Consider the following 41,357-nt stretch of genomic DNA (forward strand, 5'->3'; position numbering starts at 1 on the left):
TCTAGACGAAGGGGACATGATCTTTTCAGATATGTCGCGCGGCTCACCTGCTTTTGCCGCGATTTGCTGCACTTTACTACCAGTTTCTTGCAATTTGCTGTTAATTTTCGCCAACAGCAAAGAACGATATTGTAACTGGCTTACCGCTGCTTGTGAAGTCCTTTTTACTACAGACTGCGTGCTTCCTGAGGACTTTCACATGTTCTGGTGGTGGAGGTAAGCGGGATCGAACCGCTGACCTCTTGCATGCCATGCAAGCGCTCTCCCAGCTGAGCTATACCCCCTTGCAGAACAGAAGCGAGATTGTAGATAGAGAATCGTGTGTTGTAAATACCTTGAGAGTCGCGACCCGCAACTTTTTGCAGGGCCGCGCGCAGGGCTTCACATTCAGGCAAGCGCCTTCTCGATACGACTCACTACAACCTCGCGACCGAACAGCATCAACACGCTATCGATCGACGGCGTATGGGTCGTGCCCGCCACGAGCAGACGAACCGGCATCGCGAGTTGCGGCATCTTCAGCTTGTGCGTAGCAAGCGTTGCCTTCAGCGCGGCAGCGATGCCCTCCTTCGTCCACTCGGCGCTCTTCAACGCGACGACAAAATCGGCGAGTGCGGGCCGCACGACGTCGGTCACGTGCTGCGCGATTGCTTCGGGTTCGGGGTTCGGGGCGCGATAGAACATCGCAGCATTTTCCGCGATCTCCTTCACCGTCGATGCACGGTCCTTCAGCAGCCCGATCACGGCCTGCAGATCGGCGCCTTGCGCAAGCGCCGCTGCATCGATCTCAAGACTCTCGAAGAACGGACGAGCGAGGTCGGCAAGACGCGCGTTATCCGCGTCCTTGATGTAGTGGTTGTTCAACCAGTTGAGCCTGTCGTGGTCGTATTGCGCCGGCGACTTGCCCAGGTGATCGAGGTCGAACCACTCGACAAACTGCTCACGCGTAAAAATCTCCGCGTCGCCGTGCGACCAGCCGAGACGCGCGAGATAGTTGACCACTGCTTCGGGCAGATAGCCCGCGTCGCGATAGCCCATCACGCTCATGGCGCCGTGCCGCTTGCTCATCTTTTCGCCCTGCTCGTTCAGCACGGTAGGCAGATGCGCATAGACCGGCGGCTCGCCACCGAGCGCGCGCAGGATGTTGATCTGACGCGGCGTGTTGTTCACGTGATCGTCGCCGCGAATCACGTGTGTGATACGCATGTCGAGGTCGTCGACGACGACGCAGAAGTTGTACATCGGCGTGCCGTCGGGACGCGCGATCACGAGGTCGTCGAGCTCCTCATTCGAGATCTCGATGTGCCCTTTCACCGCATCGTCCCAGGCGACCACGCCCGTCAACGGATTGCGAAAGCGCAGCACGGGCTCGACACCGGCCGGCGGCACCGGCAACGTCTTGCCGGGCTCGGGTCGCCATGTGCCGTCGTAGCGCGGCTTCTCGCCGGCCGCACGCTGACGTTCGCGCAGCGCGTCGAGTTCTTCCGTCGACATGTAGCACGGGTACGCAAGCCCCTGCTCCGTCATCTGCTTCAGCACTTCGCGATAACGGTCCAGACGCTGCATCTGGTAGAACGGGCCTTCGTCGTAGCCGAGATCGAGCCACGCCATGCCTTCGAGGATCGCATCGACGGCTTCCGTCGACGAGCGTTCGACGTCGGTGTCCTCGATGCGCAGCACGAAGGTGCCCTTCATCTTGCGGGCGAACGCCCACGGATACAGCGCGGAACGAATGTTGCCGAGGTGGATGAAGCCGGTAGGGCTGGGCGCGAAACGGGTACGAACGGAGGTGGTCATTAGCGGGTACTCGAAGGCGAGCGGCGCTGCGCGGGCTGAAAAAATATCGCGCAGCGACGGCGGAACGGGTCACGCGGCGAGCTACGCGGCGCGTGTGTCCGGATGAAAAATGCAAGTCACGGATTATACCTGCCGGGCGGCTCTGCCTGCCCACGCGCGCCTCGGTTGAACGGCGCGCTGGGCCATGTATTGCGCTGCACGTCGCACCACGCATTGCCGCCGGAAAGCGCGCAACTCCGCCACCCAGCCGCTTTGCTTTATGATGTGCGCGCGCCGTCGTCCGGTTCGACGCAGGCGCGGGACGGTCGCCTTCTGCGATCGTGTTCGCAAGATCGCGGCGTCCGCCCGCCTCGCTGTGCGGCGACGCTACTGCTGGAGAATTCGTTGAACCCTTCCTCACCTCGTTCGGGCCGCCGCGCGTTTTCGCTGGCCGCGGCCTCCGCTGTTCTCGCCGCGTGTACGACCACCGGCAGCAAGCCCGACACCACCACCAGCAACCCATCGACTGACACCCCGGCCAGTGTCACCCCACCGCCGGCCGTCAAGCCGGTGCGGCCGCTGCGCGTCGGTCTCGCGCTGGGCGGCGGCGCCGCTCGTGGCTTCGCGCACATTGGCGTGATCAAGGGGCTGGAAGCGCACAACATCAAGGTTGACCTGATCGCCGGTACGAGTGCGGGCGCGGTCGTCGGTGCGCTTTACGCCTCGGGCATGAATGGTTTCGCCCTGAACAAGCTCGCCCTCGTCATGGACGAAGCATCGATCAGCGACTGGGCCATGCCGTTTCGCACACGCGGTTTCCTGCAAGGCGTCGCGTTGCAGAACTACCTGAACACGACGCTCAACAACCGGCCGATCGAAAAGATGGTGAAGCCGCTCGGCATTGTCGCAACCGATCTGAAAACCGGCCAGCCGATCCTGTTCCAGCGCGGCAACACGGGCATCGCCGTGCGTGCGTCGTGCAGCGTGCCGTCGGTGTTCGAGCCCGTGAAGATGGGCGGTCACGAGTATGTCGATGGTGGGCTCGTGAGTCCGGTGCCGGCGTCGTTTGCCCGCAAGATGGGCGCGGACTTCGTGATCGCGATCGATATCTCCGCGCGCCCCGAAACCGCGCTCACGCAAAGCTCGTTCGATGTCCTGCTGCAGACCTTCACGATCATGGGTCAAACCATCAAGACCTACGAACTCGACAAATATGCCGACATCGTGATCCGGCCGAATCTGAGTGTGATGAGCGGCAGCGACTTCGGGCAACGCAACGCGGCGATTCTCGCGGGCGAGGAAGCCGTGGCGAAGATCATGCCGGAGCTGCAGCGCAAGCTTGCCGCCGCGAGCCCTGCAATGGTCTGATCGTCGCGCTGCGGCCGCATCAAAAGAAAAAGCCTGCTTGTTTCGAAGCAGGCTTTTCTTGTTGCTACCGGTAATACAGCGGACGCGCGACTCAGTTACCCGTCGTGCCGATCGTAGCGCTCACCCGTTGCCGGAGATCTTCACCCTGCTGATACGAAGTCTCGACCCGGCGTGCGCCCGTAAAACGCTTTTCCCAGTAACCGTCATCCAGATCGTCGACACGGATCGTGCTACCCGTGGACGGCGAATGCACGAACTTGTTGTCGCCGATATAGATACCCACGTGCGAGAACGTGCGGCGCATCGTATTGAAGAACACGAGGTCGCCCGGTTTCAGTTCGCTCATGCGCACCTTCTCGCCGACGCGGCTCATTTCTTCCGCGCGCCGCGGGAGCGCCATGCCAAGCGTGTCCTGGAACACGTAACGAACGAAGCCGCTGCAGTCCAGCCCTGAATCTGGCGTATTGCCGCCCCAGCGGTACCGCACGCCGATCATGTTCAGTGCACCGACCACCACGTCGCCAGCCTTACCGGCCATGCCGGACAGGAACGAGCGCGCGCTGCTGTCGCCTGTAGACGTAGCAGGTGTAGCCGCAGCTTGCGGAGCCGGAGTCGACTGAAAAGTAGGGAGCGAGGGGGAATTCGAGGAAGTCGCCCCGTTCTGGGACGAAAGCAAGGCATTCTGGCTAAAACCGCTGGCTTCGTCGGCGAAAACACTGGAAGTTGCGGTGAGTAGTACGCCAATGAACATTCCGGCGACAACGCGAGTGCAAGCTTGAGTAAGAGATCGCTGCTGCATTGGTCGGTAGATTTTGCCTAAAAAACAGGTAGTTGCAGAAAAAGTTTGGTCGATACTAGCCAGTAAGTATTCATGTGTCAAAACAAATAGAAAAATACAATCGTAATGCGCACCCAATTGGTGAATATCAGCGCTCGAACGCCGCTTTCAGTAGCTTTCGAGTGTAAGGATGGGCGGGCTCAGCAAAAATTTTCTCCACTTCCCCGGTTTCGACGATGGAACCGTTCTGCATGACGGCCACCCGGTGTGCCATTGCACCGATTACCGCAAGATCGTGGCTGATGAAGACGAAACCGAGGTTGTACTTGTGCTGCAAGCCCGCCAGCAGTTTCAGCACCTGCTGCTGGATCGAAACATCGAGCGCACTGGTCGGCTCGTCCAGAATCAGGATGCGCGGCTCCAGCACGAGAGCGCGCGCGATCGCGATGCGCTGGCGCTGACCGCCGGAAAACTCGTGCGGATAACGCTGCAGGACCGTGCGATCCAGACCCACCTCGCGCAGCACACTGATGACCTTCTCGCGGCGCCCTACCGCGTCGAGTTGCGGACGGTGCAGTTCCAGCCCTTCGCCGACAATCCGCTCGATCGTGTGTCGTGGTGAAAGCGAACTGAACGGATCCTGAAAGACGACTTGCATGTTCGAGCGCAGCGCGGTCTGTTCGTGTCCGCGGAAACTCGCGAGTGCCCTGCCCTGGAATTCGATGTCGCCGTGCACGACGCGTTGCAAGCCAAGCAGCGCCATCGCGAGCGTCGATTTGCCCGAGCCCGATTCGCCGACGATGCCAAGCGTCTCGCCCTGACGCACGGACAGGCTCGCTTTCGATACCGCGCTAAAACGCCCCGAGCGAAACCAGCCGTTAAAGCCGGGCAGTCTCGTGCGGAAATCGACGGACACATCGCGTGCTTCGAGCAGCACCGGGGAGATCGGAATGACGGGCACCACCGTGCGTTCGGGACGGCTCTCGAGCAAACGACGCGTATACGGATGCTGCGGCGACGAGAAGATCGCGTCGACGGTACCGCTCTCGACCAGCTTGCCGCGCTCCATCACCGCGACGCGCTGCGCGAAACGGCGCACGAGATTCAGATCGTGTGTGATGAGCAGCACGGCCATGCCGCGCTTTTCCGCTTCGTCGCGTTGCAGCTCGAGCAATAGCTCGACGATCTGCGCGCGAATCGTGACGTCGAGCGCGGTAGTGGGTTCGTCGGCAAGCAACAGACGCGGACGGCACGCGAGCGCCATCGCGATCATCGCGCGTTGCCGCTGCCCACCGGACAATTGATGCGGATAGCTGTTCACGCGCTTGCCCGGCTCCGCGATACCGGTGCGATCGAGCAGCGCGACAGCGCGCTTGCGCGCTTCGAGCGCACTCACGTCATCGTGCAGCACGATCGTCTCCGCGATCTGGTCGCCGATCGTATACAGCGGATTGAGCGCGGACATCGGCTCCTGGAAGATCATCGCGATGTCGGAGCCGCGCATTTCGCGCATACCGCGTTCGCTCTTCGCGAGCAGGTCCTCGCCGCCGAAGCGGATCGCCCCGCTCACCTGCGCATCGCTGAGCAGCCGCAGGATCGACAGCGCAGTGACGGTCTTGCCCGAGCCCGACTCGCCGACAAGCGCTACCCGCTCGCCACGTTCGATCGCGAGCGTGACGTCGTCGACCGCAACGGTATCGCCGAAGCTCACATGCAGGTGGTCCAGTTCCAGCAGCGGGCCAGTTGGCAATGGCGTTAGTATTTCAGCTGCGCTCATTGATTGCCTCCCGCGCGCATCGTGTCGGAAATGCGCGTGTCGAGCGCGTTACGCAATGCGTCGCCCATGAAGGTCAGCAACAGCAGCAGCGCGACGAGCACACCGAACGTCGACAGCGAAATCCACCATGCGTCGAGATTGGCCTTACCCTGCGCGAGCAGTTCACCGAGGCTCGGCGTCGGCGACGGTACACCGAGGCCGAGAAAATCGAGGCTCGTCAGCGCGAGAATCGAGCCGCTCATGCGGAACGGCAGGAACGTGATGACCGGCGTCAGGCTGTTCGGCAACACATGGCGCCAGATGATCTGCCAGTTCGACAGCCCCATCGCACGTGCCGCACGGACGTAGTCCTGATTGCGGTTGCGCAGGAATTCCGCGCGCACGTAATCGGACAACCCGATCCAGCCGAACAGTGACAGCAGCACGATCAGCAGGATGAAACCAGGCTCGAAGATCGACGCGAAGATGATCAACAGATACAGCTCCGGCATCGCGCTCCAGATTTCGATCAGCCGTTGCCCGACGATATCGATGCGTCCGCCGAAGAAGCCCTGTACCGCGCCCGCGAGCACACCGAGCACCGTGCCGATCAACGTCAGCACGAGCCCGAACTCGACGGATACGCAGAAACCGTACAACAGGCGCGCGAACAGGTCGCGGCCGCGATCATCGGTGCCGAGCCAGTTGTCACGCGACGGTGGCGCCGGATTCACCGCTTTCGAAAAATAGTTCAGTGTGTCGTAGTAATAGCGATTCGGCGGATAGAGCGCGAAATTGCCGGGCACATCGAAGCGATGCTTGATATACGGATCGAGATAATCGGCTGCTGTCGGAAAATCGCCGCCGAAGGTTGTCTCCGGATAAGTCTTGAAGAGCGGGAAATACAGATGTCCGTCGTAGCGCACGACGAGCGGCTTGTCGTTCGACCACAGCGGACCGGCCAGGCTCGCCGCAAACGCGACGATGAAGACGATCAGACTCCAGTAGCCGAGGCGTTGCTGTTTGAAGCGTTGCCAGACGCGGCGCGCCGGCGACGGTGATACAAAAGCGCGCACGGTCTGCGTGCGCGCGGTGAGATCGGATCGGACGCGGGCTCGATTCAAGTCAGCGCTCCAGTTGTTCGAATTGAATGCGTGGATCGACCCAGACGTAGCAAAGGTCCGAGATGAGCTTGGTCGCGAGGCCGATCAGCGTGAATAGATAGAGCGTGCCGAGCACGACCGGGTAGTCGCGCCGCATCACCGACTCGTATGACAGCAGGCCAAGCCCGTCGAGCGAGAACAGTGTCTCGATCAGCAGACTGCCGGTGAAGAACGCGCCGATAAAGGCCGCTGGAAAACCGACAATTAACGGCAGCAGCGCGTTGCGGAACACATGCTTCCACAGCACCCGTCGCTCCGACAGTCCTTTCGCTCGCGCGGTCAGCACGTATTGCTTGCGGATCTCGTCGAGAAAGGCGTTTTTCGTCAGCATCGTGACGACCGCGAAACTGCCGACCACCGACGCGACCACCGGCAGCGTGATATGCCACAGGTAATCGACGATCTTGCCGCCCACTGAGAGCTGCGCCCAGTTGTCCGACGTGAGGTTGCGCAACGGAAAGATCTGCAGGAACGATCCCCCGCCGAACAGCACGAGCAGCAATATGCCGAGCACGAAGCCCGGAATCGCATAACCGAACAGCACGAGCAGACTCGTCGCAAAGTCGAAGCGCGAGCCGTTGCGTACGGCCTTCGCGATGCCGAGCGGCACCGAAATCAGATACGTGAGAAAGAAGGTCCACAGGCCGATGCTGATCGACACCGGCAGCTTCGAGACGATCAGCGACCACACGCTTTGATGCCGGAAGTAACTGTCGCCAAGGTCGAAGCGCAGGAAGCGTTTAAGCATCAGCCCATAGCGTTCGAGCGGCGGTTTGTCGAATCCGTATAGCGCCTTCAGTTGCGCGATCTGCTGTGCGTCGACGCCGCTATGCGCACGCAGACCGAAAGGCGCGCCCTGCTCGGCACCTCTGCGCATGTCATGCACGGCCTGCTCGACCGGCCCTCCAGGCACAAACTGGATCACGACGAACGTGAGCGTCAGCACGCCGAGCAGCGTCGGGATCATCAGCAGCAGACGTTTGAGGATGTAGCTCCACATAGGCGGCGATCGGGCAAACGGTCTAGAGAGAAGGGAGTGTGGCGAACAGCTCGCAGATCATTGCGGTGCGAACCACCACATCGAGGTAATCCAGTCTTCTGCCTGATAGTACAGTGGCAGCGTCTTCGGCCATGCGAGCCCGCGTTTGAACGCGACGAGATGCGCCCCGCTATACCATTGCGGCACCACATAGTAGCCATGCATCAGGACGCGGTCGAGTGCATGGGTCGCATCGACGAGCTGTTCGCGTGTCTGCGCGGTCACGAGCGCACGCAGGATCGCATCGACAGCCGGCGAACGCAGACCGATCATATTGTTCGATCCGGGTTCGCCAGCTGCCTTGCTGCCGAAAATGCCGACCTGCTCGGAGCCGGGCAACTGAACGCCGAGCGTGCGGCTAATGGTCGTGTCGAAATCGAATGCATCGAGCCGCTTCTGAACCACCGCAAAGTCCAGCGTGCGGTACTTTGCCTCGATGCCGAGCTTCTGCAGGTTCCGCAGATAAGGTGCGATGACCGGTTCCATCGATTGCGCCGAACTCGAATCATCGAGAATTTCGAACGAAAATGGCTGCCCCAGGGCGTTACGCAATGCCCCGTTCCGGTATGTCCAGCCCGCCTGCTCAAGTAATGCACGCGCCTGCAACAGGTTCGCCCGCAGCGACCCGGGCGGATCGGTATCGGGCTGGAGCGGTGGTGGGCCGAACACCGCTGGGCCGAGCTGCGCGCGCCACGGGTTGAGTAGCGCGAGTTCGCCGGGCGAAGGCAGCCCCGTCGCTTTCAAGTCGGTGTTCGCAAAGAAGCTGTCAGTGCGCGTGTACTTGCCGTAGAACAACCGGCTGTTGAGCCATTGGAAGTCGAACGCCAGGTCGAGCGCCTTGCGCACCCGAACGTCCTGAAAAAGCGGCCGGCGCTGGTTGAGGAACAAACCCTGCATACCGGCAGCGTTGTGCTGCTCGAATTCATGCTTGATCAGTTCGCCGCTATCGAACTTCTTGCCGACCACTCGCCGCATCCAGTTGCGCGCGACATACTCGACATAGGCGTCGTACTCGCCCGCCTTGAACGCCTCGAGCCGCACGACCGAATCCGAATAGAGCTTGTAGACGATGCGATCGAAATTATTGGTCCCGACACGCACCGGCAAGGTCGCGCCCCAGTAGTTCGGATCGCGTTTGTAAGTGATCGTGCGGCCGTTCTCGTAATGTTCGATCACATAGGGCCCACTACCGATCGGCTGCTGAAACGCCAGTTGATCGAACGGCACGCGTGAGCCGTCCGGCTTCAAACCCCACTTGTGCGAAAACACGGGCAGGCTGCCGGCCAGCAGCGGTAGATCGCGGTTCGCTTGCCGGAACTCGAAGCGGATGGTGGCCAGATCGACCACGACTCCACGCGTGATGTCGTTGAAATACGCACTTACCGCTGGCGATGCCTGCGGGCTCTTCAGCATGTCGAGAGAGAACTTGACGTCGTCGGCTGTGACGGGATCGCCGTTCGAGAAGCGCGCGTGCGGATTGATATGGAACGTCGTAGACAAACGGTCGGGCGCAATGCGGATGTCGTCGGCGAGCAGAGCATAGGCGGACGCTGGTTCGTCGGCGCTGCCTGTGGCCAACGTCTCGAACAGCATGTCAATGCCAGGCGCTGGATTGCCGCGCATCGTGAATGGATTGAACTTGTCGAAGCTCGTCTGGCGGTTCGGGTTCCCCAGTACGAGCGTGCCGCCCTTCGGCGCGTCCGGATTCACATAGTCGAAATGCTTGAAATCCGCCGGATACTTCGGTTCGCCATATTGCGCGATCGCATAGACCGCGTGTGCAGGGAGCGCGGGCAACAACGAGGCGAGCAACGTGCCGCACACCCAGACGAAGGCCGCTGGCCGCAGCATCGGTCGGCTCGCCAACCCGTGCGTCGATAAGTGACAGCGACTCCGCGACAGCATTCGAACTACGGCGCGCCAGCCTGCACGAGGCGCGTCATTCCATCGCGAACCAGTTGTCATAAGGGCCTTGCTAATCGGGAGGCAGTGGCAATGTGAGAGAATTCTACCCAAAATCCTGCGCGCCTCACGCATGCCTCGTGTGATGCGCGCTGACTTCATCAGGAGCATTCATGGGCTTTCTCGCTGGTAAACGAATCCTGCTGACCGGCTTGCTGTCGAACCGTTCGATCGCATACGGCATCGCGCAGGCATGCAAACGCGAAGGCGCGGAACTCGCGTTCACCTATGTCGGTGACCGCTTCAAGGACCGCATCACCGAATTCGCCACCGAATTCGGCAGCGATCTCGTGTTCCCCTGCGACGTCGGCGACGATGCCCAGATCGACGCGCTGTTCGCCTCGCTGAAGACCCGCTGGGATAGCCTCGACGGTCTCGTCCACTCGATCGGCTTCGCCCCGCGCGAAGCGATTGCCGGCGACTTCCTCGACGGCATGACGCGCGAAAACTTCCGCATCGCGCACGACATCTCCGCGTACAGTTTCCCCGCGCTCGCCAAAGCGGCACTACCGATGCTGTCGCCGGATGCCGCGCTGCTCACGCTGTCGTATCTCGGCGCCGAACGCGCGATTCCGAACTACAACACGATGGGACTCGCGAAGGCCTCGCTCGAAGCAAGCGTGCGCTATCTCGCCGTCTCGCTCGGTGCGAAGGGTGTGCGGGTGAACGGGATTTCGGCGGGTCCGATCAAGACGCTGGCCGCGAGCGGTATCAAGGGCTTCGGCAAGATTCTCGAATTCGTCGAAGGCAACGCGCCGCTCAAGCGCAATGTCACGATCGAGCAGGTTGGCAATACCGCAGCGTTCCTGCTGTCGGATCTCGCGGCTGGCGTGACAGCCGAGATCGTGCATGTGGACAGCGGCTTTAACGCCGTGGTGGGCGGCATGGCTGTCGTGGCAGAGTGATCTGATCTTCCGGACGTTGCTCGCGCAACCATAAAAAAACCGCCCTGGTTGGGCGGTTTTTCTTTGCGCGCTGTTGCGCGTTTGTATCGACGTGCCGGCAGCTTAGTGCCAGCGGCCGTTATCGTGACCCCAGCGGCCACCGCCGTGGTCCCAGCGGCCCGGCCCACGACGGTGATTCCATTCGTCGCGGCCCCAGTAGCGGCGGCCATCCCAGTACCGGTCGCCGTGCCAGCCGATGACGATCGACGGGCCACCGTAGACCGGACCGCCGTACACCGGCGCACCGTACACCGGTGCCGGCTGATACACAACTGGCGGCGGCGCGTAGACCGGTGCCGGTGCGGCATACACCGGCGCAGGAATGCCGATGTTCAGGCCGATGTTCACGTGAGCCATCGCTGCGCTCGATGCGCCAATGGCCAACGCCCCGATCACCAGCGTAACAAGACGAGCGGACTTCATAGGTTCACCTCTTCTGGAGACATGTTTTGTTGACTCGACTATAGCGCAGCGAGACTTCCCGCATATTTCGAGTTTGTAATAACTGATGCAACAAATCGCTCACAGAACCCGCACGTAACGTCTCGTTACACATCTTGGGGCGGCGTCATGGAGTCGATACAAATCCCTGTTGCGCGCTCGTCGGACAGCACGAACAGGGTTGCGTCAATGCTCCGCCGCGGCACGCGGTCCGGTCAAAAGTTGCTCCGTCATGCCTGGCGCGGTGCTGATTGCATGCTCCGTAAACGAAAACCTCAACCAGTTTTTTCGCGCGTATTGCGCAGTCGCATCGACATGATGCGGTGAGGCAGGATCATCCGATTCCGACGGAGCGAGCAACGTATCGGCGTGCGGTCCATCGTCGCCGAACCCTACGACCTGGAGATAGCTATTGCCGTGCGCATCGCGGTCGAGCGCGTAGCCCTCGCGATCAAGCGGATGTTCCGCACATGCGGCCGTGAAATAGCCCTCGCCGTCGCAACCGCCGTACATCGGCACCTTGACGCCGTTGCGCACCGTATAGAGCAGTTCGCCACGCGTCGAGCCTGGTGCAAAGCCATTGCGTTGCAACGCGAGGACGGCGCCTGCGAGTGCCTGCTCAAATACCTGCTCATGTACCTGTTGATGCGCCGGGTTCGTCGTATTCAGTCCGGCAGGTGTGGTCAACGGCCGGTTAGCGTCGAACTGCGCCGCATACAGTTGCGCGTCGGGAATCTGGCTGGCGCGGCGCCAGAACTCGTCCCATAAGTTCGCTCCACGCGCATCGGCATTGGCCGTGCCATCCCAGTTCCGCAGCACGCGACAGGCTTCGGTCAGATCGACGGTCTGCGGACTCGCGAGGTCCTTCCCGTCCAATAGATCGCGAACGACACGCACGACCGGCGCCGCCTTGCCCTCCACGCACAGTGCATCGAGGAGCGGCTTGCGCGCGAGGCGCTCCGACATCGACGTACTGTCGAGCACCGTATGCTCCAGTGCATCGCGTGTCAGGCCGCCGGGCTCAGCGATCAGTTTCGCAGCAAGCGCATGCCCGAGGCGGGTGCGCAACGACTGCGGACCGCCCGTCTCACCCGTGATGCGCGCAAACCCGGTGAGCGGCTGACGCGGATTGGTCAGCCAGTAGCTGCCGTTAAAGTTGCCGACGTAGTCCGTGCGCAGCAGGCTGGGCATGCTATCCGGCGACAGGGCATCGGCCTGCTGCGGCGAGTGCGCGGGCGCGGCATCCCATGCGCACGCCGAGCGGGAACCATCGAGAAACGGCACGCCGAAGGCCTGTTTGTCGAAGGCCTGACCTAACGGTGTCGTACATGCCGCGGCAAACGGATCCGGCACGTTCGGCACTGCGCCGATATCGGCGAACCAGACGCGCGGGTCGTCGCGTCCGATCGCGAACGTATTCGCCCATGGCATCGCGGCGAAGCGCTTCTGGATCGCCATGAAATCGTCGAGCGAGCGCGCTTGCCCCCATGCGAGGAAGTTGGCGAACGTGCGGTTATTTTCGGCGTTCACATCGCGCAGCGCGAAAGCATGCTGCGCATTCCACGCGAGCGCCGGCGACATCGACGACAGATCGATCATCGGGCCGAAACGCGACCGGTACAGCGTGCGGGTGACCGGAGCCAGCGAGCCGCTTGCGGCATCGCGCACCTTGACGGTAATCGGCACCGCCTGCAGCGCCTCGTCCTTGCCATCGTAAAGATAGTGCGTCGGTGCGCCCGGCACGAGCTTCAGTTCAAAGATGCCAAAACGCCGCGCGTTCGACACCGTATGCGTCCACGCAATGTCGTGGTTAAAGCCGATCACCACCACCGGCACAGCAAGAAACGACGCGCCCGCCACATCGAGTTGTCCGGGAATCGTCAATTGCGCCTCATAGAAGCGGTCCGGCCCGCGCCAGAACCAGTGCGGGTTGCCGAACAGCAGGCTCTTGCCGTCGCGGGTCACGGGCGCACCGAACGCCAGTGCGTTGCTGCCGATTCCGGCGTGTCCGCCCACCGTCATCCGCGCCACGCTGAGTGGCTGTGCGCCACCCTCGCCATTAACATCTTCGGCGAGCGGCTGCGACGTGCCCGGCGGCTGCGCACGCACGATCCCATCGAGAAACTGCGTAGCGCCGCCCGCGAGATTCAGCGCAATGAGCCGGCGATACAGATCGTCCGTCGTGATACGGGTGACCCAGGGCTCGTTCGCGCACGCCTGATGGGCGCCGGGAAAACGCCCCGCTTTCAGCTCGTCGAGATAGCGGTTGTATCCCTGCGCAAAGCCACCGAGCAGCGTGCGGAAATCTATGGTTTGAGCGGTGCGGAAGCGCTGCACGGCAGCGTCATCGTCAACGAGCCTGAAGAAGAAATCCGCATCGAGATTGCGCGGCTTGCCGAACGAAGCGGCTGCAGGCGGCCGGGCATCGGCACCGAAGTACGACGAACGTTCGCCGCGCCACGTGACGAACGAGTCAGCCAGCGTGCAGAGATCGTCCTGTGCCTGCACATAGCCAAAGCCGTAACCCAGACTGCCCCAGTCGTCGGCCTTGATATGCGGGATGCCGTCCTGGGTCCGGCGGATCTGCGCATGGTAGGAAGCAGCAGCAACATTCGCCACGCTGTTCTGAGGCACAGGCGCCGTGCAGCCGGCAAAGAGTGCGCTCGCGGCAAGTCCCGCAGCGAGCGCACGTAACACGCGAAACGAATTAGCCATGGATTCTCGGGATCTAATCGGATGGGCCACCGGGGCGCAGCAAGCGAGCAACAGACGCGCAACCAACAGTGAACCCTGGGGACGTTATGTAATAGCGCGATGCATCCGGGTCGGGATGCATCGCCACCGCGGTCAGTGTGCGAAGCTGATAGGCGTGCCGCCGAGCGGATGCGGGACGATCCCCATCGGGATGCCGTAAATTTCTTCCAGCGTGTCCGGGCGCATCAGATCGGCGGCCGGGCCGTTCATCAGCGGTCGACCGCCTTTGAGCGCGACCAGGTCGTCGCAGAAGCGGGCCGCCATATTGATGTCGTGCAGCACGACCACAACGCTCAAACCGCGCTGTTCGCTCAAGGTGCGCACGAGCCTCAGCACCTCGACCTGATGCGCGATATCGAGTGCGGAGATCGGTTCGTCGAGCAGCAGACAGTCGCTGTCCTGAGCGACCAGCATGGCCAGCCAGACACGCTGACGCTCGCCGCCGGACAGGCCGTCCACCGGACGGTCGGCGAACCGCGCGACGTCGGTCAACTCCATCGCTTCGGCGACCTTCGCGCTGTCGCGTACACCAAAGCGACCTAGCGCGCCGTGCCACGGGTAACGGCCCAGCGAGACCAGCTCGCGTACCGTCATGCCGTCCGCGGCCGGCGGCTGTTGCGGCAGATAAGCCACCTTGCGGGCCAATGCGCGGTTGTCCCACTGCGCGAGCGGTGTACCGGCAAAGCGCACACTCCCCGCGGTCGGCCGCAACTGGCGCGCGAGCAGTTTGAGCAGCGTGCTCTTGCCCGAACCGTTATGGCCGATCAACCCGCACACGCGCTGCGCCCGCAGCGTCAGGCTCAACGGATGCAGCAACGTACGTCCACCGACGGCGAATGAAACGCCTTCGATCTCGTACATAGGGGACGCGGCAACACCAGTCCCGTTTGTCTCAGTCGATGATTTCATGTTCGATACGATAGCCTGTTAGAAGATGGGCTGCAGGCGCTCATAGCAATGCCCTGCCGCGCAACATCAGCCACATGAAGTACAGTCCGCCGAGCAGCGTCGCCAGCAGGCCGACTGGAATCTGGAAAGGAAACAGCACATTGCGGCCGAGCCAGTCGGCCAGCACCATGATGAACGCCCCTAGCAGCGCGGCGCCCGTGAGCTGCGCGACAGCGCGCCTGAAACCGAGCATGCGGGCAAGATGCGGCGCCATCAGGCCGATGAAGCTAAGCGGGCCCACGACGATCGTCGCCACGCCGGTCATCAGGGCTGCAAGCAGTAGCAACGCGACCCGGCTGAAGTTGAGATTAACGCCGAGACTCACAGCAACGATGTCGCCGAGCGGCAGGATGTCGAGCCAGCGCACGAAAAACGCGGTGAAAACGCCCAGCGCGACCAGTGACACACCGGCCGTCACTGCATCACGCGTCGTCACGCCATAGGTCGAGCCCGCCATCCATGCGAGCAAACCGCTCATATGCGGGTCATTGCTCGCGAGCAATACCGTGACGAGTGCGCTGAACGCGGTACCGAGCGTCACGCCCACCAGCAACATCCGTTCGGGTGCAAAGCCGTAGCGACGACCGAGCGCGAGCATCGCGAGCAGCGTCACGAATGCGCCTGCGCCGGCCGCACCGGTCTGCAGCAGACGACCGGCCTCGGGCACCGCGAACAGGACCGCGATCAAGCCAAGCGATGCGCCTGCCGAAATGCCGAGCACCTCGGGACTCGCCATCGAATTGCCGGTCACGCGCTGCATGATCGCGCCGGCGACACCGAGTAAAGCGCCTGCGGCCAGGGCGGCAAATACGCGCGGGCCGCGCCAGTGCAGCATGGAGCCAAGATCGCTGCCGAGCGACCAGTGCCAGCCATCCGGCGTTGCCCCGAGCAACAAGCCGAGCACCACGGCCACCGCAAGAATGATCACGCCCAGCGTGGTCCACGCCGGCAAACGCAGGCGGTTCTGATGCATCTCGTGCGGCGACATGTCGACGGTATCCGGCAGCGCGGGCAAGCGTGGCAACAGCCAGAACAGGAACGGCGCGCCGACGAGCGACATCACCGCGCCGGTGGGCACGCCCGACCACGCGCCCGAGAACAGTTGCACGAGCTGATCGGTGAGCCACAGCAGCGCTGCGCCGAAGAGCGGCGCCCAGACCAGCCGGTCGCGGAAACGTCGGCCGCCCGCGAGTCGCACGATCATCGGTGCCAGCACGCCGAGAAAACCAATCACACCGACCGACGCCACCACCGACGCGCCGAGAAACACCGCCAGTGCCAACGCCGCTACGCGCACGAAACGCAGCGACACGCCGAGGCCCCGCGCACTGTCGTCGGCGAGCGACATCATCGTGAGCGGTCGCACGAGTACTGCAGCAAGACACGAACCGACGATGAAGCGCGGCAGCAACGCACGCGGTGCATCCCAGTTGTTCTGGTTCAGCGATCCGGCGCCCCACATGAACAGCGATTGCAGATCGTCGTGATGAAACAGCGTCAGCACCGCGCCGATCGAGCCGCAATAGAAGTTCACAATCAGGCCGGCGAGAATCAGCGCAACCGGCGACAGGCGCCGACGCCAGGCGAGTGCCGTGACGAGCAACATGGCCAGCACGGCACCGGCCAGCGCCACCCACTCCTGGCCGATAAAGAGCCATTGCGGCGCGAACAGCAGTGTGAGCGACACCGCCAGCGACGCGCCCGCCGATACACCCAGGGTTGTCGGCTCGGCCAGCGGATTGCGCAGCACCTGCTGGAAAATCGCGCCAGCCAGCGACAGTTGCGCGCCGCCCAGCAGACACGTCACGAGGCGCGGCAACACGCTTTCATGCACGACGATCTGCCGCATGTCGTGCGAGTCGGGCGAGACCAGCGTCTGCCACCATAGATCCATCGGCAGCAGCGTGCCGAGTTGATGCAGCGAAAGCAGCAGCGCGGCGCAGGCCATCGCGCCTACCAGCCACGCTGGGTGCATCGAAAAACGGCGCAACGTGGCGCGCATCGCAATCGGTTCAGCCACGCGCGTGCCCCTTCTTCCCGTCGAGCGCAACCATACCCGCAGTCAATGCTTCAGCAAACTGCACCGCGCACGAGGTCGAACCATAAGTGAAGAATCCCGGCAGCGGCACGAAGCTTTGCGTTCGCACGAACGGCAGGTTCTGCCAGAGCGCACTGCGGCTCAGATTGTGCAGCGCGATCCGGTCCCGCACGCCGTGGCTGATGTAGTACATCTGCGCATCGCCCATTTCGGCGAGTCCTTCGATGCCCGACAGCAGATAGCCCGAATCGGTCGAACCGCTCCATGCATTGCGCACGCCGAGCCGATCCATCGTGTCCTGCATCATGCTGTTCGGACCATAGAGGTAAAGATGCCGGCCGTCGTCGTACAGGTCCACAATCAGAACGCGTGGTGACGTACCGAGCGTCGAGACAGTGGCCGCGCAGGCGGCCAGTCGTGCATCGACCTCGGCCAGATAGCTGCGCGCCGCGTCTTGCCGGCCTAACAGCGCTGCGACGCGTTGCGTCTCCGCGACTGCGCGCGCAAAAGGTTTGCCCTTTTGCGCGTTGTAGATATCGATCGTGAAGGTCGGTGCGATGCTGCGCAAACGGGTGTCGAGATCGAGCTGATTGGTATCGATGACGATCAGGTCTGGTTTGATCCGCTGCAGCAGTTCGAGATTCGGCTCGCTGTGCGTTCCGAGTTCGAGCACGTCGGCCGGCATCGCGGGAAGTGCGCCGGTCAGGGGATAGTTGGCGCGGTCGGCGATGCCGAGCGGCACGACGCCGAGCGACACCAGGATTTGTGCGCCCGCCCAGGATAGCGAAACGATGCGCGGGGTTCTGTCTGACGCGCGCCCGGCTGCGATTGCAGCCCGTGGCAAGGCGAGCCCGGACGACACGAGGGACGTCGCGGACCATGCGCCTAATGTGCCTAAAGCACCAAACACGCCCAACCTACCCAGGCAGCGGCGACGGCCAGGCCGGGCCGGGCCGTCAGGACGGCTCACCCGAACGGGCTCATCTTCCGGATGCACAGCGCGCGCCGCGCATCCCTCATCCAGCAAAAACCTGCGTGGCGCCATGCGTATGTGCGTGTTCGTTCTGCAAATCGGTTCCGTTGCCCTGTTCGACAACCTGACCGTAGTCGAGCTTCACGTAGCGGTCGGCGAGGTGGAAGTAGCGGTCGTCGTGGGTGATAACGAGGACCGTCTTGCCTTTCGCGCGCAGCTCCGGCAGCAGATGCCGGTAGAAGACATCCTTGAACACCGGGTCCTGGTCCGCGGCCCATTCGTCGAATACATAGAACGGCCGGTCTTCCAGATAGGTGACGAGCAGCGCGAGCCGCTTGCGTTGCCCCTGCGACAGTTCGGTTGTCGAAAACACGCCGTTTTCGATCTTCACCTTGTGATCGAGATGCAGCTGTTCGAGCAACGTCTTCGCCTGACGGTCAAGCCCGTCGAGCTTCATGCCGAGCAGCGTATCGAACAGGAAAAAATCGTTGAACACGACCGAAAAATGCTGGCGGTAAATATCACGGTCGGCTTCGTCGACGGGTTTGCCGTTCAGCAGGATGCGTCCACCTTCCGGGGCGTACAGACCGACCAGCATCTTCGCCAGTGTCGTCTTGCCGCTGCCATTGCCGCCGATCAGATAGACGAGTTCGCCCGGCTTGAACGTGAGGTCGACCGGCCCTAGCGTGAAAACTTCGTCCTCTTTCTCGCGGTAGTAGCTGTGCGTGACGTGTTCAAGCGTGATGCTGTCGAACGACGTTGCCTGCTCCGCGGGCAGCGTGTTTTCCGGCGGCAGGTCCTCGTTGATCTGATTGATCCGTTCGATCGCAACCTTCGCCGAACTGATACTGGGAATCGCTGACAGCACCCCTTCGATCGGCATGATCATGTAGAGGAAGATCATTGCGTAGCCGGACATCACATGGCTCGACACCGGATAGTAGCGGGTCAGCAGAAACAGCACGCAACCGATAAACGCAAAGAAAATGAAGCTGCCCCAGCTGGCGGCGGCGGCGTATAGAACATAGCCGCGCGTGCGCTGCACTCGCACGGCTTCGACATTGGTCGCGAGCTTGTCGTCGATGAATGCCTGCTTGCGATGGCGGTGCAGTTTCAGTTCTTTCGCACCATCGAACAGCGCGCGGAAATCCTTGACGAGATCGTCTTCGCGCCGGCGCGAGCTACGCAGGTGAAACGACGCGCGGCTGTTGGCGAGATGGAACCCCAGCGAGCCGATGAACACCGTGACGACGGCGAACAGCAGGATCTGCCAGGACAGATAACCAAGGTAGGCGAGACAGCCGATAATCACCGCGCCCTGCATGGCGAGCGTCGGCAGGCTCACGAAAAATATGACGATGGTATCGAGATCGTTGGTCAGCACGGACAGCGCTCGCGATGCGCCCTGCCGTTCCAGATTCTGATACGACGCTTCACCGATGCGGCGAATCGTGCCCATGCGCAGCGTGGCTTTGGCGCTCTGGCCGAGACGCATGAACAGCGTCGACGATACGGCTCGGGTTAGCAGCACGAGCACGCTCAGGCCGAGGAATTTGAGGCCGAGTTCGCCCAGCATCTCGTGCGACGCGCCGAGCGCCTGATTGATCAGCGCGACGAGACCTGCACTGCTCAAACCGCTGATGATGCTCGTCACCATCGCAATGAACAGCGTCTGGCGCGAGTTACGGATCAGATAAAGTATTAGCGACATAAATCCTCTTTCGAATCGATACCGGCCAGCGGCCCGTGCCGCTGGTTCGCCTTCCGCTATCGAATCATGTTGGTGTTACCCAGTGGGTCCGGCTTACCACTGGTAGGTCGCACGACCGATCACATTGCGGCGCGTGCCGTAGGCGCAAAAATTTATCCCCACACAGTTGACGTAAATCCGGTCGAACAGGTTCTGCGCATTGACCGAGAAACGCCAGTGGTCGATATCGTAATGGATCGCTGCGTCGAACAGTGTGACGCCCGGCATTCTCACATCGTTCTGTGCATCCCCATACTGCGGGCCAAGGTACCGCACGCCGCCACCGAGCCCGAAGCCTTTCCACCAACCCTGCTGGAACGTCTTGTCGAGCCAGAAGCTGATCGAATTGTGCGGCACGTTCGGGGCTGCGTTGCCCACGAGCCCGACATCGCTCTCGGTGACCACGCCGTCCATATAGGTATAGGCAGCAGTAAGATTCAGGCCCGCACCCAGGTCGGCGACACCCGACAGTTCGACGCCCTTTACGCGGATTGCACCGGTCTGCAGGACGAAGTTGCCTTGCGGATGACTCGTATCCGGTTCGACGACGTTCTTCTGCAGGATGTTGAATGCCGACAGCATCGCAAAGCTCTTCTGGCCCGGCGGCTGGTATTTGATACCCGCCTCGATGCTCTGGCCGGTGGTCGGCTTGAGCGCCGAGCCGCTGAACGTGCTGCCGAGACCCGGCTGGAACGACGTCGCGTAGCTGACATACGGCGCGAAACCGCTGTCGAACAGATAGACGAGACCCGCGCGATAGGTGAACCGTGTCGCATCGTTGTCCTGGTCCGTCTGGCCGGAGATCCGGTTGAACTCGCTGGTGCTGGCCCAGTCCTCACGCACACCGAACGTCGCGACCAGCTTGCCGAAGCGGATCTGGTCCTGCGCATAGAGGCCGACCTGATCGATGGTCTGTGTGACGCTGTAGTCCACCCCGCCCAGTGTGATCGGGCCACCATAGACCGGGTTATACAGATTGAGCGACGGCACGGAGGTCGCGTCGTTCTCGGCCCAGCGGTCGATCGAGTGCACGTAGTCGACACCGACGAGCGCCGTGTGCTGCAGCACACCCGTGTTGAACTTGAACTGCGCCTGATTATCGACGGCGAAGACATCGGCGCTGGCCTTGGCGTCGTACGCGTAGCGGTTGATCGTGGCGAGGTCGGGTTGAAGCCCCGCATTACCGACCACGTCCCGAACCAGGTCGACGTGCGTGTAACGCAGATTCTGGCGCACCGTCAGCCAGTCGTTGAAGCGGTGTTCGAATTCGTAGCCGAGCGATTCTTCGGTGCGGCGGTTCTGGTTGAAATTCGGCTCGCCGTCAAATACGTTAGTGCCGATCTTCGCGCCGTTCGGTCCCGGCAGCAGCGTACCGACGGCCGGCAGGTCGCCGCTCGGGATACTGCTGTTGCGATAGCCGAAATGCGTCAGCAGCGTGAAGGTGGTGTCCGCCGATGGCTTCCATGTCAGCGCGGGAGCGATGTAAAAGCGCTTGTCGGTCTGAAAGTCGGTTTGCGAGCCGTTGACCGACGCGTCGCCAGTCAGGCGATACAGCAAGGTGCCGTCCTTGTTCACCGGGCCGCTAAGGTCGAAGCGCCCGTCCACCGAACCATAGCTGCCAACCGCGAACGACACTTCATGCAGCGGCTCGTCGGTCGGACGCTTGGTCACGAGATTGACCATGCCGCCCGGAACGTTCTGTCCATATAGCACGGAGGCCGGACCGCGCAGGATGTCGACGCGCTCGAGTCCGTAAGGGTCTGCCGCAGGCGCGATCAGCGTAAAGAAAACCTGGGTCGACAGGCCGTCGATGAACGGAAACTGATTCGGAAAGCCGCGTACCACGAAGTAATCGACAGTGGTGTCCAGGCCGCCACGCGCCTGCCCCATCACCCCCGGCGTATACAGCAACGCCTGGCCGACCGATTGCACGGCCTGCGCCTGCATCTGGTCCGCGGTGATGACGGAGATCGACTGCGGCACCTCGACGATCGGCGTATCGGTCTTCGAGCCGCTGGCGCTACGTTTGGCCACATAGCCGTTGACCGGGCTGGTCGCCGTTTCCTTTTCGCGTTCGGCCGATATCGTGATCGGCTTCAGTTGCTGATCGCCTTGAGGCTGGCCGGTGGTCTGCTGCGCCGGCTGGTTCGTCGCCGGCGTTGCCGTCGTAGCCGATGCCGCGTTGCTTTGTGCATGGGCGATGCCGACGCCTGCAAACAACAGGCACACAGCGACCGACGAGCAGCGCAGCTGCAGCAATCCATGACGCGGCGCGCCGCCAGTGAAGCTAATCGCCTCCTTCGATTTCATCTGCCTGCCTGTTCTCATTCCCCGACCTTTTATCGCTCTTTGACGTTGTAAAAAATGGCCGCCATTGCTGCTCGTGCAGCGGGTCGACCTGCGGTTTTTCGACCTGTTTTTTCGCCTCGGAATGGTACCGAAACGCTATTCAAGATGCAAATAATAAACATTCTCATTACCGAAATCACCGATACCGCCCCAGCGCGTAAGGGCTTTCTTCCTTTATCAAGCGGGAAAACACGCCAACTAGCGGGAAAACGCGCGCCGCCGCGGGCGGCGCGCCGGTTCAGAGCTGGGCCATCAGGTCCAGCATCAGCGAGGCATCCGCTCCTTCGGGCGCGGCAGTCGCGCTATCCGCGGCAAGCGCTTGCGCCACCGCGTGCAACGACTGGTTGGTCATCAGCACGGCAAGCGGCGCATCGAGCGACAGCGTGCGGCGCAGCGCAGCCTGCACCTGCATCGCCGCCAGCGAATGGCCGCCGAGTTCGAAGAACGTGTCCTGACGGCCCACGGTCTCGACGCCCAGCACCGTCGCCCAGATCTGCGCCAGCGTGATTTCGAGGTCGCCTTGCGGCGCTGCGAACGCTTGCGCGCGATCGTCCTGCGCGGGCACGGGCAACGCATGACGGTCGAGCTTGCCGCCCGGACTCAGCGGCATCGCATCGAGCACCATGATCGTGGACGGCACCATATAGTCCGGCAGCGCCCCGGCGAGCCGTGCGCGCAATCCGGCGCCGTCGATGCGGCTACCGACACCACCGGACTTCGCCAGCGTGGCGTACGCGAGGACGCGCAGCCCCCCTGCTCCTTCGCGCGCGACCACCGCGGCCTCGCGCACCTCCGGCATGCCCAGCAGTTGCGCCTCGATCTCACCCAGTTCGATGCGAAAGCCGCGTACCTTCACCTGATGGTCGGCGCGGCCCAGATAGTCGAGCGTTCCCTGTTCGTTCCAGCGAACGATGTCGCCGGTCCGGTACAACCGGCCGCCCGGCTGTGCCGCGAACGGGTCGGCGATGAAGCGCTCGGCGGTGAGACCGGGACGACGGTGATAGCCGCGCGCCAGTAACGACCCGCCGATATGCAACTCGCCCGCGACACCGACCGGCACCGGATCGAGCCGTGCATCGAGCACGACGAGACGACGGCCCGCCAGGGGCGTGCCGAGCGAAATCTGCGCCGGTACGACCGCGTCTGGCAGCAGATAGGGCGCGCAGTCGAACGCCGTGGCCGTTACCGTCGCTTCGCTCGGGCCATACGTGTTGGCGAGATCGATATGAGCGAGCCCCGCGGCACGCCATGCCCGTACACCATCGGCCGGCATGGCTTCGCCGCCCGCGTGCACGCGGCGCAAGCTCGCGCAAGCCGAAGCGGCGCGTGGATTGACGGCAAAGTCCTGGGCGAGCGCGTTCCAGTAAGCGGTCGTGAGGTCGGCGACCGTGATCCGGCCGGTCTCGACTTCGTCCAGAAAGCGCTCGCTGCTCCACAGGTCGGGGCCGCGCAGGATCACCGCCGCGCCTGAGCACAACGACGGAAACACCTGCTCCACAAAGCCGTCGAAATTGAAGGTCGAAAACTGCAGGACACGATCGGCATTGCTCAAGCCGAACAGATCGATCGACACGCCCGTGTGCTGCGCGAGCGCTGCATGCGTAATGCCAACGCCCTTCGGACGCCCGGTCGAACCCGACGTGTAGATCAGGTAGGCAAGCTGCTCGCCGTGTACCGGCACTTGCGGATCGTGATCGGGTTGACCGTCGCCGCAGCGGGTGACGTCGAGTGTCGTGACGCCTTCGGGAGCACTCACACTCGCGGCTGCCGGCGCTGTCAATGCGAACTCGATGCCGCTGTCGGTGACCATCCACGCGATGCGCTCGGCCGGGTACGCCGGGTCGAGCGGGACATACGCGGCGCCCGCCTTGAGCACGGCGAGCAGCGCGACGATCATGTCGATCGAGCGCTCGATCGCCACACCCACCCGCGACTCCGCGCCGACGCCGTGCGCCTGCAACCGATGCGCGATGCGGTTGGCACGGCGGTTCAGCGTGTCGTAGTCGATCGACTCGCTGCCGAGCACGAGCGCTTCGGCGTCCGGACGCAAGCCCGCCTGTGCCGCGATGCGTCTATGCACCGGGGTGGGATCGAACGCGGCTCGCGCGGCATTGCCCCAGTTCTGCAACTGGGTCTGTTCACCGGCCGAGAGCATCGGCACATCGGCGAGCGAGCGGGCCGGATCTGCTGCAAACGCATCGAGCAGGTTCGACAGATGCGCGGCGATGCGCTCGATCTGCACGGTATCGAATACGTCGCGGGCATACGCGAAATCGATCTGCAAGGCACCCATACCCTGCGCCGGAGCGTCCGGCTGGGTGCGCTGCGCATGCGTTACCGACAACGTGAGCGGGTAATTCGTCTGTTCGCTAGCCTGCAGGTTGGAGAAGGTCAGCCCCTGAGGCGCCGCCGATTTCAGCACGTCGTCGACCGGATAATTTTCGAACACGACGATGCTGTCGAACAGCGGCTGCCCGCCTTCGAGCTGCGCCCAGCGCTGGATCTCGTAGAGCGGAACGTGCTCGTGCTCGCGCGCGGCCACACCCTGCTGCTGGATCTGTTCGAGCCAGTGCGCGACTGTCGTCGCCGGTTGCGGCTCGGCGACCACGGGAATCGTATTGATGAAAAGTCCAAGCGTGCGCTGGGCATCGGCGAGCGCTTCGGGCCGCCCCGCGACGGTCGCACCGAACGTGACGGCGCGCTGGCCGGTATAGCGTTGCAGCAGCAACAGCCACGCGGCCTGTACGAGCGTATTGAGCGTGACGCGCTGGGTCTTGGCAAAGCGGGTCCATTGCGCGGTGCGCCCGGCATCGAATGCTAGCGTCTCGTTGCCGAACCGGCCGTTCTTCGCGTCGACATCCTCTGCGTGAGGCGTCGGCAATGCAGCACCCAGCAGCGTCGGTCCATCGAGTCGTGCGACCTGGGTACGCCACCAGCTTTCGCTCGAAGCATCGCCAGCCGTGGCGCGGCTAGCAAGCCACGCGATGAAGTCCCGGTAGCGGCCGGGTCTGGCGTCGGATACCGCGTCGATTGTCGTGCCGTCGTAGCGCCGCAGCACCTCGGCCAGCAACTGCGCCATGCTCCAGCCATCGAGCAACGCATGATGGAACGTCCAGACAAAGTGATGACGGCGCTCTGCCGTGCGGATCAACGCGAGACGCCACAGCGCGGGCCGCTCGATATCGAAGCCGGCTGCGATGTCCGCGGAGGCAAACGTGTCGAGTGCTGCGGCAACGTCGTGCCTGTCTCGCCAGTCCTGCTCGACGAACGGCAGCGTCACGTGACGCGCGACCCACTGACGCGGTGCGTCGTCGAACTGCAGGAAGCCGGTGCGCAACACATCGTGGCGCGCGAGGACCGCTTCCCACGCGGTGCGAAACCGCGTGCAGTCCAGACCGTCGATGTCGATACGCAACTGGTTCACATAGGCACCCGGCTGTTCGCCGAGCAGGCTATGGAAGACGATCCCCGTTTGCATCGGCGCGAGCGGATAGAGATCCGCGACGCTCGATGCGCTGACCGGCAACGCGTCGAGCCGCGCCTGATCGATTGCGGCGAGCGGCACATCCGACGGCGTGATGCCGCTCGCACCGCTCGTGCAATGCTCGATTACCGCGAGCAGTTCCGTCTCCAGATCGCGCGCCAGTGTGTCGAGCGTCGCTGCGTCATAGCGGTCGCCACGACGATGCAGCAACGTCAGCGACAGTTCGCCATCCAGCACCTGACCCATGACTTCGAGTGGATGTGCGACGGCGGACTGTTCGTCCTGGGACGCGCCAGTGCGTCCCGATGCAAGCTGCCACTGTGCGTCGCCACTTAATGTGCCGTCCAGTTGCCCCAGATAGTTGAATACGACGTCGGCATTCGTCACGGCTGCAAGCGCCGCGCGCTGCTGCGAGGTGCCGAGATACTTGAGGATGCCGAAACCCATGCCGGAGTCGGGAACGGCGCGCAGATTCTCCTTGATACGTTTGAGCGCTGTCGGCAGGTCACCCGTCGGTTGCAGGCTCACCGGATACAACGTCGTGAACCACCCCACGGTGTGGCTCAGATCGGCATCGCCGAACTGCGGGTCGCGGCCATGGCCTTCGAGGTCGATCCGCAGTGCGTCGTGGCCTGCAAAACGGCATAACACTCGCCCGAGTGCGACCAGCAGCAGATCGTTGATCTGCGTGCGGTACGCAGCAGGCGCCTCCTGCAACAAGCGGCGCGTGGCATGCTGGTCGAGCCGCAATGTCGCGCTCACCGGCTTAAGCGTGGGTTCGCTGCGCGGCGTGGACGGCAACGAGGCGGGAACTGAGGCCAGCGCCTGCCAGTAGTCGAGTTGTGTCGCGAGTCGCGGCGTCTGTGCCGCGGCATGCAATTGACGGGCGAACGCCTGATAGGAAGTCGTACGCGGCGGCAACGCGATGGGGTTGCCTTCGGCAAGCTGTGCACAGGCCAGTTGCAGATCGCCGAGCAGCACGCGCCACGACACGGCATCGACGGCCAGGTGATGAATCACCATGAACAGACGCCAGCTGCCGTCGTCGAGTGCGAATGCTGTTGCGCGAACTAGCGGGCCGTTGGTCAGATTCAGACTGCGTTGCGCATCGTCGCAGTACGCTTCGATATCTTCCGCGCGTACGCCGTTTTCGACGTGCAGCAGTGGCGCAGGTTCGGCGTGGGCATAGCGTTGCACCCATGCCGCGCTGCCGTCATGCGATGGCTCATTCGGTTCGAAACGCAGACGCAAACAGTCGTGGTGCGCGACGAGAGCCTGCAACGCCTGCTCGAGATGAACGAGATCCGGCGCGGTCGACGAACCCAGCAACACCGACTGGTTCCAGTGATGCCGCTGCGGCATCTGCTGGGCGAAGAACCATGACTGGATTGGGAGAAGCGGCACGATCCCGTCGAGTTCGACGCGTGTGCTGGCTGCCATGTTGTCGTGGGTGTTGGCGTCGGCCTTGATGGCGCAGGCAGCGAGTTGCGCAATCGTCTGTTGCTCGAATACCTGGCGCGCACTCAGTACGAGACCCGCTTGACGCGCTCGCGCGACGATCTGCAAACCGAGGATTGAATCGCCACCGAGGTCGAAGAAATTGTCATGCCGTCCGATGTGCGCGACGTTCAGCAGCTGCGACCAGATTGCGGCCAGTTGCGTTTCTGTTTCGCCCTGTGGCGCTTCCTTTTCGCTGTCGTCGATGCCTGCTGCCTGTGGTAGCGGCAATGCGCGCCGCTCTACCTTGCCGTTCACGCCTAGCGGTAGCGTCTCCAGCACCACGATCCGCCACGGCACCATGTAGTCCGGCACCGCGCGTGCGAGCTGCGATTTCAGTTCTGCTACGTCCAGGGCTTCAGTTGCCGCGTCAGTTGTGGTTACCGGCGTCACATACGCGACCAGTCGCCCTTCGTGCGCAATCACCACCGCCTCACGCACGCCGTCCAGTTCCACGAGCCGCGCTTCAAGCTCACCCAGTTCAATCCGGAAGCCCCGGATCTTCACCTGATGATCCAGCCGACCCAGGTAGTCCAGTACGCCGTCCGCACGCCAGCGCACCAGGTCCCCCGTGCGGTACAGCCGCGCACCCCGACCTTCGAGGTCGAACGGGTCCGGTACGAAACGCTCCGCGGTCAGCCCGGGGCGCCCCAGATAACCACGCGCAAGCCCCACGCCCCCCAGGTACAGTTCGCCCGCCACCCCGCGCGGCACCGGCTGCATGTGTGCATCGAGCACCCACGTCTGCGTCGCCGCAATCGGCGCTCCGATCGGCACCGCCAGTCCGCCCTCTGCACGGCACTGCCACGACGTCACATCGATTGCCGCTTCGGTCGGTCCGTACAGGTTGTGCAGTTCCACTTCCGGCAGCACCTCGAACACCCGTGTCTGCAACTCGGCCGGCAGCGCTTCACCACTGCACACGATGCGCCTGAGCACCCCCGTGCAACGTGTGGCATGGCCACTCGCGACGAACGCCTGCAGCATCGACGGCACGAAGTGCAGCGTGCTCACCCGGTGCGCGACGATCGCCGCGGCCAGTTGCGCGGGATCGCGATGCGCGCCCGGTGCGGCCACGGCCAGACGTGCGCCCACCATCAGCGGCCAGAAGAATTCCCAGACCGACACGTCGAAGCTGAACGGGGTCTTCTGCAGCACCGTTTCGCCGCGTTGCAGGCCGTAGGCCTGCTGCATCCATTCGAGCCGGTTGTACAGTGCGTCGTGACGGTTGCCCACGCCCTTCGGACGACCCGTCGAGCCCGACGTATAGATCACGTATGCGAGGTTCGCGCCGTGTAGTGGCACCCCCGGATTGCTGTCGGTGTAACCCGTCACGTCCAGTGTGTCCAGGTCGATCCGGCGCACGCCTTCTACTTCCGGTAACACAATGCCGCGCTGGCACAGCAGCAGACCCAGGCCGCTATCGGCCTGCATGTACGCGAGGCGGTCGGCCGGGTACGACGGGTCCAGCGGCACATACGCCGCGCCCGCCTTCATGATCGCCAGCAGCGCGACGACCAGTTCCACCGAGCGCTCCGCGGCGACGCCCACCTTCGCCTCGACACCGATGCCCTGCTGCATCAGCCAGTGCGCGAGACGGTTCGCCCGTGCGTTCAGCTCGCCATAGCTCAACGATGTCTCGCCGTATACCAGCGCTTCATCGTCGGGGTGTGCGTGTGCACGACGTTCGAACAGGCGGTGTACCGGCTGCCCGTATTCATATCGTTGCGGGTTGCGGCTCCAGCGGTCCAGTTCGTCGCGCTCGTCCTCGCCCGGCAGTACGATTGCATCCAGCGGTGTTCCGGTGTCTGTACCGGTGAACGCCTCCAGCAGCCGCTCATAGTGCTGCGCCATACGCCCGATGGTCTGCGCTCCGAACAGCTCGCGTGCGTAGGTGAATTCCACCGACAGCGTGCCGTCCGCTTCCTCGCGCGTATCCAGCAGCAGCTCGAACTGCGCCATTGGATTCGCCAGCCGGTACGGCTCGATCGTCATCCCCGGCAGTTGCTGCAGCACCCGCCAGTCGCGGCGCTGGTGGTTGAACATCACCTGGAACAGTGGGCTGTGGCTCAGGCTGCGCTGCACGTGCAGCGCATCGACCAGCACGTCGAACGGCAGGTCCTGGTGTGACTGCGCACCGAGGGTCGCTTCGCGTACCTGGGCCAGCAGACCGGACGCGTGTGTCGATGCATCCAGCCGGCTTGCCAGCACCTGCGTGTTCACGAAGAAGCCAATCAGCCCTTCGGTCTCGACCCGGTGACGGTTTGCCACCGGTACGCCCGTGCGCACTTCTGCCTGTCCGGTGTAGCGGTACAGCAATGCATGAAATGCGGCCAGCAGCACCGTGAACGGTGTCGCCGAGTTGCGCTGTGCCTGTGCACGCACTGCATCGGCGAGTGCTGCCGGCAGTGTGAAGCCATGACGTGCAGCGTGGAACGAGGCGTGGGCCGGGCGCGGCGCATCGGTGGGCAGGGCCAGCACCGGGTGTTCGTCGCCGAGCATGCTGCGCCAGTACGTCAGTTGCCGTTCGCGCTCGCCTGCATCGAGCCACTCGCGCTGCCATGTCGCGTAGTCGGTGTACTGCACCGGCAGCGGCGCGAGCGTCAGCGGCTCGCCCAGCACCGCGGCGCGGTAGTGCGCTACCAGTTCATCGAGCAGCACCTGCACCGACCAGCCGTCCGAGACGATGTGATGCATCGACAGCACCAGCAGGTGTTCCTGTTCGGTCACACCATTCACACCGTTCACGCTGAACAGCGCCACGCGCAGCAGCGGGCCGTGGGGCAGATCGAACGGTTCGCTGGCCAGTGCGCGGGCTGCGTCGTCCAGTGCCTCTTCTGCCAGCGATGCTTCGCGCCAGTCCAGTTCCACAGCCGGTTCGATACGCTGTTCGACACGGCCTGCATCGTCGGCGACGAAGCGCGTGCGCAGTACCTCATGGCGCGCGACGATCGCCTCGAAGCTCGTGCGCAGCGCCGCTGCGTTCACTTCGCCCCGTAACCGCAGACCGCCTGCCACGTGATACGCACTGCTCTCCTGTGACAGCTGCCACAGGAACCATTGACGCTGCTGCGCGTAAGAGACCGGCAGCAACTGCCCCGCCGATCGGGTTCGCGACAAGATCGGCAACTGCGCCGGCGTCACGCCCTGCTCGACCATCTTTTGCCAGAACAACTGCCGCTTTTCCGGCGTCAGTTCGATGAAGCGCTCTGCAACGCGCTGTGCCTTGTCTTTTTCCATGAGTCTTGCTTATAGGGTGTCGAGGAAGGCATCGAGTTCGTCCAATGCCTGCTCGCCTGGGGTTGCATCGCGAGCGCGATCGATCAATACCGCCAGCGCCTCGATCGTCGGGGCTTCGAAAAGCGCGGCCAACGGTAAGGTCGCGTTCAGTTCGAGACCGATGCGGGCGTTCAGACGCACCGCCATCAACGAGTTACCACCGAGGTCGAAGAAGTTGTCGTGTCGGCCGATGTGCTCGACGTTCAGCAGCTGCGACCAGATTGCGGCCAGTTGCGTTTCTGTTTCGCCCTGTGGTGCTTCCTTCGTGCTGTCGTCGGTGGCTGCTGCCTGTGGTAGCGGCAATGCGCGCCGCTCCACCTTGCCGTTCACGCCGAGCGGCAGCGTCTCCAGTGCCACGATCCGCCACGGCACCATGTAGTCCGGCACCGCGCGTGCGAGCTGCGATTTCAGTTCTGCTACGTCCAGGGCTTCAGTTGCCGCGTCAGTTGTGGTCACCGGCGTCACATACGCTACCAGCCGCCCTTCGTGCGCAATCACCACCGCCTCACGCACGCCATCCAGTTCCACGAGCCGCGCTTCAAGCTCACCCAGTTCAATCCGGAAGCCCCGGATCTTCACCTGATGATCCAGCCGACCCAGGTAGTCCAGTACGCCGTCCGCACGCCAGCGCACCAGGTCCCCCGTGCGGTACAGCCGCGCACCCCGACCTTCGAGGTCGAACGGGTCCGGTACGAAACGCTCCGCGGTCAGCCCGGGGCGCCCCAGATAACCACGCGCAAGCCCCACGCCCCCCAGGTACAGTTCACCCGCCACCCCGCGCGGCACCGGCTGCATGTGCGCATCGAGCACCCACGTCTGCGTCGCCGCAATCGGCGTACCGATCGGCACCGCCAGCCCGCCCTCTGCACGACACTGCCACGACGTCACATCGATCGCCGCTTCGGTCGGTCCGTACAGGTTGTGCAGCTCCACCTCCGGCAGCACCTCGAACACCCGTGTCTGCAACTCGGCCGGCAGTGCCTCGCCACTGCACACGATGCGTCTGAGCACGCCCGTGCAGCGCGACGCATGGCCACTCGCGACGAACGCCTGTAGCATCGACGGCACGAAGTGCAGCGTGCTCACCCGGTGCGTGACGATCGCCGCGGCCAGTTGCGCCGGATCGCGATGCGCGCCCGGTGCGGCCACGGCCAGACGTGCGCCCACCATCAGCGGCCAGAAGAATTCCCAGACCGACACGTCGAAGCTGAACGGGGTCTTCTGCAGCACCGTTTCGCCGCGTTGCAGGCCGTAGGCCTGCTGCATCCATTCGAGCCGGTTGTACAGCGCATCGTGACGGTTGCCCACGCCCTTCGGACGTCCCGTCGAGCCCGACGTGTAGATCACATACGCGAGGTTCGCGCCGTGCAACGGCACCGCCGGATTGCTGTTGGCGCAGCCTGTCACGTCCAGTGTGTCCAGGTCGATCCGGCGCACGCCTTCTACTTCCGGTAACACAATGCCGCGCTGGCACAGCAGCAGACCCAGGCCGCTATCGGCCTGCATGTACGCGAGGCGGTCGGCCGGGTACGACGGGTCCAGCGGCACATACGCCGCGCCCGCCTTCATGATCGCCAGCAGCGCGACGACCAGTTCCACCGAGCGCTCCGCGGCGACGCCCACCTTCGCCTCGACACCGATGCCCTGCTGCATCAGCCAGTGCGCGAGACGGTTCGCCTGTGCGTTCAGTTCGCCATAGCTCAACGATGTCTCGCCGTACACCAGCGCTTCATCGTCGGGGTGTGCGTGTGCATGACGCTCGAACAGGCGGTGCACCGGCTGTGTGTACCTGTACTGTTGCGGGTTGCGGCTCCAGCGGTCCAGTTCGTCGCGTTCGTCCTCGCCCGGCAGCACGATTGCATCCAGCGGTGTGACGCTCCCCTCACCGGTGAACGCCTCCAGCAGCCGCTCATAGTGCTGCGCCATACGCCCGATGGTCTGTGCCCCGAACAGTTCGCGTGCGTAGGTGAATTCCACCGACAGCGTGCCGTCCGCTTCCTCGCGCGTATCCAGCAGCAGCTCGAACTGCGCCATTGGATTGGCCAGCCGGTACGGCTCGATCGTCATCCCCGGCAGTTGCTGCAGCACCCGCCAGTCGCGACGCTGGTGATTGAACATCACCTGGAACAGCGGACTGTGGCTCAGGCTGCGCTGCACGTGCAGCGCATCGACCAGCACGTCGAACGGCAGGTCCTGGTGCGACTGCGCACCCAGGGTCGCCTCGCGTACCTGGGTCAGTAGACCCGACGCGTTTGTCGACGCATCGAGCCGGCTGGCCAGCACCTGCGTGTTCACGAAGAAGCCGATCAGCCCTTCGGTCTCGACCCGGTGACGGTTTGCCACCGGCACGCCCGTGCGTACTTCTGCCTGTCCGGTGTAGCGGTACAGCAATGCATGAAATGCGGCCAGCAGCACCGTGAACGGTGTCGCCGAGTTGCGCTGTGCCTGTGCACGCACTGCATCGGCGAGTGCTGCCGGCAGTGTGAAGCCATGACGTGCAGCGTGGAACGAGGCGTGGGCCGGGCGCGGCGCATCGGTGGGCAGGGCCAGCACCGGGTGTTCGTCGCCGAGCATGCTGCGCCAGTACGTCAGTTGCCGCTCGCGCTCGCCTGCGTCGAGCCACTCACGCTGCCATGTCGCGTAGTCGGTGTACTGCACCGGCAGCGGCGCGAGCGTCAGCGGCTCGCCCAGCACCGCGGCGCGGTAGTGCGCTACCAGTTCATCGAGTAGCACCTGCACCGACCAGCCGTCCGAGACGATGTGGTGCATCGACAGCACCAGCAGGTGTTCCTGCGCGTTCACACCATTCACACCGTTCACGCTGAACAGCGCCACGCGCAGCAGCGGGCCGTGGGTCAGATCGAACGGTTCGCTGGCCAGTGTGCGGGCTGCCTCGTCCAGTGCACCCTCTGCCAGCGATGCCTCGCGCCAGTCCAGTTCCACAGCCGGTTCGATGTGCTGTTCGACACGGCCTGCATCGTCGGCGACGAAGCGTGTGCGCAGTACCTCATGGCGCGCGACGATCGCCTCGAAGCTCGTACGCAGTGCCGCTGCGTTGACTTCTCCCCGTAACCGCAGGCCACCTGCCACGTGATACGCGCTACTCTCCGGTGACAGTTGCCACAGGAACCACTGACGTTGCTGCGCGTAAGACGCTTCAGTGCACATGCGCGCGTTGTCAGGCAGCCGTCGAATCGTCGCTTCCGCCGGTGCAGCAGATGCGTCCGCACGCCTGTCGCCAGGCAACGCGCTCGCCGCGATTTCCGCCAGTGTGCGACGCTCGAACAGTTGCTTCGGTGTCACCTTCAGACCGGCCTTCTTCGCCTTCGCCACCACCTTCAACCCGAGGATCGAATCGCCACCCGCTTCGAAGAAATTCATCTCACGACCGAGCGTTGCCGCATCGACGCCGAGTACACCGGCCCAGATCTGCGCCAGCGCACTCTCCGCTGCGCCACGAGGCGCGTCGATGCTGCCCGGATTCACGCGATAAGCCGTCGCTTCGGATAACTGTGCCAGCAATGCAGCGCGATCGAGCTTACCGTTCGCATTGAGCGGTAATTCGCGCAACACAAGCAGGTCGGCCGGCACCATGTAATCCGGCAGGCGCTGCGCGAGATCCGTCAGCACCGCGGCGCTATCGCACTCGCCGGTGACGAACGCGGCAAGGCGCTTGCCCGCTGCCGCATCGTGTGCAAGCACCGCGGCTGCGCGCACACCCTCGATGCCGAGCAGCACACGCTCGATCTCAGCAGGCTCGACGCGATAGCCGCGCACTTTCACCTGATCGTCGCTGCGGCCGAGGTAGCGGAGCGTACCGTCCGCATCGAGTTGCGCGAGATCGCCCGAGCGATAGACGCGCGCGCCCGGCACGAACGGATCGGGAACAAAACGTTCGGCAGTGAGCTGCGCCCGGCCGTAATAACCGCGCGCAACACCCGGTCCACCCAGATACAGTTCGCCAGCCGTGCCCACCGGCACGCGGTTCATCCGCTCATCGAGCACATAGAGGCGCGCATTGGGTAACGGCATGCCGAGCGGCAGTCCTTCACCCGGACGCTCGCCGCTAGCACGCGCATGCATCGCGACGCCGATCGTCGTTTCGGTCGGCCCGTAGTGATTGAAAATCCGGCATGCCGGTTTGAGCGCTTCGATACGCTCGAGCAGCGCAGCCGGTGTCGCCTCACCACCGAGTATCAGCGCCTGCGCCGGCAGCACGTCCTCTGCGCGGGCCGCCGACAGCAGCGCCGCGAGATGGCTCGGGACGATCTTCAGCACATCCACGCGATGTTGCGCCATGTACTGTGCAAACAGATCCGGCGTGAACGCGAGTTCCGGCGCGAGCAGATGCAGCGTGCGACCCGAGCACAGCGCGCCGAACAACACCGTGTGCCCAAGGTCGGCCGCCGGCGTCGACACCATGGCGAACGACGCGTCTGCGCCAGGCACCGCTGCGCCCAGCGTTTCGAGCAAGCCCTGGACGTAGTCCGCGAGCGCACGCTGGCTGATCACGACGCCTTTGGGTGTGCCTGTCGAGCCGGATGTGTAGATCAGATACGCCGCACGCTCGCCATGCGGTGTGCGACGCACTACGTCACGTACGGCGTCGACGGCGGGAGCAAACACAAGTGGCAATGTGGTCGAGACGGCACCGGCAGTCGCCAGTTCCGCGGGACACGTGTTGGCATGCAGAATCGCAACCGCACCGCAGTCGGCGAGTTGCGCGGCAATCCGCGCGGCAGGCATCTGCGGATCGAGCGGCACCCAGGTGGCGCCTGCCTTGAACGCGGCCAGCATGCCAAGCACCTGTTCGGCCGACCGTCCCGCATAAACGCCGATACGCGCCTCGTCGGTCACGCCAGCCGCACGCAACTGGCACGCCAGTGCATCGGCGGCTGCGTCGAGTTCGGCGAAGCTCACTGTACGCTCGCGATCGTGCAACGCAATCTTGCCCGGCGCGCGTGCGACGCTGTCATTCCATAGCGTTAGCACATCGCCGGCGGGATAAGGACGCGACGTTCCCTGCTCTGCGCGTGAAACCGGTGTGTTGGGCAATTGCGCAAGTTCGGTGTCGGGTGCATCGACGAGCGCTGCTGCCAGCGCTTCGAACAGGTTCGCAAAGCGGTTCGCGAAATCGACGTTGAATACCGCGTCGTCATAGGCGAGAAGGCATTCGATGCCTGCCTTGTCCGTTGCGTTATCTGTTGCGTTGTCCGTGAAATCGAGGGCGAGGTCGAAGTGCGGCGTCTCGTTCAACAGCACGGTCAATTGCGTATCGAGTGGCGCAAACGCATCGCGCAGGAACGGCCGCTGCTCGGTCAGCTTGACCTGGAAAAGCGCTTCATCGCCACGCGCGCGGTTAGGGAGTAATGCACTGACGAGACGATCGAACGGTACATCCTGATGCTCATGCGCCGCGAGCACCACTTCGCGCGCCATGTCGACGAGCGTATGCAGACTATCGTGCACATCGACCTGCATGCGTAGTACCTGCATGCTGATGCAATAGCCGACCATCGATTGCGTCTCGGCATGCCGGCGGCTCGATAGCGGCGCGCCGACGCGGATATCGTGCTTGCCGCTCAGACGGTGCAAAGCAACATTGAAGACTGCCAGCATCGTCATGAAGAGCGAGGCATTGCGCTGCTCGCCGAAACGCTTGAGCCTCGTTGCGGTGTGTTCCGGCAATCTGAAAACCAGGCTGTGCTGCCGGCCAGTACGGTCTGCGTGCGCGGTAGCGGGCCGCTCGAACAGTCTCGCCGCGGTGGCAGCATCGCCGTCGGTGGCAAGTTGCGTGCGCCAGTACGCAAGCTGACGCGTGAGCGTTGCGTCGTCGAGTGTCGTGTGTTCCCACGCGGCGAAATCCGCGTATTGAAGCGGCGATGAGTGGGCGCCGACGATCTCCGTAGCACCATCGATCTGCGCACGATAGGCCGCCGCCAGCGACGCCAGCAGCAGATTCACCGACCAGCCATCGGCGACGATGTGATGCACCGCAATCAGCAAACGATGATCGTCCGGTGCGAGGCGAACCAGATGCGCACGCAGCAGCGGGCCGTGTTCGAGATCGAACGGTTGATGCGCGATCTGTTCGGTCAACTGGCGTAGCGCGTTCAGTGCTGCATCGGATGAATTCACGCGATCGTCAGCGATATCGGTGAACGACAATGCCGGCCGCACACTTTCGTCGATGATCTGCAGCGGCACGCCGTCGTCATCGAGTTCGAAACGCGCGCGCAGAATCTCGTGCTCGTCGAAGAGTCTGCCGAATGCACGCTGCAACGCTGCGGATTGCAACGGTCCGTCGATGCGTAGTTCGCCGCTCATGTTGTAGGCGGCGCTCGCTGGCTCGCTCGCCCACGTGAGCCAGAGCGAGCGTTGTGCGTTCGATGCGCGCGCAACACGGCGCTGCGCATCGGGTAGTCGGGCGATCTGCAGCGGCGCCGTCGAGTCACCTTGTTGACGCAACGTTTCGATCGCTGCCGCAGCGTCCTTGAGTACCGGCGCGCGGAAGACATCGCGCACCGCATAGCCGATCTGCCAGCGCGCCGCTACCGCAGCGGTCACCTGAACCGCGGCCAGTGAATTACCCCCCAGCGCGAAAAAGCTGTCGTCGCGCGTGGTCGGTGCGGCACGCAATGCATCGCGCCAGATCGAGGCAAGTTCCGCTTCGATACCGGGCCGCGGTGCCTGCGCCGCGGCGGCATCCGTCGATGCCGCATCGAGACGCCGCCCGTGCAGGAAGTACGTGTACGCATCGAGCGAGCGCGTATTCCAGCCTTGCACGCAGGCCGCTCGCTGCACCTTGCCGCTCGATGTCCTCGGCAAGCCGCCCGGATTGAGCAGCACGACTGCTGCCGCGGGCTCGCCACATGCCAGCGCGATCGCTTCGGTCAGCACGCCGGCGATCGCGTCGGCGGAGGCCAGTTTCTGCATGTTGCGCGACACCTCGGCCGCTATACCGATGCCCTCCACGCCATCGATCTGCACCGCGAATGCCGCCACCCGGCCGCGTCGCACGAGTTCCACTTCACGTTCGATCGTCAGCTCGAGATCCTGCGGATACAGGTTGCGTCCGCGTACGATCAGCAGGTCTTTCAGGCGGCCGGCTACATAGAGATTGCCGTCGTGAAGAAAACCGAGATCACCGGTGCGCAGCCAACGCTCGCCAGCGCGTTCGATGAAGGTTCGCGCGGTATCGTCCGCACGATTCCAGTAGCCAGCGGCCACGCTCGGGCCGCAGACCAGAATCTCGCCTAATGCGCCCGCTTCGAGCGGTGCACCGCTTTGCCTGTCGACGATCTGCACAACGTGGTCACTCACCACCGTACCGCACGAGACGAGTGCGACGCCGGATGCCGTTGCATCGATTGCATCGGTTAGCAATGCGCGTCCTGCTGCCAGACCATGCTCCGCGAACGAAGGCGCGAGCACGCCCGCGCCTCGTACCACGCCGGTCACGAACAGCGTCGCCTCGGCCAGGCCATAACACGGATAAAGCGCACTGGCATCGAAGCCACTCGCGGCGAAACGCTCGACGAAAGCATCGAGCGTCGCCTTGCGCACCGGTTCGGAACCCGAGAACGCGACCCGCCACGTCGATAGATCGAGTGCCGCGCGCTGTTCGTCGTTGACCCGGTCCGCGCACAGGCGGTACGAGAAATCCGGACCGCCCGAAATCGTCCCGCGATGTCGCGCGATCGCTTCGAGCCAGCGAACCGGACGCTCCAGAAAATATTGCGGCGACATCAGCACGAGCGGAATGCCGCTGAACACCGGTTGCGACATCGAACCAATCAGCCCCATGTCGTGATAGAGCGGCAACCAGCTGACGAACACATCGTCGTCGCCTACACCGAGGCCTTGCTTGATCGCGATCTCGTTGGCCCACAGACTGCCGTGCGTCACCATCACGCCTTTGGGCGTCGAGGTGGAGCCCGACGTGTATTGCAGGAAAGCGACGTCGGGCGGTGCGGCGCGATGGGGGACGAAGGCGTCGGAGGCATCGGTGGTGGCTTGCTGCGACGTAGTGGATTCATCGAGCGCGTCGACGGCAATCACCGTCGCATGCGGTGCGATCGCGGCGAACGCTTCGCCATAGCGTTCGGCAAGCGCCTGCGTGGTCAGCACGAAGCGCGCGTCGGCGTCCGCGGCGATGGCCTGCAGGCGCGCAAGATGCTGGGCGCGCTGCGATTCGGGCGGATACGCGGGCACCGCGATCACGTTCGCATACAGGCAGCCGAAGAACGCGCTCACGTAGTCCACGCCGCTATCCATCAACAGCAAGGCACGTTCGCCATTTGCACCGCGGCGTTGCAGGAACGCGGCGAGCGCGGCCGCGCGACGGTCGAGCGCCGCGTAGTCGTAGCGCGTGTCGCCTTGCGCGTCGACGACGACGAGCGCGGTGTCCGTGGCGCGCGACGCTGCCAGCGCGCGCAGCCGTTCAATCATGTTGTCAGCCATTTACTGATCCTGTGAAAACTGCTGCATCGTTGTGCCGGTCCGCGAGTCGCGCGGCCAGGCTGTCGAACAGCATCGGATGCTGGACGATGCCCGGGTGATCGGTATCGATCACGCCCGCCAGCACCGTTTCGCCACTACTGCAGGCGCGCCAGCGCGCGGTTTTTTCTTCGAGGACGCGGGGGTCGATGCGTGGCGCGTCATGCACTGCGTCGACGTTGCGGCCGGCCCACCAGATCGTCAGCGGTGCCTTCACCTGACGGGTGCGCCAGTTCGCGGTCAGCGCCTTCAATTGCTCGATCGCGAGCAGGACGTTGCCGAGCGTCGTCGGGTCGTCGGCGGTGTCGCCGAGCAGCGTGCGCCAGTGCTGGCGCTCCGCGTCGGCATCGGTCCAGAAGGCAGCGACCTCTTCACTCGTCACGGTGCGTCTGTGGGCCAGAAGTTCGGCGGCGCGCGTTGCATCGTGACGCACGTTGTCCTGCATACCCGCATCGATCAGACCGACGAACTCGACTGTCTCGCCTGCTGCTTCGAGTTGTGCAACGACTTCGAGTGCGAGCAGCCCGCCGAGCGACCAGCCGATCAGGCGATAGGGACCCTGCGGCTGCACTTCGCGTACCCGCGCGGCGTAATCGCTGGCGAGTGCATCGAGATCGCGGGCCCACCACTGCGGGTCGCTGTAGAGCGGCGACTGCACGCCATACACGGTCGCAATGCCATCGAGTTGCCGCGCGAGCGTGCGGTATTCGGCGATCAGGCCGTAGGCCGGATGCAGCGCAAATACGGTTGTTGGCGCGTTCGGCGCGTTCATCGGCACGATGTTCGACGAGAGACGCTCTGCCCATGTATCGATATGCGCAGCGAGGTCGCTGAGCCGGGGCCTCGCGAACAGCGTTTCGATGCCGAAGCCGCGCAGAGCAGCCTCTCGTGCGAGCCGCGCCACTTGCAGCGTGCGCAGCGAGTCGCCGCCGAGTGCAAAGAAGTCGTCATGTGCAGAGACACGCTGCACACCGAGCACCTGCTGCCAGATTGCGGCAAGCGTGCGTTCGGTCGGTGTGTGCGGTTCGACGTGATGTGCCGTGTCGCTACCGGCATCAGGCAGCGGCAATGCGTTGCGGTCCAGCTTGCCGTTGTGCGTGAGCGGCAACGCGGCAAGCGTCACGATGCGCTGCGGCACCATGTACGACGGCAGTGACTGTGCCATCTGGGCGCGCAGCGGTGCTTCCCCTATCGCCGTGTCTTCCGGGTTCAGCGGTACCACATACCCCACCAGCAGTGTCTGCCCCGCAACCGTCCTCAGCGCCACAGCTGCATCGCGCACCTGCGCGCTGCGACCCAGTACCGCCTCGATCTCGCCCAGCTCGATCCGGAAGCCGTGCAGCTTCACCTGCTGGTCGGCCCGTCCCACGTACACCAGACGTCCCGCTCCATCGAAGCGGCACAGGTCACCGGTCCGGTACAGCCGCCCACCCCTGCCACTCGCATCGAACGGGTCCGGCACGAAGCGCTCCGCGCTCAGTGCCGCCCGCCCGCGATAGCCGCGCGCGAGGTTCGTGCCGCCGATGCACAGCTCCCCGATCCCGCCATGCGGCACCGCTGCGCCGCTGCGATCGATCAGCCGCAGCGGGGTGCCCTCGATCGCCTCGCCCAGTTCGACTGACATCCCCGTGCCGCGGGCGACGTCTTCCGGATCGCATACGCTCGACCAGATCGTTGTCTCGGTCGGACCGTACATGTTCCACAGTGCGACGCCGCGCGCCTGCAGTCGCAGTGCCAGTTCCCGCGGCAAGGCTTCGCCTCCGCACAGGCCCTTCAGTGGCCGGCCTTCGGCCTGTCCCTGCCAGCCGCCTTCGAGCAGCACCTTCCAGCCCATCGGCGTAGCCTGCAGGATCGTCGCACCGCTCTGCTCCAGCAGCGTCGCGAAACGCTCGCCGTCGACCACGTCTTCGCGGGCGGCCAGTTCGATGCGGGCACCGGCGATCAGCGGCAGATAGAGTTCCAGTGCCGCGATGTCGAACGACAGCGTCGTTACGCTTAACCACACGTCGTCTTCGTTGATTCCGGGTCGCCCCTTCATGCTGGCGAGGAAACGGTCCAGTGCTTCGTGCGGGACTCCCACGCCCTTCGGGCGTCCTGTCGAGCCCGATGTGTAGATTACGTAGGCCAGTTGTGCGGGATGGATGGATACTGCTTCGTGCTTCGTTGCTTCGTTCCCTGTTGCTTCACCCTGCGCGTCGGCCAGATCCAGCATCACGCGCTCACAGCCGTCCAGCACCTCGCCGAGTTGCGCGACACACGCCGCGTCAGTGACAACGCACCCGGCCTGCGCATCGTCGAGCATGTACGCGAGCCGCTCCGCCGGGAACGCCGGGTCCAGCGGCAGGTACGCCGCGCCCGCCTTCATCACCCCCAGCAACGCCGCCACCATCCCCACCGAGCGGTTCACGCACACACCCACGCACTGCTCCGCACCCACACCGCGCGCCTGCAGTTCTCCGGCAATGTGATCCGACCAGCGATCGAGCTGCGCGTAACTGAGCGTCTGCTGTCCGCAGCGGATCGCCATCGCCTGCGGTGTCTGCACGGCCTGCTGTGCGA

The 41,357-nt window shown here is 63.7% G+C and carries 18 protein-coding genes and 2 tRNA genes (1 of these 20 only partly in view); 2 read left to right on the forward strand and 18 right to left on the reverse strand.

All coding sequences use genetic code 11. From position 1 onward, the window contains the following. The 3 genes from BWP39_RS01975 to gltX all read right to left on the reverse strand — a co-directional run. Positions 1–16 (reverse strand) — tRNA-Glu (locus tag BWP39_RS01975) (it extends 60 nt beyond the left edge of the window). Between the two features lie 192 nt (positions 17–208). Continuing rightward, positions 209–284 (reverse strand) — tRNA-Ala (locus BWP39_RS01980). A 103-nt stretch (positions 285–387) separates the two neighbouring features. Continuing rightward, a complete protein-coding gene (gltX, locus tag BWP39_RS01985; protein WP_096716676.1) occupies positions 388–1,797 on the reverse strand; it encodes a glutamate--tRNA ligase in 1,410 nt (469 codons plus the stop codon). Between the two features lie 384 nt (positions 1,798–2,181). Between gltX and BWP39_RS01990 the strand changes: the two genes are divergently transcribed. Continuing rightward, positions 2,182–3,144: a patatin-like phospholipase family protein gene (locus BWP39_RS01990; RefSeq protein ID WP_207556533.1), complete on the forward strand. Its 963-nt coding sequence runs from the start codon at positions 2,182–2,184 to the stop codon at positions 3,142–3,144. A 91-nt stretch (positions 3,145–3,235) separates the two neighbouring features. Here BWP39_RS01990 and BWP39_RS01995 read toward each other — a convergent pair whose 3' ends face one another. The 5 genes from BWP39_RS01995 to BWP39_RS02015 all read right to left on the reverse strand — a co-directional run bounded on the left by BWP39_RS01995 (position 3,236) and on the right by BWP39_RS02015 (position 9,845). Further along, positions 3,236–3,943 carry a C40 family peptidase gene (locus BWP39_RS01995; protein WP_096716677.1) on the reverse strand — a complete coding sequence of 236 codons (708 nt, stop codon included), beginning with the start codon at positions 3,941–3,943 and terminating at the stop codon, positions 3,236–3,238. A 127-nt stretch (positions 3,944–4,070) separates the two neighbouring features. Then, positions 4,071–5,699 carry an ABC transporter ATP-binding protein gene (locus BWP39_RS02000; protein ID WP_096716678.1) on the reverse strand — a complete coding sequence of 543 codons (1,629 nt, stop codon included), beginning with the start codon at positions 5,697–5,699 and terminating at the stop codon, positions 4,071–4,073. Next, the gene (locus BWP39_RS02005; protein WP_096716679.1) at positions 5,696–6,802 is read right to left on the reverse strand and encodes an ABC transporter permease; all 1,107 of its coding nucleotides are present in this window, start codon (positions 6,800–6,802) and stop codon (positions 5,696–5,698) included. Before BWP39_RS02005 ends, BWP39_RS02000 begins: the two co-directional genes overlap by 4 nt. A gap of 1 nt (position 6,803) precedes the next feature. Then, positions 6,804–7,841 carry a microcin C ABC transporter permease YejB gene (locus BWP39_RS02010; RefSeq protein ID WP_096716680.1) on the reverse strand — a complete coding sequence of 346 codons (1,038 nt, stop codon included), beginning with the start codon at positions 7,839–7,841 and terminating at the stop codon, positions 6,804–6,806. A 57-nt stretch (positions 7,842–7,898) separates the two neighbouring features. Further along, positions 7,899–9,845: an extracellular solute-binding protein gene (locus BWP39_RS02015; protein WP_096716681.1), complete on the reverse strand. Its 1,947-nt coding sequence runs from the start codon at positions 9,843–9,845 to the stop codon at positions 7,899–7,901. A gap of 110 nt (positions 9,846–9,955) precedes the next feature. Here BWP39_RS02015 and fabI point away from each other — a divergent pair, with 110 nt between their 5' ends. Further along, positions 9,956–10,747, forward strand: coding sequence for an enoyl-ACP reductase FabI (fabI, locus tag BWP39_RS02020; RefSeq protein WP_096716682.1), 792 nt, complete (start codon positions 9,956–9,958; stop codon positions 10,745–10,747). A gap of 102 nt (positions 10,748–10,849) precedes the next feature. On the opposite strand, the gene BWP39_RS32220 is transcribed toward fabI, so the two are convergent. The 10 genes from BWP39_RS32220 to BWP39_RS02070 all read right to left on the reverse strand — a co-directional run. Further along, positions 10,850–11,209 (reverse strand): hypothetical protein, encoded by a 360-nt coding sequence (locus tag BWP39_RS32220; RefSeq protein WP_096716683.1) that lies wholly within the window; start codon positions 11,207–11,209, stop codon positions 10,850–10,852. A gap of 204 nt (positions 11,210–11,413) precedes the next feature. Continuing rightward, positions 11,414–13,942, reverse strand: coding sequence for a penicillin acylase family protein (locus tag BWP39_RS02030; RefSeq protein WP_096716684.1), 2,529 nt, complete (start codon positions 13,940–13,942; stop codon positions 11,414–11,416). 132 nt (positions 13,943–14,074) lie between these two features. Continuing rightward, a complete protein-coding gene (locus BWP39_RS02035) occupies positions 14,075–14,890 on the reverse strand; it encodes an ATP-binding cassette domain-containing protein (RefSeq protein ID WP_096716685.1) in 816 nt (271 codons plus the stop codon). A gap of 40 nt (positions 14,891–14,930) precedes the next feature. Continuing rightward, positions 14,931–16,949, reverse strand: coding sequence for a Fe(3+)-hydroxamate ABC transporter permease FhuB (fhuB, locus tag BWP39_RS02040; RefSeq protein WP_207556536.1), 2,019 nt, complete (start codon positions 16,947–16,949; stop codon positions 14,931–14,933). Further along, positions 16,942–18,012 carry an ABC transporter substrate-binding protein gene (locus tag BWP39_RS02045; RefSeq protein WP_096716686.1) on the reverse strand — a complete coding sequence of 357 codons (1,071 nt, stop codon included), beginning with the start codon at positions 18,010–18,012 and terminating at the stop codon, positions 16,942–16,944. The genes fhuB and BWP39_RS02045 overlap by 8 nt, the downstream gene beginning before the upstream one ends. Then, positions 17,984–19,651, reverse strand: a complete 1,668-nt coding sequence (locus tag BWP39_RS02050; RefSeq protein WP_096716687.1) for a cyclic peptide export ABC transporter — start codon at positions 19,649–19,651, stop codon at positions 17,984–17,986. Before BWP39_RS02050 ends, BWP39_RS02045 begins: the two co-directional genes overlap by 29 nt. A gap of 93 nt (positions 19,652–19,744) precedes the next feature. Further along, positions 19,745–22,000 (reverse strand): TonB-dependent siderophore receptor, encoded by a 2,256-nt coding sequence (locus BWP39_RS02055; protein ID WP_157915116.1) that lies wholly within the window; start codon positions 21,998–22,000, stop codon positions 19,745–19,747. Between the two features lie 277 nt (positions 22,001–22,277). After that, positions 22,278–30,260, reverse strand: a complete 7,983-nt coding sequence (locus tag BWP39_RS02060; RefSeq protein WP_096716689.1) for a non-ribosomal peptide synthetase — start codon at positions 30,258–30,260, stop codon at positions 22,278–22,280. A 9-nt stretch (positions 30,261–30,269) separates the two neighbouring features. After that, positions 30,270–38,762, reverse strand: a complete 8,493-nt coding sequence (locus BWP39_RS02065) for a non-ribosomal peptide synthetase (RefSeq protein WP_096716690.1) — start codon at positions 38,760–38,762, stop codon at positions 30,270–30,272. Next, the coding region (locus BWP39_RS02070; protein WP_133116811.1) for a non-ribosomal peptide synthetase at positions 38,755–41,357 on the reverse strand (2,603 nt) is incomplete at its 5' end. The genes BWP39_RS02065 and BWP39_RS02070, both read right to left, overlap by 8 nt.

Origin of the sequence: Paraburkholderia acidicola (assembly GCF_002362315.1) — a bacterium.
Taxonomy (GTDB): domain Bacteria; phylum Pseudomonadota; class Gammaproteobacteria; order Burkholderiales; family Burkholderiaceae; genus Paraburkholderia; species Paraburkholderia acidicola.

Coding starts and splice junctions, on each gene's coding strand:
- gltX (WP_096716676.1), bottom strand. CDS start 1,797: ATGACCACCTCCGTTCGTACCCGTTTCGCGCCCAGCCCTACCGGCTTC.
- BWP39_RS01995 (WP_096716677.1), bottom strand. CDS start 3,943: ATGCAGCAGCGATCTCTTACTCAAGCTTGCACTCGCGTTGTCGCCGGA.
- BWP39_RS02000 (WP_096716678.1), bottom strand. CDS start 5,699: ATGAGCGCAGCTGAAATACTAACGCCATTGCCAACTGGCCCGCTGCTG.
- BWP39_RS02010 (WP_096716680.1), bottom strand. CDS start 7,841: ATGTGGAGCTACATCCTCAAACGTCTGCTGCTGATGATCCCGACGCTG.
- BWP39_RS02015 (WP_096716681.1), bottom strand. CDS start 9,845: ATGACAACTGGTTCGCGATGGAATGACGCGCCTCGTGCAGGCTGGCGC.
- fabI (WP_096716682.1), top strand. CDS start 9,956: ATGGGCTTTCTCGCTGGTAAACGAATCCTGCTGACCGGCTTGCTGTCG.
- BWP39_RS32220 (WP_096716683.1), bottom strand. CDS start 11,209: ATGAAGTCCGCTCGTCTTGTTACGCTGGTGATCGGGGCGTTGGCCATT.
- BWP39_RS02030 (WP_096716684.1), bottom strand. CDS start 13,942: ATGGCTAATTCGTTTCGCGTGTTACGTGCGCTCGCTGCGGGACTTGCC.
- BWP39_RS02035 (WP_096716685.1), bottom strand. CDS start 14,890: ATGAAATCATCGACTGAGACAAACGGGACTGGTGTTGCCGCGTCCCCT.
- BWP39_RS02045 (WP_096716686.1), bottom strand. CDS start 18,012: ATGGCGCCACGCAGGTTTTTGCTGGATGAGGGATGCGCGGCGCGCGCT.
- BWP39_RS02050 (WP_096716687.1), bottom strand. CDS start 19,651: ATGTCGCTAATACTTTATCTGATCCGTAACTCGCGCCAGACGCTGTTC.
- BWP39_RS02055 (WP_157915116.1), bottom strand. CDS start 22,000: ATGAAATCGAAGGAGGCGATTAGCTTCACTGGCGGCGCGCCGCGTCAT.
- BWP39_RS02060 (WP_096716689.1), bottom strand. CDS start 30,260: ATGGAAAAAGACAAGGCACAGCGCGTTGCAGAGCGCTTCATCGAACTG.
- BWP39_RS02065 (WP_096716690.1), bottom strand. CDS start 38,762: ATGGCTGACAACATGATTGAACGGCTGCGCGCGCTGGCAGCGTCGCGC.